Source organism: Actinoplanes sp. NPDC026619 (genome assembly GCF_040638295.1).
Lineage (GTDB): Bacteria > Actinomycetota > Actinomycetes > Mycobacteriales > Micromonosporaceae > Actinoplanes.
In genome coordinates this window covers 201,734-257,302 of sequence record NZ_JBEZYA010000009.1, presented here as the reverse complement: position 1 = coordinate 257,302, position 55,569 = coordinate 201,734, and the positions used below count along the sequence as shown (strand labels likewise).

Sequence of the window (55,569 nt, the reverse complement as noted above, 5' to 3'; positions counted from 1 at the left end):
CAGGGGCTGATCGCGCTGGCCGTGGTGGGCGCGGCCGCGATCGCCCTGGGCTGGCTGATCGCCGGCCGGATGCTGCAGCCCCTGCACCAGATCACCGCCACCGCCCGGCGCATCGCCACCGCCCCGGACGCCGATCGCGGGCTGCACGAGCGCATCGGCCTGACCGGCCCGACCGACGAGATCAAGGAGCTGGCCGACACCTTCGACGTCATGCTGGCCCGGCTGGACCATTCGTTCGACGGGCAGCGCCGCTTCATCGCCAGCGCGTCGCACGAGCTGCGCACCCCGCTGACCCTGAACCGCACCCTGCTGGAGGTGGCGCTGGCCCCGGAGGACGCCCCCGCGGAGGTCCGCCACCTCGGCACCACGCTGCTGGCCATCAACGACCGGCACAGCCGGCTGATCGACGGCCTGCTCCTGCTGGCCCAGTCGGACCGCCCGGTCTCCGAGCGTTCCTATGTGGATCTGGCCGACATCGTCGACCACGTCGCGGTGTCCGACACGGTGAAGGTGATCGCCGAGCCGGCCGAGGCCGCCGTGGCCGGCAACCCGGTCCTGCTGGAACGCCTGGTGCAGAACCTGGTGGAGAACGGCATCCGGCACAACGTCGCCGAGAACGGCTGGGTCCACGTGCGCACCGGCACCCGCCTCGACGGCTGGGTGGTCCTGGAGGTCAGCAACTCCGGGCCGATGATCCCCCGGTACGAGGTTCCCGGCCTGTTCGAGCCGTTCCACCGTTACGGCGCCGAGCGCCTTTACTCACCCGGCGCCGGCCTGGGCCTGTCCATCGTCCGGGCCGTCGCCAAGGCCCACGGCGGCGAGGCGACCGCGGTGGCGAGAGACGAGGGCGGCCTGATCGTCCGGGTGCTCCTCCCCCGGGCGATCTAACCGGTGCGGAAGTCGGCCGGGGCGACGGCGGAATCGTCGGCGGCCGGCTCCGGGCCCTGTTCGGCGGCCTGTTCTTGCTCGGCGGCCTGTTCTTGCTCGGCGGCCGGTTCCTGTTCGGCGGCCGGGACCGTCGTGCGGCGGGCCAGGCCGATCACGCCCAGGGTCATCACGACCGCGGCCAGCGCCACCACCACCCGGCCGGCGGTGCCGAAGCGGAAGCTCTCGCCGAAGACGATCACGCCGGCGACGGCGGCCACGATCGGGTTGGCGACGCTCACCGTGGCCAGCGGGGCCGCCAGGCCGGCGCCCCGGTAGGAGAACTGGCTCAACAGGTAGCCGCCCGCGCCCAGCAGCCCGACCATGGCCACCAGGAGCAGGGACATCGCTTCCACGCCGCCGGCGGTGAAGTCGGCCATCACCGCCTTGGTCAGCACCGAGGAGACGCCGAACGCCACGCCCGCGGCGGACGCCAGCAGGATCCCCCGGATGCGCGGAGCCGTCACCGCGGCGACGACCACCAGGGCCACCACGGCGAACAGGGTGGCCAGATAGATGTAGTGGGCGTCGGTGTCGGACAGCACGGCCGGCTCGTCGGAGTCGACCGACAGCGACATGATCAGGGCGAGGCCGGCGACGGTCAGGCCGGCGTCGATCCAGGCCGGGATGCTGATCCGGGTGCGGTACCGCAGGGCCGAGATGGGCAGCGCGAACAGCAGCGTCAGGGTGCCGAGGGCCTGGACGACCGCGACCGTGCCGAAGTTGAGCGCGACGACGTGCAGACCCACGCCGCCCGAGGTCAGCAGCAACGCCACCGCCCAGCGACCCAGGCCACGCTGGCCGTTCTTGGCCAGGCGCTCCTGGGCCACGGCCGCGGCCGCGTAGCTTGTTGCCGACAAAACGGACAGCACCACAGCCCACCCGAGCGACGCCATAACCACCCCCTTTCGAGCTTGCCCTATCGACCCCGGTCTCAGCTTCCCTATTTCCCCCGATCTTGGCCTCATCCCAGGGGTGGAGAAACCGGGACGACAGGTAACGCGGGAAGCTGACACGATCGAGTGCATGACGGAGACGGCGAACACCCGGATCGGCTGGCTCGACCTGCCGGCGGCGGTTCGCTCCCGCATCGAGGGCATCATCGGCGGCGGGGCGGTGACCGAGGCCGTCTCGCAGCGCGGCGGCTTCTCCCCGGGCACCGCCGACCGGGTGCGCACCGAGCGGGGCGCCCGGGCGTTCGTCAAGGCGGTGTCGCCGGCGCTCAACAGCCGGTCGGCCGAGCTGGCCCGGATGGAGATCCACGTGAGCGAGTCGCTGCCGCGCACCGCCCCGGTCCCCGAGCTGCTCGGCGCGTTCGACGACGGCGACTGGGTGGTCCTGGTCATGGAGGACGTCGACGGCGCCCCACCGCGTACACCGTGGGTGGCCGTGGAATTCGACGCGGCCCTGGCCGCGCTGACCGAGCTGGCCGCCGCGCTCACCCCGTCGCCGGTCCCGGGCCTGCCCACCACGGCGGAACGCCTCGGCGACGACTTCACCGCCTGGGAGCGGATCGCCGTCGACCCGCCCGCCGACCTCGACCCGTGGCTCGCCGGGAAACTGCCCGAGCTGCGGGCCGCCGCGAAACGGTCCCTGGAGATCCTCGGCACCGGCGACACGCTCACGCACTGCGACATCCGCGCCGACAACATGCTGGTCCGCAGCGATGACGGCGCGGTGATGATCGTCGACTGGCCGTGGGGGTGCGTCGGGCCCGGCTGGGTCGACCGGCTGCTGCTCGGCGCCGACGCCTACGTGCACGGCGGCGACCCGGCGCCGGCCCTGCACGGCATCGACCCGGCCGTGGTCACCGATTTCCTGGCCGGCATGTCCGGCCTCTTCGAGTTCGTCCACCGCCTGCCGCCGCCCCCGGCGATCCCGGCGGTGCGCGACTTCCAGCGCCGGCAGGCCGAGGCCCTGCGGCCCTGGCTGCGCGAGCGCCTCTGATCCGGCGCTGCCGGAAATACGTAGTGGATCCCGGGTCGTTACGGCCATCGCACCAGATGGGAGGTCCGGCACACCTGCCCGGACCGCACCCGGCCGCGCATTAGGCTGGGTGTTTCTGGGCTTCGGCGTTGCGGCCCGGCGGCCGAAAACATCTCACACGGAACGGAACACGATGATCGACCAGGCCAAGGTGCGAGTCCTTCTGTTGGAGAGCATTCACCGCGACGCGGTGACCCGGCTCGAAGCCGCGGGATACGAGGTCGAGTCCGTCAGCAACGCCCTGGACGAGGCCGAGCTGATCGAGCGGATCGCCGGTGTGCATCTGCTCGGCATCCGGTCCAAGACCCGGGTGACCGCGAAGGTCCTCGAGGCCGCGGACAGTCTCGTCGCGGTCGGCGCGTTCTGCATCGGCACCGACCAGATCGACCTGCTCGCCGCGTCGTCGACCGGCATCGCCGTCTTCAACGCGCCGTTCTCCAACACCCGCTCGGTGGTCGAGCTGGCCATCGCCGAGATCATCGCGATGACCCGGCGGCTGACCGAGAAGAACACCCTCATGCACCAGGGGGTGTGGGACAAATCGGCGGACGGCGCGCACGAGATCCGCGGCCGCCGGCTCGGCATCGTGGGTTACGGCAACATCGGCACCCAGCTGTCGGTGCTCGCCGAAAACCTGGGCATGCACGTGTCGTTCTTCGACACCGCCGACAAGCTCGCGCTGAGCAACGCCCACCGCTGCGCCTCCCTCGAGGAGCTGCTGGAGACCAGCGACGTGGTCACCCTGCACGTCGACGGCCGGCCGGGCAACCTCGGCTTCTTCGGCGCCGAGCAGTTCAAGCGGATGAAGCCGGGCGCGCTGTTCCTCAACCTCTCGCGCGGCATCGTGGTCGACCACGTCGCGCTGCGTGACGCCCTGACCGGCGGGCACATCGCCGGCGCGGCCGTCGACGTCTTCCCGAAGGAGCCGAAGGGCCGCGGCGACGAGTTCGTCTCCGAGCTGCGCGGCCTGCCGAACGTCATCCTCACCCCGCACATCGGCGGGTCGACCGAGGAGGCGCAGTCCGACATCGGTGATTTCGTGGCGAACAAGCTGGCCCACTTCATCACCGACGGCAACACGACGCTGAGCGTCAACCTGCCGTCCGTGGCGCTGCCCGAGCAGGACGGCATGAGCCGCATCGTGCACGTCCACATCAACACCCCGGGCGTGCTCGCCAAGGTCAACAGCATCCTGGCGCAGCACTCGGTCAACGTCGAGGGCCAGCTGCTGAGCACCCGCGGCGAGTACGGCTACCTGATCACCGACATCGGCGGCGACTACAGCGACGAGGTGCTCGACCAGCTGCGCAACATGGAGCAGACGGTCCGCCTGCGGGTGCTCTAGAGGCCGGGTGCTCTAGAGGCCGGGTGCTCTAGAGGCGAGGTGGAGCCGGCCGGTCACCCGGCCGGCTCCGCAGCCTCAGGCGCTCTCGACGGTCAGGGACGTGATCCGGGCGGCCGCGGTGACGTCGTACCGGTTGGCGACGTTCCAGCCCTTCGGCGTCAGCGTCGACCCGGCCACCACGTCCTTGAGCGTCCGTGACCCGGCCACCACCGTCTGCGCGCCGCCGCCCACCTTGATCCGCACCGGGTTGTCGGCCGGCGACTTCAGCACCAGCGAATCAACCGCGCCATTGATCTTCACCGGAACGGTCCCGCTGGGCTGCGACAAGGTCAATTGAGCGGTACGCATACCCGCGACCATCTCGAGCCCGCTGATCTGCCCGCCGCTGAGGTCGATGACCTGCTTCTCGGCGTACCCGGAGAAGCGCAGCGCCCAGCGCACCTTGGCCGCCAGGACCACCTCGATCTCCCCGCCGGTGCCGTCGCCGTCCTTGCTGACCTGCAGCTTGACGTCGTCGTTGCGGATCGTCGGGTTGGGCAGGATGCCGGCATCGTCCGGTGTGGAGATCCGGTAGAGATCGTCGCCGAGCTCGCCGATCGTCACGTGCACCGTGTTGACCCCGGCGAGCAGCTCGAAACTGGCCTTGGTGCGGTTGTCCAGCGGCGCCGACGCGGTCCGCTTGCCGGTGTCGCCCGCACCCAGTTGGAGCACCGAGTCGAGCTTCTCGTCGGAGCCGGAGAAGTACATGACGCCGACGATCGAGCCGGCGACCAGCACGATGGCGCTGAGCACCACCATCGCGACGGTCACCCCACGTGACTGCCGTGGCTGGCGCTCGGGGGCGGCCTCCCGTTCGTGGTGAACGATCTCGCGAGGGGCGGGCCGGCGGCTCGCGAACTCGCCGGAGGGGGCGCGCAGCGCGCCCGCACCCGGCGCCCGGTCCAGCGTGTCCAGGCCGGGCGTCAGCCGGGCAGGCGGCGGCCAGTTCGAGGAGGCCGGCGCCGATGCCGGCCAGTCCGCAGCCGGCCAGTCCGCGGCGGGCGGCGGCGATGTCGGCCAGTCCGTGTCGGCCGGGGGCGCCGGCTGCCAGCTCGCCGGAACAGGCGCCGGTGCCGGCGAAGGGGCCGGGAGCCGCCCGGCGGACGGGGCCTCTTTGCGGCGGATCGGAAGATCGCCGGACGAGAGGCCGGGTTCGGGATCCGGCACGGAACCGGTCGGCGCGCCCGACGTGGGCGCCGACCGCTTCGGCGAGATCGGGCCGTCGCTGAAACCGAACGACGCGCGACCGGACGTTTTGGGCGGAGCGGGCCCGAACGCCGGTTCTGACGGTTCGGCTTCCGCCGGCATGTCGGTGCCGTCGGTGAACCATGATCCGCCGGTGGTCGAATCCACCGGCGGGTGTGCGGGCGGACGGCGGTAGAGGGTGTCACCCTCCCGGCCGCCGCTCCGCCGGGTGTCGAAGGCCGTCGGGTCGGCCACCGCCACATCGGACGCGTCGTCAGCTGCTTCTCGGTCCACAGCGATTTCTCCCCTGTCGCATCGCCGGAAATCCGGCTACCCCGTCAGAGGTACGTATTTGAAGTTCACGCGGTTGAGTGCAAGCAGGAACTACTTAGAGTTACTAGCGACTGGGACGGATCAGGCCGCGCCGGGTGGCGATCGCGACCGCTTCCAGCTGGCTGTGCGCGCCGAGTTTGGCCAGCACCGCCTTCACGTAACCCCGGCACGTGTGCAGGCTTATCCCGAGCCGGCGGGCGATCGCCCGGGCGTCGAGACCGGCCGCCATCAGATGCAGCACCTCGTCCTCGCGGGAGGTGAGCCCGCTGCTGCGCGGCGCGACCGCCGGAGTGGTGCTGCGCAGCAACCGGGCCAGGATGTCGGTGGAGACGGTCATGCCGCCGCCGTGGGCGGTGCGCAGCGCGTTGAGCACGTCGCCGAGCGCACCGTTCTTGGAGAGGAAGCCGGCTGCCCCGGCCGCCGTCGCGCGGCCGACGAGCGCCTGCTCATCGCTCGCAGTGAGGATCACCACACGTGTCTCCGGCTGCCGGACGCGAATCAACTCAGCTATCGCAATTCCGTCCGCATCGGACAGTTCCGGATCGAGGAGGATCACATTGGGCTGCAGCTGTGCGACCAGCTGCAGCGCCTCCGCTCCGGTGCGTGCATGACCCACGTACTCGAGGTCCGGCTGGCCGGCCAGAGCGTGTCCGAGCAGCTCGGCGAACGTCTGGTGGCCGTCGACGACGAGGACGCTGATCGCTTCGCCGTTGTTCATGCGCCACCTTTCAACCGAAGGACCTCGGGAAGTCTAAGGAGTACCAGCTCTCATCTTTGCCCTACCAACAGCCTGCCGCTGCGACGGGGCGGATCCGTTCCGCCGGTACGCCCGACAGAAGGATGAGGCCAAGCGGACGCGATCACCAGTCTTTCGGTTGATCTGCACCCCTCGCGTTGGGGCTTGCCGGTCAACTCTCTCAGACGCAGAGTTTCGATTCATGTTCGACATCCAGCTCTTCGGCCGCATCGAGGTCCGCACCCGCGGCGAACACCTCGCCGGCCGTGACTTCGGCGGGGACCGCCCGCGGCGGCTCCTTGCCCTGCTCGCGCTGCGTGGCGAGGCCTCCATCTCGGAGCTGGCCGAGCTGCTGGGCACGAGCAAGAAGTCCGTTGAGGCCGACTTGTCGGTTCTTCGGAAGCATCTGGAACCGGGCGTCAGCTCGCGCGAGTCGGTGATCGGCATCAATCGCGGCCGCCTGCGCCTCGACCCCGACCGGGTCCGGGTCGACGTGGCCCGTTTCGAGGAGCTGATCGCCGCGGCGCGCGGCCGGTCCGCCGAGCGCGCCGCGAAGCCGCTGAACGCGGCCGCGTTCCTGGCCACCCGCCCGCTGCTGGAGGACGAGGACGCCGGCTGGGCCGCCGAGGCCCGCAGCGAGTACCGGGCGAAGCTGATGATGGCCCAGCGCGCCGAGGCGACCCCGGTCAACTGAGCGCCGCCTGAGAAATCGGCGGCGCGCGGGCGCGCGGAGGCGCAAAATCGCCGGGTGCCGACCGCCCTGACGCCTGTCCCGCTCGCCCCGGAGATCTCTCTCTACCTGGAGAATGACCGGGTCGGCCTCTTCGATCTCACCGGCGGCGAGTTCCGCAGCGACGAGCCGCCGCCGTTCTGGGCCTTCGTCTGGGCCGGCGGCCAGGCCCTCGCCCGCTTCGTCCTGGACCATCCGGAGACGGTGGCCGGCAAACGCGTGCACGATCTGGCCACCGGCTCCGGGGTCGCCGCCATCGCCGCCGCCAAGGCCGGCGCCGCCCAGGTCACCGCCACCGATCTCGACCCGGCCGCGGCGGCGGCCGCACGCCGCAACGCCGCCGCCAACGACGTCACGGTCGGTGACACCCCGGACCGGCCCGAGGTGATCCTGGCGGGCGACGTCTTCTACAGCCCGACGGTTGCCGCCCAAATGACCGGAATTCTTCGCGAGGCCCGCCGAAATTCCGCGGAAGTCCTGGTTGGTGACCCCGGACGGGGGTACTTCCCAGAACGGCTCTTCACTGCGCTGGCCGAGTACGTCGTGCCGGTCCCGGCCGCGCTGGAGGAAGCCGAGTCGCTCGCGACCAGGGTCTGGCGGATGCGATGAGCGTCACTCTCCGCGGGCGGTAAACCGAGATGCTTTCATCACGCAACCAGTTGTAGGCTGCATGCATTAATCAAGCCGGCGGAGAACAGCGTGCATGAATCGGACAGCAGGACCGGTCCGAGCCGACTGGCCGACGAACTTATGCGGTTCTTCCGGCTGGGCGCGCGGGCCAAGAGCATGCTCAACCGGGGAGATCTGGGTGCGGAGTTCTCCGCGCTGATGCTGCTCTTCCCGTTGCGCCACCTCGGCCCGATGCGGGTGACCGACCTGGCCGAGGCCAAGCAGGCCGACCCGTCGACGGTCAGCCGGCAGGCCGCACAACTGGTGAAAGCCGGCCTGGCCCGGCGCGAGGCCGACCCGGAGGACGGGCGGGCATCGCGGCTGGCGATCACCGAGGCCGGCCTGGACGCCTGCCGGAAGCTGCACGACGCCCGCGAGGCAATGCTCGCCGAGGCGCTGAGCAGTTGGCCGGCCGAACGTGTCGAGACGTTCGTCGAGCTCTTCAGCGAATTCAATACGGCGGTCGAGTCACACCTGCGAAGTGAGCCGGCCGCGACATCACCACGGGAGATCGCGTGAGCAACCCCAAGACCGAGGCAGCGCCCTCCTCAGAGTTCACCCATAGGCAGATCCTCACCATTCTCGGTGGGCTGATGATGGGTATGTTCCTGGCCGCGCTCGACCAGACCATCATGGCGACCGCGACCCGGACGATCGCCGACGACCTGCACGGCTTCAACCTGCAGGCGTGGGCCACCACGGCGTTCCTCATCACGTCGACGATCTCCACGCCGCTGTACGGCAAGTTGTCCGACATCTACGGGCGGCGGCCGTTCTTCCTGTTCGCGATCGGCATCTTCATCGTCGGCTCGATGCTCTGCGGCCTGTCCCAGAACATGTACGAGCTGGCCGCCTTCCGCGCGATCCAGGGCATCGGCGCCGGCGGCCTCATGTCGCTGGCCCTGGTGATCATCGGCGACATCGTGCCGCCCCGCGAACGGGCCCGTTACCAGGGCCTCTTCCTGGCCGTCTTCGGCACCGCGAGCGTCATCGGCCCGATCCTGGGCGGTTTCTTCGCCGGCGCCGACACCATCCTCTGGGTGGACGGCTGGCGCTGGGTGTTCTACCTGAACGTGCCGATCGGCGTCGCCGCGATGGCCGTCGTGGCCCGGGTCCTGCACCTGCCGCACCACCGCACCGACCACCGGATCGACTGGCCCGGCGCGCTCAGCCTGATCGTCGGCCTGGTGCCGCTGCTGACCGTGGCCGAGCAGGGCCGCGACTGGGGCTGGGGCTCCGGCCGGTCGCTCGCCTGCTTCGCGGTCGGCGTCATCGGCATCGTCGCGTTCATCTTCGCCGAGCGCGCCTACGGCGACGAGGCGCTGCTGCCGCTGCGGCTGTTCCGCAACCGCACGGTCGCCGTCGGCGCGGCCTCCAGCAGCATCCTCGGCATGGCGATGTTCGGCGGCCTGATGACCGTCCCGCTGTACCTGCAGATCGTGAAGGGCTCGTCGGCGACGCAGGCCGGCCTGCAGATGATCCCGTTCGTGCTGGGCATCATGGCCGGCTCGATCACCGCCGGTCAGCTGATCGCCCGCACCGGCCGTTACCGCATCTTCCCGATCATCGGCAGCTCGCTGATGCTGGTCGCGCTGGGACTTTTCTCGCTGATCGGCGCGGACACCCCGCTCTGGCAGACCATGCTGATCATGGTGGTCATGGGCCTCGGGCTGGGCGGCAACATGCAGCCGATGATCACGGCGGTACAGAACGCGGTCAACCCGCGGGAGATCGGCGTGGCCACCAGCTCGGTGACGTTCTTCCGCTCGATGGGCGGCACGCTCGGCACCGCGATCTTCCTGTCCGTGCTGTTCAACGTGTTGCCCGGCAAGATCAGCGACTCGTTCACCGCGGCCGCGCGGACGCCCGACTTCCAGAAGGCGCTGGCCGACCACCCCGACCAGGCGAAGATCCTGCAGCAGGCCACCAGTGGCGGCGGCAGCAACGACCTGAGCGACACCTCGTGGATCAACAAGCTCACCGACGTCCTCGCCCACCCGTTCAAGACCGGCTTCTCGGACGGCATCCAGGTGGTCTTCCTGATGGCCCTCGCGATCATGGTGATCGGCCTGATCGTGGTGTTCTTCCTGCCGGAGATCCCGCTGTCGCAGCGCTCGGCCCAGCAGCAGCGCGCTGACGACATCCTGGCCGCCGAGAACAGCGACGGCGTGCCGGGCGAGGTCGGCGCCGGCCCGGGCCACGACAAGGTCCCCGCGGGCAAGGACACCTAAGAGCAAGACCCTCCGGGTGTACGCCCGGAGCACGTCACCGAAAAGCCGGGACCGTCACGCGGTCCCGGCTTTTCGTCGTCCCGGCGGGTGTCCTCAGGCGTTACGGGCGGCCGCGGCCACCAGGCGGTCGGCGACGGTCCGGCGGTCCAGGCCGAGGCGCTGGGCGGTCTCCCCGAGCACGTCGTAGGCCTCGCGCACGCCGCAGCCCCGCTGCGCGATGATCACGCCGACCGCCCGGTCGACGGTCGCGTCGGTGCTCGTCTGGTCCCGCCGGCGCAGCTCGCCGAGCAGCACCTCGGCCTGGTTGACCACGGCCATCGCGGTGATCAGCAGATCGGGGGCGAGCCCGCCCGGCCGATCGAGATAGAGGCTGACCGCGCCCACCTCGGCCCGCGGGACGTCCAACGGGATCGCCACCACGCCGTGGATCCCGGCCTCGAGCGCCGGCGCCGCGAACTGCGGCCAGCGCTCGTCGGTGGACAGGTCCTCCGACGTGGTGAGGCTGCGGGTGCGGGCGGCGTCGAGCCCGGGGCCGGTGCTCAGCTCGTACGCAAGCGTGTCGAGCCTCTCGCCGCACGAACCGTGCGCGGTGCAGGTGGGTGGGCCGCCCTCGCCGATCAGGGTGACCGAGCAGCGGACCGTGCCCGGCACCGCCCCGGCCGTGAAGGCCGCCAGGCGTTCGAGCGCCGCAGCGAAGCTCTCCGCCCCGAGAAGGAGCATCGAGAGCTCGTGCAGGAGTCCGGCGAGTTCGACCGCGTGCGGGCCGCTCAGGGCGGCGGAACGCGCACCGCTGCGGGTGCGCGCGGGGCGCCTCAGCAAACGCGCGGGACCACGCAGCGGGGACGAAATCCGGCGATTCGGGGCAGACACGCGGGGCATACTGCCACGACCATCGACAGGCACGGAAGTTCGTTGCCTCTACCGAGTGGCGTCGCCGGACGCGGCCGCCTCGCCCGAGCGGCGTTCCTCGGCCGGCTCCGGGGCGAACTCACGCTCGTCCGAGTCGGCCAGGATCGCCTGCGCCTGGGCCTGCGGGTCGGCGCTTCCGGCCGCGCGCTCCTCCGGGAGCAGGTCCGCGGCGCGTTGCGACACCCGATCGTCAGTCATGCTGATCAAGTACCCCGCCCGAAGGGCGCCCCAAACAAGAACGTCGCCCCCGGGTGAACCCGGGGGCGACGCCCACAAGATGTCGGTGTGCATGTCGCCTCTCGGCGAGTGGCACGACACGGCTCCAGCCGAACGGTATTCCGTGAAGGCATTAGTGGTGAGGCCCGGGGACACTGGACACACCGACATCCGCTATCAACGGTCGGTCACCGCGCGCGATTCCATAAGGTGTTGTGACGCGGACCACAGTTGGCTCGCCGGTATTCTCGCCTCATGAAGGGGCTCTGGACGCCGGCGTGGATAGCGCGGCACGTCCTTGCCCTGCTCGTGGTGATCGGCTGCCTCGGCCTGGGCTGGTGGCAGTTCAGCCGGGCGAGCGGCGGCAACTCGCTCAGTTGGGGTTACACGTTCGAGTGGCCGGTCTTCGCCGGCTTCTTCGCGTTCCTGTGGTGGCGCGAGGTGCAGCTCGCGCTCAAGCCGCCGGCCACCACCCCGGAGGAACCCGAACAAGAGCCGGAAAGGCTCCCAGGTTCGCCTGTTAGCGTCGGCCGTCCGGTTCGGGTGGCCGTGCGCGGCTCCGCGGCCGACGACGACCCCGAGCTGAGCGCCTACAACGACTACCTCAGCTGGCTGGCCGAGCACCCGGGCGCGCGCCCGGCGGACTACCCCGGCTACTCGACGAAATAGGACGTGGATCGTGCAGGGAGCCCTGACCCGCTACCGGATCATCGCGTGGATCGTCGGCGTGTGCCTGCTCGCGCTGGTCGTGGTCGGCATGCCGCTGAAATACCTGGGCGACAACGACACCGTGGTGGCGACCGTCGGGCCGGCGCACGGTTTTCTGTTCATGGTCTACCTGGTGCTGACGTTCGATCTCGCCCGCCGGGCCGGTTGGGCATTTCCGCGCATGCTTCTGGTGATGGCGGCCGGCACGATCCCGTTTCTATCGTTCTGGGCCGAGCGTAAGGTCTCTCGCGTGTGGATCCCCGCCGAGCTGGCGAAAAGTCCAGTTTGAGCCGCTGAATAACGCGGCGTCCTCGGCAAATGACAATGCGTTATCTGGATCATTACCGCATTCCTGACCTTTGTCTTAAATTCCCCGGCCAGATCTTGATTTTGTTTTAGGCGCCGATAAGTTGGTGCGGTTGGATCGGTCCGCAGCCACAAACCCTCGGTGGCACCGGCCAACGCCGCCGAATCGGCGCGGTGACCGCGTGCTCTCCCCCGAGCACTCCCGGTCGTCGCGGCAGAACCGGGGAACCGCGTTCCTGGGGTGAATCCGCGCAAGCGGTAGGGCAGTCTTCCGAGCCCACTGATCCTCCAGGAACTCCGGCGTCAGCTAACCCGGTAGGCGGCCGAGCGGAAGAAAGGCCAGTTACCGGTGCCACACCCCCGAACCAGGCTTCGGTCACTCGTGGTCGCGGCGATGGCGATCGCGGTCAGTGGGTTCTTGGCGACCCCGGCGCACGCCGCGCCCTCCGAGACCGAGCTGAAGAAGCAGATCGAGACTGCTTCGAACCAGCTCGAGGACATCACCGAGTCGTACAACAAACTCAAGATCGACCTCGCCAAGACGGCGAGCGACCAGAAGAACCTGGCCGCGTCGATCGCCCCGGCCAAGGCGAAGCTCCTGGTCGCCAGCGCCCAGGTCAACAACATCGCGTCCACGTCGTACATGCAGGGGCGGATCGGCCCGATGGCCGCGATGCTCGGCGACAGCGACGGGAACGGCGGCCTCATCGACCGGATGAGCTACCTCGACCTGATCCAGCGGTCCAACCAGCGCGACATCAACGCGTACACCGAGACCACGGAGACCTTCAACACCCGCTCCGCCGCCCTGAAGACCACGCAGGCCAAGCAGACTGCGCAGTTCAAGGAGATCGAGGCGCGGAAGAAGAAGATCGAGGGCGACATCAAGAAGCTGCGGGCCATGCGCGAGCAGGCCTACGGCAGCGCCACCGAGACGGGCGTCTCGGGCGCCGCGGGCAAGGCTCCGGCCATCGCCGGTTCGGCGGGCGTCGCGGTGAGCTTCGCGTACAAGCAGGCCAACAAGCCGGCCTACTACGGCTACGGCGACGCCGGACCGAACACGTTCGACTGCTCCGGCCTCACCATGGCCGCGTGGGACGCCGCCGGCAAGTCGCTGCCGCACAACGCCGCGGCGCAGTACAGCGCCACCGCGCGCATCACTAAATCCCAGCTGCAGCCGGGCGACCTGGTGTTCTATCGCAGCCTCGGCCACGTCGGCCTCTACGTCGGCGGCGGCATGATCATCGACGCGTCCCGTGAGGGCGAGCCGATCAAGAAGAGGTCGATCAACATCATGACCCCGTACGGCTACGGCCGGGTCAAGTAACTGGCAACGCAGAAGGCCGGTACCCCTCGGGGTACCGGCCTTTTCGTGTCGGGGGATGTTGCCTTGAAGTTGGTTACGCGGCCTGCAGGCCCTCGGCGCGAGCCAGCTCGCGCAGCCGGCCGAGCGCCTGGATCTCGAGCTGGCGGATGCGCTCCCGGCTGAGCGAGAAGCGCGAGGCCACCTCGGTCAGCGAGTGCTCCCGGCCGTCCTCGAGACCGTAGCGGGCCCGCATGATGCCGGCCGACCGGTCGTCGAGGTGGTTGAGCAGGCCCTCGATGCGCTGCCGCTCCAATGCGGTCAGCACGATCTCCTCGGGCGACGGCGCGTCGCTGTCGGCCACCAGGTCGCCCAGGTTGGTGTCGCCGTCATCGCCGACCGGCGTGTCCAGCGAAACCGTGTCCTGCGCCCACCGGGTGAGCTCGTTGACCCGCTCGACGGTCACGCCCAGGGCCGCGGCGATCTGGTCGGGCTCCGGGTCGGCGCCCAGCTCGCGGACCAGCTGCCGGGTGACGTTGCGCATCCGGTTGACGTCCTCGACCAGGTGCACGGGGAGGCGCACGGTGCGCTCCTGCTGGGCGATGGCCCGGCTGATCGCCTGGCGCACCCACCACGTCGCGTAGGTCGAGAACTTGTAGCCACGCTCGTAGTCGAACTTCTCGACCGCCCGGACGAGGCCGGTGTTGCCCTCCTGGATGAGGTCCAGCATCGGCATGCCCGACCGCACGTAACGGCGGGCGATCGACACGACCAGTCGCAGGTTGGCCCGGATGAACAGGTCCTTCGCGCGCTGACCCTCCTGGACCAGGCGCTCCAGCTCTTCCCGGCTCACACCCGGCTTGGCGCTGCCTTCGTCGAGGAGGAACTCCGCGTAGAGGCCCGCCTCGATCTGCTTGGAGAGCTCGACTTCCTGAGCTGCGTCCAGCAGCGGCGTCCGGGAGATCTCGTGCAGGTAGACGCCGACCAGGTCCCGCTCCTCGGCGACCTGATCGGTCCGCATGACGGTGCTCTTCTCCACGTTGCCCACGGTCCCCTCATTGCTTGCACTACTAAACCCGTTACGGGCAAACCCTGTATCCATCAGTTCCTCCCCGTAACGTCCGCAGATCGTTCATTGCGGCTACTGGCATCTACACAACAAATGGCTGCTCGCACTGATTCCGGCTGGTGGGTCGAAAGTGTCACGAATGCCTGAGCGATTCCTGAGAGCCGAGTGCGATGTTCCTGAGGGAGGGCATCCGGCCGGTGTCGGCATTCCGCGCGGCGCAGCCGTGGTCGTCGCGCTGCCTCACGCATACCCGTATGAGTCTCAATGACACCATCGGCCCCTCATCCGTCGCAGCGACGGGCATCACCACTGACCTTGGGACGCTCGTCACTACCCAGTACGGCCGGTAGCCGTCCCAGGTTCAGGTGCAGCATCGACAGCTTCGCGACCGGCCTGAAACAAAAGACTCATCGAAAAGATCCGCATGCCGGCGGCCCGGACCGGACCACCTGCCACAATGCGGCACGACGCCCCGGAGTTCACTCGCCCGTAAGAGTGACGTCCGGGCGGGTGTCGCCCCCGCACCCAAGTGACGAGAAACACAGGGGGACGATGCTCTCCATGGACAGCGGACGGACAGTAATCGTCACCGGCGGCGCCGGCGGGCTCGGCGCCGCCACGGTCGGGGCCTTCGTGGCCGACGGGTGGCGCGTGGTCGCGCCGGTGCGGCCGGGCCGGTCGGCGGCGCTGCCGAAGGGCGCGATCGCGGTCGAGGGTGATCTGGACGACCCGGCCGACGTCACCGCCGCGGCCGCCGTCGCGGGCGGTGAGAGCGGGGCGCCGCTGCGCGCGGTGGTCAACCTCGCCGGGGCGTTCGCCGCGGGCGGCCTCGTCGCGGAGACGCCGATCGCCGAGTTCGAGCGGATGCTGGCCGTAAACCTGCGACCGACCTACCTGGTCACCGCCGCGGCCCTGCCCCACCTGGTGGCGGCCGGCGGCGGCGGGATCGTGTGCGTGTCGTCGCGGGCCGCGGTGGCGCCGTTCCCCGGCGCGGCCGGCTACGTGACCGCCAAGGCGGCCGTCCTCGGGTTCGCCGGGGCGGTCGCGGCCGAGTACAAGAAGGCCGGTGTGCGCTGCAACACGGTGCTGCCGAGCGTGATCGACACCCCGGCCAACCGGGCGGGGATGCCGGACGCCGACTTCTCCCGGTGGGTGCGGCCCGAACAGATCGCCCCGGTGATCCTGTTCCTGGCCTCGGATGCGTCCGCCCCGACCACCGGCGCTCAGATCCCGGTCTACGGCCAGGCCTGAGGCGGTCAGAACGACTCAGCCAACTGCCAGCCGAGGGCGGTCGCGCCGGCGAGCAGTGGGCCGCCGGCCAGGACCAGGGTGCGGACCCGGGAACTGGCCGGGGTGACCGGGGCCGGCAGCGGGAGGCGGCTGCGGATCTCGGCGGCGACCTCGTCCGGGCCGGCGTTTGCGTCGATCACCACGAAATCCGGGTGTTCGGGCAGGGAGCGGTAGGCGGCCGCGGACGCGGACAGGTAGTCGGTGCTCTCGTGGTCGTAGCCGCGGGCCTCGATCCGGTCGTGGGCGGTCTGCGGGTCGACGGCCAGCAGGAACGTCACGTCGGGCCGCGGGAACAGCCGGTAGGCCAGGCGGGCGCGGCGCTCGGCGGCGGGTCGGGCGGCCCGGGCGCGGAGCGAGGCGTACTGGCACACCGCGTACCGGTCCATGACGGTGATCTCGCCGGTGAACGCCCGGCGCAGCAGCGTGCGCAGGATGGCCAGCCAGCGCAGCACCGACTCGACGAACAGCATCGCGCGGCGGCCGATCAGGTCTTCGGCGTCGTCGCCGCGGCCCAGGCCGGCGGCGAGCCGGCCGAACCAGCGCCGGCCGCCGGCGTTACGGCGGTAGGCGGCGCGCAGCCCCTCGGCGGCCAGGGCGTCGGCCAGCCGGTGCGCTTGCGTGGTCTTGCCACTTCCGTCGATGCCGACGAGGGCGATCGTGCGCGCTTGGGCTGTCATGCCCACCAACGGTAACCGGGCCTGCCCAGAGCGTTTCACAGCAGGCGTCCGGCACGGCGTATCAAAATGGGGTCAAGCAGTAGAAAAGGCACGTGAGGTTCAGAGGAAGGGACCTCGGGTAGGAAAACTCAGCACGGACCGCACACGTCGACAGGGAGAGACACCATGCCGCACCACGTGGACGCCGGGCTGGCCGGGTCGCTCAAGCGGGTGGCCGCCACGCTGAAGTCCGCGGAAATCCCGTTCGCGCTCGGCGGCAGCTTCGCGGTCTATGCCCACGGCGGGCACTCCAGCGACCACGATGTCGACTTCCTGATCCGTGAACAGGACAAGGAAGCGGCGCTCAAGGAACTGGCCGCGGTCGGCTTCCGCACCGAGCAACCGCCGGAGGACTGGCTGGTCAAGGTGTACGACGAGGATCGGATGGTCGACCTCATCTATCGCCCGGTCGAGACGCCGGTCACCGACGAGACGCTGCAGGACTCCGAGATGATCTCGGTCGAGGCGATCAACATGCCGGTCATCTCGGCCACCCAGCTGATGGTGCACAAGCTGCTCAGCTACAGCCAGCACTACTGCGACTTCGCCACCGGATTCCCGGTGGCGCGCTCATTGCGCGAGCAGATCGATTGGGACCGGGTCCGGCGGAAGACGGCGGATTCGCCGTACGCCGAAGCCTTCCTGATGTTGCTCGATCGCTTGGACGTCGTCCCCTCTTCGGGGGGCAAGCCGATAGGGGTAGGGGGATGAGATGAGCACTCAACTTGACGAATACCTGGAAGCCGAGATCCAGAGCCTGCTCACCGACGGGCGGATCGCCGAACTGGGCATCACGGTCGATCGCCGCGAGCACCTGCTGGTGCTGAACGGCGAGGTGGAGACCGTGCAGCGGCGGGACGAGATCTGCCGGCAGATCAACGAGCGGTTTCCGGATGTGGAGATCGTCTGCGACATCGGCATCATCCGGGCTCAGGCGCCCAGCGAGGTGGAGGAGATTTCATGATCCGGATCGCCGCCGTGGGCGACGTTCATGTGGACAAAGACGTGCTCGGCCGGTTCCGGCCGGCCCTGGAGGAGCTGCCCGACCGGGCCGACGCGCTGCTGATCGCCGGAGACCTGACCCGGCACGGCACCGTCGACGAGGCGCGCTGCTTCGCCACCGAGTTCGGCGGGCTGGGCGTGCCGGTGGTGGTCGTGCTCGGCAACCACGACCACCAGAGCGACCAGCAGAACCGGGTCACCGACGTGATCACCGAGGCCGGCATCACGGTTCTCGAGGGGGACACGACGGTCCTGGAGCTGAACGGGCACCGGCTCGGCATCGCCGGCGTGAAGGGCTTCGGCGGCGGGTTCGCCGGGGCCTGCGCCAGCAACTTCGGCGAGCGGGAGATGAAGGAGTTCGTCGGCACCACCGAGGTGATCGCCGAACGCCTGGAGACGGCGCTGAAGTCGGTGCAGTGCGACGCGCTGGTCGCGCTCACCCACTACGCGCCGGTGCCGGACACGCTGCACGGGGAGCCGCTGGAGATCTATGCGTTCCTCGGCTGCTATCAGCTGGGCCGGGCGATCGACGCGGCGCCGACGTCGCTGGCCCTGCACGGGCACGCGCATCACGGCTCGGAGCGGGGGCGCACACCGGGCGGAGTGCCGGTGCGCAACGTGGCCCATCCGGTGATCAAGCAGGCGTACAACATCTATCAGCTGTTGTCCGACAAAGTGGACGCCGAATTGGTTGCCTCGTAGACGTGTTTTCAAATTAGTGGGTAGGGGTATCCGGATCGCATGGAATTTCTCCTCTGGATCCTCGCAGTCATCCTGGTGGTCGCCGGCATCCTCGCGCTGTTCCGGCGGCAGCTCCTCTGGGGCATCATCCTGATCATCGTCGGCCTGCTCGTCGGCCCCGGCGGCGTCAGCATCTTCACCTGATCGGCCCACGCTCTAGAAAACTGAATCCCCCGAAGAAACCGGGACTGCCGAGCATCGGCGGTCCCGGTTCTCTTTGTGGTGGGCCGCACACGCGGTGCGATGGATGTGCACTTATTTGACCGTAAATCACTCGGGCACATCCGTCGATCTTCGCGAGGTTCCGCCGTGACCGAGGTCCATCACTTCACCTATGGAGTCTTCAATCCGATCGCCGCGTACCTGCTGGCGTTCCTCGGCTCGTTCTTCGGGCTGCTCTGCACCGCTCGGGCCCGCGACGCCCGGACCGGCAGCCGGCGCAGCCGATGGCTCGGCATCGCCGCCTTCTCCATCGGCGGCGGCGCCATCTGGCTGATGCACTTCGCCGCCATGCTCGGCTTCGACGTGCCGGCCAGCCCGGTCCGATTCGACATCGGCATGACGCTGACCAGCCTCGTCTTCTCCGTCGTCGCGGTCGGGCTAGGCCTGCTGATCGTTGGGCACGGCCCCCGCAGCCTGCCCAAGGTCATCGGGGCCGGCGTGCTGACCGGCGGTGGCGTGCTGGCCATGCACTACAGCGGCATGGAGGGCATGCACGTGAACGGCGCCATCCACTACAACCTGGCGCTCGTGGCGGCCTCGGCCATCATCGCGGTGGTGGCCAGCACGGTCGCCCTCTGGTTCGCCATCTCGGTCAGCGGCTGGGCCCGGGTCAGCTTCGCCGCCGGGATCATGGCGGTCGCGGTGTGCGGCATGCATTACACCGGTATGGCGGCCATGTCGGTGACCCTCAACAACGGCGTCGAGCCGGTGCACGGCATCCGGCCACTCACGATGCTCGTGCCGATCACCGTGATCACCACCGCGACCATCGTCGGGGTCGCGCTCAGCGCGCTGCAGGCGATGACCGAGGAGGAGTTCACCGACGGCGCCGGCACTCCGAAGCGCGGCGTGCACGCCGAGAACAGCCATTCGTGGTCACTCAAACAGGCGTCGGTCGCGCCGGCCACCCGCCGCCCGTCGCCCCGCCCGGTTCCGATCCGGTCGACAACCAACTCCTGATCGCTACTCTGTCGCTATGGCGGCCCGGATGCTGTTGTCGATGCCTTTGCATGCGATCACCGAGGTCTACGGGGAGGCGGGACTGCGCGAACGCTTCCTGCTGGAGGTCAACGCCTTCCCGCCGGACGAGCAGGCCCAGTTGGCTGACGCTCTCGAGCTGGCCGGCAAGTTGCACGCCGAGGACCGCCGGGTCCGCGAGCCGTACATGAACCACCTGCTGCGGGTCGCCATCCGGATCATCAAGTACTACGGGATCCGGGACGTCGACGTGCTGACCGCGGCCCTGCTGCACGACGCCGTCGAGGACCACCCGGCCGAGTTGGGCCTGCTCGCCACCGGCACCCACCAGGAGCTGACCGAATCGGCGATCGGCGAGCTGGCCCGGCGCTTCAACCCGAAGGTGGCCGAGCTGGTCCGCTCGGTCACCAACCCGGAGTACGACCCGGACCGCGACCGCCACGAGCAGTACCGCGAGCACGTGGAGGCGAGCCTGGACCGCGACCCGTGGGCCCGGGTGATCAAGGTCTCCGACTTCACCGACAACGGGGTGGGCGTCATCCACACCACCGCCGAGAAGGCGTACTCCTCGGCGACCAAGTACCGGCCGCTCGTGCCCAAGCTGCGCGAACTCGTCGGACGCCCGGACACCCCGCTGTCGCTGGCGGCCAAGGACCACATCCTCGATCAGCTCGACCTGGCGGAGGAGCGGTTCGCCGCCATCCTCGACGACTAACCTGGCGACATGCCCAACGAATGGTGGCGTGACGCCGTCATCTACCAGGTCTACCCGCGTTCGTTCGCCGACAGCGACGGCGACGGCATGGGTGACCTGCCCGGCATCACCGGGCGCCTGCCGCACCTCAAGCAGCTCGGCATCGACGCCGTCTGGCTCTCTCCTTTTTATCCCTCGCCGCAGCACGACGCGGGTTACGACGTCGCCGACTACCGCTCGGTCGACCCTCGTTTCGGCTACCTCGGCGACGCCGACAAATTGGTGACTGAAGCGCACCACTTGGGCCTGAAGTTCATCGTCGACCTGGTGCCCAACCACACCTCCAGCGAGCACGCCTGGTTCCAGGCGGCGCTGGCCGCCTCGCCCGGCAGCCCGGAACGCGAGCGGTACATCTTCCGGGACGGCCGGGGCGACCAGCCGCCGAACTCGTGGACCAGCATGTTCGGCGGCTCCGCCTGGGAGCGGGTGCCGGACGGCCAGTGGTACCTGCACCTGTTCGACGTGAGCCAGCCCGACCTCAACTGGGGCAACCCGGAGGTCCGCGCCGAGTTCACCGGCATCCTGCGGTTCTGGCTGGACCGCGGGGTCGACGGCTTCCGGGTCGACGTGGCACACGGCCTGATCAAGGAAGCGACCCTCGCCGAGTGGACGCAGCCCAGCGCGATCCTCGGCGGCCTCGACCCGGTCGGCCCGCGACCGCCCATGTGGGACCAGGACGGCGTGCACGAGATCTACCAGGAATGGCGCGCGGTGCTGAACGAGTACGAGCCCGCCCGCATCCTGGTCGCCGAGGCCTGGGTGGCGCCGGCCGACCGGCTCGCCCGCTACGTGCGCCCCGACGAGATGCACCAGGCGTTCAACTTCGAATACCTCGAGGCGCCCTGGCGCGCCGCCGACCTGCGCAAAGTGATCAGCTCGACGCTGGCCGCAAACGACTCGGTCGGCGCGCCCACCACGTGGGTGCTGTCGAACCACGACGTGGTGCGGCACGCCAGCCGGCTCGGCTACCCGGCCGGCACGAGGCGGATGAACGGCATCGGCGCCGACGACCCGCAGCCCGACGCCGGTCTCGGCCTGCGCCGGGCCCGCGCGGCCACCCTGCAGATGCTCGCCCTGCCCGGCTCCGTCTATCTCTACCAGGGCGAGGAGCTGGGGCTGCCGGAGCACACCACGATGCCCGACGAGGTGCGCGAGGACCCGGCCTGGAAGCGGTCCGGCCACACCGAGCGGGGCCGGGACGGCTGCCGGGTGCCGATCCCGTGGGAGGCCGACGCGCCGTCGTACGGCTTCGGCCCGTCCGACGCCAGCTGGCTGCCCCAGCCGGCCACCTGGGCCGAGTTCGCCCTGGACCGGCAGGCCGGCGTGCCCGGCTCGACCTGGGAGCTGTACCGGCGGGCCCTTTCGCTGCGAAACGAGCACGGCCTGGGGCGCGGGACCCTGACCTGGCAGGAGACGTCCAGCGACGTGCTCGCCTTCCGTAACGGTGACGTGCTGGTGCTGTCCAACCTGGGGAAGAGCCTGGTGGCGCTACCGGCCGGGGCTCGGGTCCTGCTCACGAGCGAGCCCCTCGACGCCGACGGACGGCTCCCCGGCGATGTCACCGTCTGGGCCGTCGTCTGACCCACCGGCCACGATCAGCAGGGCGGCGTGCGTCTCGGCCATGTCCTTCGCCACCGTCCTGCTGGCCAGCCAGAACATGACGCCGGTCGGCACCCAGAAGACCTGGAAGCCGGCCAGCCCGACCGCGTAGTTCAACGGTGGCGGGAACGCGCCGGCCAGCGCCCGGAAGGCCACCGCCACCATCGCGTTGCCGCCGGCCCGGCCGAAGCCGTTGACCAGGTTGCCGAGGCTGTAGACGGTGCCGCGGTGCTCGGGCGGGTTGACGTCGGCGATCAGGGCGAACCAGTTCGGCGAGTTCGCCGACGTCAGCATCAGCGCGAACACGGCGGTGGCCAGGCACAGGCCGACCGACGGCTCGGTGAAGACGTCGGTGAGCACGGCCCGGATCACCATGGCCGAACCGGCGCCGTCCGGCACGTCGATGGTCATCGGGACGAAGAACAGCACGATGTAGAACGGCACGGCGGCCAGGACACCGACCGAGGCGACCAGGGCGCGGCCCCGGGGCGTACGCCGTTGCAGCCGGTCACCGGCCAGCCCGCCGAGGATACTCAGCGCGCCGCCCAACTGGAACAGCGTGGCGAAGACGCTGCCGACCAGCACCGCGGTGCCGGCCGTGTAGCCCTGATCCTCGGCGCGGGACCGGAACAGCACCGGCAGCCAGACCAGCGAGCCCAGGGCGATCTGGGCGGTGGCTCCCTGGAAGATCAGCCAGATGTTGGTGCGCCGGCCGAGGATCACCGACAGGTCGCTCGCCCGGATCCGCTCGTCGTAGTCGACCCCGGCCAGCTCCGGCTGGCTGTCGCCGCGCGGCACGTTGTAGGTGAACAGGTAGGCGACCACGGCCACCACCCCGGCGACCGCGGTGACCAGGAACGGCTCCCGCCAGTTCGCGTGCCCGAGCAGACCGCCGACCAGGGTGCCGGCCAGGGTGCCGACGCCCTGGGACAGGCCCCAGAAGCTCATCACCAGGCCCCGGCGCTTCGGTGAGATGAGGTCGCTGACCACGGCGAAGCTGACCGACGCGACGGCGCCGAGGCCGAACGACGCGACCACCTGGGCGAGTAGGAACGAGGTGTAGCTGTCGGCCAGGCCGGACCAGGTGGTGCCGGCGACCCAGATCGCGGTGCCGAGCATCAGCACCGGCTTGCGGTCGGTGCGGTCCCCGGCGTACGCGAAACCGATGGCCGCCACCGCGCTGATCAGGAACATGATCGTGGTGGCCAGCGCGATGTGGCCCTCGCCGACGCCGAGGCTGTCGCCGATGCTGCCGTAGAGGGGCGGCACCAGCCCGATCGCCACGTTGTCCAGCGACGCCAGGATCACGAAGACCACGACGCTGTAGACGCGGTGCGCGGAGCCGCCCTTGATCACGCGTGAAGGTTAGCGGCCGTCTTGTACTGCTCCCGAATCAGTGGGACGGCGACCGCCTCGTACGTCTCCGGGGTCTCGGCCGTCCAGACCGGCGGCTCCTCGCCGCCGAGCGCGACCCAGGCGGCCTGCCGGGCGGCGCCGTCGGCGACGTACTCCCCCGGCGGCGGCACGAGCACTGGCAGCCCGAACAGTTCGGGCGCCACCCGGCGGACCGCCTCGCTGCAGGCGCCCCCGCCGACCAGCACGATCCGGTTGGCCTCGGCGCCGTGCTCGACCAGAGCGTCGAGTCCGTCGGCGAGCCCGCACAGCATGCCCTCGACCGCGGCCCGGGCCAGGTGGGCCGGGTCGGAAGTGGCGAGGGTGAGGCCGTGGATCGCGCCGGTGGCGTTCGGCAGGTTGGGGGTGCGCTCGCCCTCGAGGTAAGGGATCAGCACCAGCCCGTCGGCGCCGGCCGGCGCGGTCAGGGCGAGCCGGGACAACTGGTCGTGGTCGACGCCGAGCAGCTTGCCGGCCGCGTCGAGCACCCGGGCCGCGTTGAGCGTCACCACGATCGGCAGGAACCGCCCGGTGACGTCGGCGAAGCCGGCCACCGTGCCGCTCGGGTCGTCCGGCGACACCTCGGCCGAGACGAAGACCGTGCCGGAGGTGCCGATCGAGACGACCACGTCGCCGGGGCCGGCGCCGGTGCCGAACAGGGCCGCCGCGTTGTCGCCGGCGCCGGGGCCGAGCGGGGCGCCGTTGGGCAGATGGCCCGCGATGCCGGTGGGGCCGAGCACCTCGGGCGTCCCGATAACCCGGCCGAAACCGAGTTCGAGCAGGTCGGGCCGGTATTGATTGGTCTTTGCCGACCAGTAGAGCGTGCCGCTGGCGTCGCTGCGGTCGGTCTTGATCGTGCTGATGTCGGTCGACCCGGACAGCTTCCAGGTCAGCCAGTCGTGCGGCAGGCAGACCGCGGCAACCCTGGCGGCCAGCGCCGGCTCGTTGCGGGCCAGCCAGCGCAGCTTGGTCAGGGTGAAGCTGGCGACCGGGACGATGCCGACCGCCTCGGCCCACTTGTCGCCGCCGCCCAGCTCCTTGATCAGGTCGGCGGCCGCGCCGGCGCTGCGGGTGTCGTTCCACAGCAGCGCCGGGCGCACCACCTCGCCGTTCTCGTCGAGCACCACCATGCCGTGCTGCTGGCCGGCCACCGAGGCGGCGGCCACGTCGTCCAGGCCACCGGCCTCGTCGATCGCCTGTTGCAGCGCGGCCCACCACGCGTCCGGATGCACCTCGGTGCCGTCCGGATGCGCGGCCCGGCCCTGCCGGACCAGCTTGCCGGTCTCCGCATCGCGGATGACCACTTTGCAGGACTGGGTGGAACTGTCGATCCCGGCTACGAGAGTCATTTCTTCCCTTTGCTCGACGCTCAGCTGGCGCGCAGAACGTGGTCGATCGCGAGCTGGTGCAGCTTCACGAAACCGTAGCCCTGAGCACCGACGGCGTCGACGTCGAACTCCTCCCAGGCGCTCTTGTCGTTGAGGAGATCGGCGTAGGTCTCGCCCTCGTTCAGGGTCGGCTTCGCGAGGTCGAGCACCTTGCTGGCAGCGAGGGCCTCCTGCACCACCGGGTCGGCGCGGAACTCCTGCGCACGCTCCTTGAGCAGCAGGTACATCCGCATGTTGGCCGCCGCCGACTCCCAGACCCCGTCGAAGTTCTCGGTGCGGGAGGGCTTGTAGTCGAAGTGGCGCGGGCCGTCGTACAGCGGGCCGCCGCCGACCGGGCCGTTCTCCAGCAGGTCGACCAGGGCGAACGCGTTGAGCAGGTCGCCGTGGCCGAACACCAGGTCCTGGTCGAACTTGACCGAGTGCTGGCCGTTGAGGTCGATGTGGAACAGCTTCTTGTGCCACAGCGCCTGGGCGATGCCGGCGAAGAAGTTGAGGTTGGACATCTGCTCGTGCCCGACCTCGGGGTTGATGCCGAACAGCTCGGGGCGCTCCAGCTCATTGGTGAAGGCGATGGCGTGGCCGAGCGTGGGCAGCAGGATGTCGCCGCGGGGCTCGTTCGGCTTCGGCTCGATCGCGAAGCGCAGGCCGTAGCCCTTGTCCTCGGAGTATTGCGCGACGAGGTTGAGGCCCTCGCGGTAGCGGTCGAGCGCGGCGTAGATGTCCTTGGCCACGTCGTATTCCGCGCCCTCGCGGCCGCCCCAGAGCACGAAGGTCTTGGCGCCCAGTTCGGCGGCGAGGTCGACCTGGCGGAGGATCTTGCGCAGCGCGTAACGCCGGACCGAGCGGTCGTTGCTGGTGAACGCGCCGTCCTTGAACACCGGGTGGGTGAAGGTGTTCGTGGTGACCATCGGGACGACCAGGCCGGTCTCCTCGAGCGCCTTCTTGAACGAGGCGATGATCGAGTCGCGGGTGCTCGCGTCGGACCCGAACGGGATCAGGTCGTCGTCGTGGAACGTCAGGCCGTAGGCGCCGAGCTCGGCGAGCTTGTGCACCGCCTCGATCGGGTCGAGCTCGGGGCGGGTGGCGTCACCGAACGCGTCACGGGCCTGCCAGCCGATCGTCCAGAGGCCGAATGTGAACTTGTCTTCGCGTGTGGGTTGGACCGGCACGGTTACCTCCACGTAACGGGTTTGATTTGTTTATTGGTTGAATTATTTGGAGCCGGTGTGGCATTGTCAAGGGCATGAGCGCCCGGATCATGACCGCCTCCCGGGCTCCCGTCCGGCAATCGAGCGTCCGGGCCCATAATCTCGCGCTCGTCCTGCAAACCGTGGCGAACAGCGCAGATCGGCCATCGCGAGCGGGCATCGCCGCCGAAACCGGACTCACCCGGGCCACCGTCTCCGCGCTCGTCGACGACCTGATCGCGGGCGGCCTGCTCACCGAGCACGACCCGGCCCCACGCACCGGCGCCGGCCGACCGGCCGCCGGGCTGGCCCTGAGCCCCTCCGGCCCGGCCGGCCTCGGCCTGGAGATCAACATCGACTACCTGGCGGCCACCGTCATCGACCTCACCGGCGACGTCCGGCACCGGTTCCTCGCCCAGCGCGACCAGCGCCCGCTCTCCCCCGCCTCCTCCCTCGCCGAGATCGGCGCCCTCGCACTGCAAGCCCTGGAAGCAGCCACCGCGGACGGCCTGGCCGTCGCCGGCGCGGCCCTCGCGGTGCCCGGCCTGGTCGCGCCGAACGGCATCGTCCGCGTCGCACCCAACCTCGACTGGCAGGACGTCGACGCGCCCGCCCTGCTCCATGCGCTCCCCGGCCTCGGCGACCTGCCCATCGCCGTCGACAACGAGGCCAACCTGGCCGCCCTCGGCGAACTACGCGCCGGCGGCGAGGACACCTTCCTCTACGTCTCCGGCGAGATCGGCATCGGCGCGGGCATCGTCCTGGACGGCGAGCTCTACCGCGGCAACCGCGGCTGGAGCGGCGAGATCGGGCACGTCACGGTATACCCCGACGGCCGCCCATGCCGCTGCGGCGCAAACGGCTGCCTCGAGCAATACGCCGGCCAGGAGGCCTTCTCCACCGACCTGGACCTGGCCGCCTCGGCGCTGGGCATCGCGTTGTCCGCGGTGGTCAACCTGCTGGACATTTCGGTCATCGTGCTGGGCGGCGCCTACGCTCCGGAATTCCCACGGCTGCGCGCGGGCATCGAGGCCGAGCTGGCACGCCGCGTACTGACCGCGGGCTTGGCGCCGGTCACGCTGCGTGCCGCGACGCTGGGCGCCGACGCCGCCGTGCGCGGCGCGGCCGGCGCAGTGATCCAACAGCTGATCGACGACCCGGCGGCCTTTTTGAACGGTACGGCGTAGGCCGCTCCCCACCGCAGCGCGGGCCGCGGCCCGGCTCGACGCCCGGCGCGAGCTCCCGAACGGGCTGAGCCGGGTGCGGCGAGATGGCGCTCTGCACGCTGCGGAACCGTGACGCCGGCCGGGTTACGCCACCTGTCGAGCCGCGAAATCACGGGACACCCCGTGGTTAGGCCGTGCGGGCTGAGGTGGTGCTCTTTGCGTCGTCGGCTGCGGCTGATGCGAATTCGGACAGGCCTCGTAGCAGGGCCGCGCGGCCGGAGCCGGACATTCGCTCCAGGGTTGCGGACAGCGCCAGGCGGCGGATGCGGCGCAGTTCGCCGAGCAGGGTGCGGGACGACGGGGTGAGGTAGAGGGCGATCTCGCGGCGGTCGGCGCGGCCGGGGACTCGCTCGACCATGCCGGAGGCCACCAGTCGGTCGCAGAGGCGGCTGGCCGAGGAGAGCAGCATGTTCATCTCGGCGGCCAGGCCGCCCAGGTTGACGCCCTCGGCCCGCTCGACGGCGAGCAGCGCGTTGAGTTGCGCCGCGGAGAGCCGTGGGGTCACCTGCTCGCGCGCGTTGTCCCAGGCGGACAGCAACGCCTGCGCAGCGTCGTCGATCGCCGCCGCGTGCGTCGGGTCCGGGCCGTCGTGAACCGCCATGGTGCAGCAGAGACTACCCTGCGACGGCGCTCAATTCGCGCCTCCGGGCAGGTGACGTGCGGCCTTCTCGATCATCGACATTTCCGCACCCGCCGGCGCCGGGCCGGACACGCGGATACGGCGACGGCCGCCACCGGTTGGTGACGGCCGTCGTTGCGTACTCCACAAGGGTTTAGTTCGCGCCGGTGCGCGACGCGATCGCCTCGAGGAAGATGTCGCCGATCTTCGCCGGGTCAGGGGCGATGAAGACGCCACCCGCGGCCGTGGGCTTCACGATGGTCTCGAGCTCCTGGCGGTTGACGCCGTTGCCGATACCGACGATGACCACGCGGACCGGGCGCTTCGGGTCGCTGATCGCCTTGAGTTTGGTGACCAGGGCCTGCTGCGTGATGCCTTCCTTGCTGTCCTCACCGTCGGTGAACAGGATGACCGAATTGATCTTTCCGGCCTGCCAGCTGTTCTGCACGTTCTGGTAGGCAGCCAGCAGGGTGTCGTAGAGACCGGTCTGGCCGTTCGCCTTCGGCTTGATCTGCGCGATCGAGTTCTGCAGCTTCTGCCGGCTCGACGAGAGCGGGCTGATCGGCACGATCTCCTTGTACGGCTTCTTCCCGTCCATATCGGTTGAGAAGAGCCACACGCCGACGGCCCACTTGTCGTCGAACAGCGCCAGACCACCCGACGCCGCACCCCGGGTGACCGTGGCCCGGTCGGCGCCACCGGCGGTGGGCACCTTCTCGAGCATCGATCCGGAGACGTCGAAGACGGCGAGCACTCGTCCGGGCAGCGTGGTCGCGGCCCAGCCACCGAGCGCCTGGTTGATCGTGTTGGAGTCCAGCCCGGCCGCGGCCGTGCCACCCTCCGACTTGCTGCCGGCGCTGGCCGAGACGGCGGGCGACGCATCCGGCGCGCCGAGCGGAGCCGAGAAGCCCGCACCGGCCGAGCCGTCCGGGGAACGCAGACCCGCACCCGCCAGCGCGTTCTTGAAGGACGCCGTCTGCAACTGCTGGCGCAGACCGGTCGCGGCGGCCGACTTCTGCAGGTCGACCTCCGGCATGATCGCGTACGGGTAGTCGAGCGGCATCGGGCTCGGGTCGAGGTAGAGCGCCACCAGCGGAACCGGCGGCTTCTCGGCGTTGTACGCGACCACGTCCTCCTCGGACAGCGGCGCCGCACTGAGGCTGGTCGCGATGTCGTTGGTGTCGGCCGAGTGCGGGAACTTCTGCAGCAGGTCGTCCCGCAGCGCGGACGACGACTGGGCCAGCGCCTTGATCGCCCCGACCTTGGCGGACTGGGCCGCCGCACCGGTGCCGGCGGCCTGACCGAGCGCGAGCAGACCGGACAGGCCGGCCGCATCACGAGTCGGCTCGACGATGCCGGTGCGCATCTGGGTGCTGGTGGTCAGCTGACCGAGCAGGTCTTTCCAGCCGAGCTTCTTGTTGGGCCAGCCGATGGTCTCGGCGACCGGCTGCGGCATGGCGACGACGACCGGGCTGGTCGCGATCGGCTTGCCGTCGGTGGGCACGAAGCCGGGCGCCTCGTTCTTGAGGCGCAGCAGCCAGGTCGACGAGTCGGAGACCCAGACATCGGGAACCTTCACCGACTCGGGCGCGGCGCCGAGGCCGGTCAGCGTGACCTTGTGCTCCCCCGCCACGGCCGCGGCCATGGTCGCGGGGTTCACCGGGGTCACGGCGACGGCAACGCACGTTCCATTGACGTTGGCACCATCCTGGATCCACTTCTGCGCAGTCTGTTCGATGGCAGGAGCTATCTCGGGGGCGGCAGCGACAGTCAATTTGACGGAGCCGGTGCAACCAGAATCGGAGAGCTGTTGGTAGCCGAGGTACGACCCGCCGATGACGACGACAATCGCCATCGCGGCTCCAACGACGCCTGCTCCTCGGAGGTTAAAGTTTCGACGATGGCGGCCTGACACGCGTCCTATAGTGCGCACCGCCGAAGCTGAGCGCCATATACGTTTGGCGGAAAGTTACTCGGATTAGGTCAACTCTCCGACAAAGTGACCTTGGGTAGTTACGTCATTTCGATCAGTAGGAGAGTCTGACCGGTTTTTGGCGCTTTACCCGAAGAGCCTGAAACGCCCGGTCTCACGAATCATCTGATCGTCGTCGATGTCCAGCGCAACAGGCAGGTGGGGCTGGCCTCGGCCATTGGCTCACCCTGCGCTTCCGGGACGCCGGTCTCGGGATCGATCCTAAACGTTGTAACGCTCTGTGACAATTGGTTGGTTACGTAGAGGTGATCCCCGACCAGGATCATGTGCCGTGGCCACTCCCCGCCGGCGGGCGTCTCGGCGATTTTGACCGCCTCGTTGCCGTCCCACGCGAACGTGGTGATCGTGTTCGGGCCCCGGTTCGCCACGTGGATGAACCGGCCGTCCCGGCCACAGACGATCTCGGACGGGTAGTTCGGGCCCTCCCGGTCGCTGGTCGCCGCCTCGCCGGCCAGCTCCAGCGTGCCGTCGGCCGCCGGTCGGTACCAGGACAGGTTCGCCGCCAGCTCGCCGACCAGCAGCAACGTGCCGTCGGGGGCGAAGCGCAGGTGACGCGGGCCGGTGCCCGGTTTCGCGGTCACCGCCGGGACCGGCGCGCTCAGCCGGCCGCTGACCGGATCGAGCCGGCTGCGCCACACCCGGTCGGAACCCAGGTCGGCGATCAGGATGCCGGCGCGGTCCTCGACGACCATGTGCGCGTGCGGGCCGGCCTGCCGTTCCGCGTCGGGGCCGGAGCCGGCGAGGCCGAGCAGGTCGGTGCGCTCGCCGGGGGCGCCCTCCGGATCGAGCGGGTGCACCGCGACCGAGCCGCTCGAGTAGTTGGCGACCAGCAGGAAGCGGCCGTCCGCGGTGACCGAGAGGTGGGCCGGGTCGGAGCCGCCGGTCGGCCGGGTCGACAGCGGGGTCAGCTCGCCGTCGGCGGCCACCGTGAACGCGCTGACCGTGCCGTCCGACTCGAGCTCGTTCACGGCGTACAGAATCGGGAGCGCCGGATGCTGGGCCAGGAACGACGGGGACGGGGTGCGGGCCGCCACGCCGAGGCGGGTCAGCACGCCCGAGGACGGATCGCGGCGGAGCCGGACGATGCCCTCGGCGTCACCGCCCTTGTCACCCGTGTACCCACCGACGAAGACGAACTCACCGTGTGAACCCATGCCCCGAATCCCATCACATCCGGATGTCCGCCACCGGACCGCACAGCTAGATGTCCACCGCTTCGGCCGCGAGTTGGCGGGCCGCGCGCAGGCAGGCGCTGGTCAGGACGAGTGGATGGTCGGCGACCAGGACGTTGCGCCGTAGGGTGACGACGCCCTCGACGAACGGATAGCGGTCGGTCAGGCGCAGGCGCTCGATCATCCGGGGCAGCGGGACCGCGGCGCCGGGCCGGTCGGCGCCCATCGCGGCCAGCAGGGCGGCGGCGTGCGCGGTGCCGGTCTCGGCCAGGTCGGTCTCGGTCCGGAACGGCGCGACGGCCAGAACCCCGTACGGGAAAGATGCCATGCCCCCGTCGGAGCGCCAGAGATGAAATCGGCGTGCGGCGCGGCTGCTGTGCAGCCGCCAGCCGACGCCGGCGTCGATGCCCGCCAGCCAGCGCGGCCAACGCTTGCGGTGGTACGCCTCGACAGCCGCCGCCCAACTGCGCGCCGCGCCGCGTTCCTGGAGACAGGTGACATGGCAGGGACCGGGCAGAACGCCGGTGCCGTCGGCCACCATCCAGGGCAGGGCCGTCCAGTCGTGGCCGGTCAGGCCGAGCACCGGACGACCACAGAGCGTGCACTCGATCACGGATCCCCAATCCGGTCGGCGGCCGCGCCGGCCCCGTGCCCCGCGCGACCGCCCGTCTCATCCGGATCAGCCGTTCAGCATCTCGTAGGCGGTGGAGGTGGCCTTCTGCTGCTCGCCGGCGGCCGGCGCGACCACCGGGGCGGTGTGGCCCAGGTTGGTGTAGCCGACCGAGTAGTCGTGCGCCTTGACCTTGCCGGCCGCCGGGATCTTGACGACGAGGCTGGTCAGATGGCCGAGGTCGTCGACGACGGCCTCGAACGGCGCCCGCTTGGCCGCCTCGCCGAGAGCCTTGAGGGCGTCGTCCTCGACGATCTCAGCCTCGGTGGCCTTGGTCAGGTCGGTGGTGCCGGTGAAGTTGCCGGGGCTGGTCTGCACGACCGCGTCCGCGTTCTCCAGCAGCAGCTGGGTGTAGCCGGGATCGGTGCGGTCGTCCTCCTCGAGCATCGACTTGTCGTCGAGCTTCGCCGGGTCGAGCAGCATCCACTTCTTCGGCATCTTCGGCAGGCCGGCCACGTTCGGACTGAACGAGATCTTCACCCAGCCCTTCTTCGCCACCAGCCGGATGTCCATCTTCAAGGTGGTGCCGGCCTCCTTGATCTCCTGCGCCATGTTGATCTCCGCGGCCTCGTGCGAGCCGTCGACGACGCCGGACACCGGCGTCACGTTGCCCTTGATCGTGAACGCGTAGGCCTTGGCGTCGTCCGCGGGAACCGCCTTCAGGAGGAGGTCGCGCGGGGCCGTGATGATCTTCTCGGCGGCCGGGCCGGCCGGAGTGGTGGAATCGGCGATCCCGCAGCCGGTGAGCGCGAGGGCGGAGGTGGCAACCGCGGCGAACGCGGCGAGGCGGGTCGAGCGTGCAGTATTCATGGTCGTCTTTCTCGGGGTGGTGGTGGTGTCGCTGCCGACAGATCACAGACTGGAGGACCACGGCGCCCGTCCCGCTGCCGTTATGCTGCTGCCCTCTGCGGTTCCGCTGCCGCAGAAACGTCAGTGCAGGTCAGGGGGCTGCGGTGAGTGACGGCCGCGTGAGCACGCCGCTTCGGTTCGAGATCCTCGGCGAGGTGCGCGTGTGGCGCGACGGTGTGGCGCTGTCGCTCGGGCCGGCGAAACAGCAGGCAGTTCTCGCTGTGCTGCTGCTGCAGGCGGGCCGCCCGGTGCCGACCCATCAGATCGTCGACGCGGTCTGGGGCGACGAGCCACCGGAGAACGGCGCCAACGTCGTGCAGAAATACGTGGCCGGTCTGCGCCGCGCGCTCGAGCCGGACCGCGCGCCGCGCACCCCCGGCGAGTTGCTCGCGCTCACCGGCAGCGGCTACGTGCTGCGGGCCGAGGGCGGCGTGGACGCCGACGAGTTCCAGGCCGCGCTCGCCCGGGCCGAGGCCGAGCAGGCCGCCGGCCGGCTGACCGAGGCTGCCATGACCCTGCGCGGTGCGCTGGCCCTGTGGCGGGGCGAGGCGCTCGCCGGGCTGACCGGGCCGGTCTTCGAGGCGGCCCGCGCCCGGCTGGCCGACGCGCGCGCCACCGCGTGGGAACGCTGGGCCGAGACCGGGATCGTCCAGGGCCGGGCCGCCACGATCCTCCCCGAGCTGGGCCGGCTGATCGAGGAGTTCCCGATGCGCGAGGGCCTGCGGGTGCAGCGGATGCTGGCGCTGCATCAGGTCGGGCGGCAGGCGGAGGCGCTCGCGGCCTACCGCGACGCCCGGGAGTTCTTCCTCGACGAGGTCGGCGCCGAGCCCGGCGACCGGATGCAGGCCGCCCACCTGATGATCCTGCGCAACGACGTCCCGGTCTCGCCGGCCATGCCGCCCCCGCCTGCGCCCGCGCCGGTCACTCCGCCCATGCCAGGGCCGGGGCTCATGCCGATCTCCGTGCCGGCCGCGCCGCCGATCTACTTCCCGCCTGGCCGGGGCGGCAGCGTCGCGTTGGAGATCATCGGCGCGCTGGCCGCCTCCCTGTTCACCTGCGGCTCGCTGGCCTGGGTCTACTTCCTCTACGTCGGCATCCGCCGGCGTCAGGCCGCGGCGCTCGCGGCGGCCGCCTTCTACTTCCTGCTGTTCTCGGTCGGCTTCATATTCTTCTTCGTCATCGACCCGTACGGGAGCGTGGACAGCGAGGAGCTCACCACCCAGGACAACATCGGGATCTTCTACTTCGGCGGGGTGATGGTCGTCGCGGCCGCGCACGGGCTGTTCCTGGCCGCCCGCTCCGACGGCCACCGTCTGCGCGAGCGAGCCCGGCAGTTCGCCATGTTCAATCCCGACCGGGCCCGGGAGATCGGGGTCGGCCGGCCCGACGTGCCCCTGCGCCTCATCCAGGACGGCGGGCTGATCGACCTCAACCAGTTGGGCGCGCAGGAACTCGCCCGGGTCACCAAGCTGCCGGCGCCCCAGTGCGCGGAGATCGAGCGGGACCGGCAGTTACGCGGCCCGTTCTACCGGCCCGAGGATCTGACGATACGAGGTCTGGTCGACGCTCGTGCCGTTCGAAAGCTTGCCGACCGGCTCATCTGTCTCCCGCCGGGGCCGGCACCGGCCCCGGCGGCGTGGCCACCCCGCTGGTCAGCGGGAGCCGGCTGAGGTCAGTTGCCGGCGGGCGACGTATTCCACCAGCTCGATCAGGACGTTGCGGGCGCCCATCTGCTCGCGGGCGTCGAACAGCACGACCGGCACTCCCGGATCGAGGTCGAGGGCCCGCCCGACCGCCTCGGCGCCGAACCGGGGCTCGGCATCGAAGCAGTTGACCGCCACGACGAACGGCGTGCCACGCTGCTCGAAATAGTCGATCGAGGGGAAGCAGTCGGCCAGGCGCCGGGTGTCGGCCAGCACGACGGCGCCGAGCGCGCCCTGCGACAGCTCGTCCCAGAGGAACCAGAAACGGTCCTGCCCGGGCGTGCCGAAGAGGTAGAGCTGCAGGTCCTCGGTGATCGTGATGCGGCCGAAGTCCATCGTCACGGTCGTGGTGGTCTTGCTCTCCACGCCGTCGATGCTGTCGGCTCCCTCGACCCCGGTCAGGATCTCTTCGGTCTGCAGCGGACGAATCTCGCTGACCGACCCGACCATGGTGGTCTTCCCGGCGCCGAAGCCACCGGCAATCAGGATCTTGAGCGCGACCGGGATGCGCGACGATGCGCCGTTGCGGTCAGAGCGCACGGAGTCCATTGACAACCGCCTTGAGTACGTCGACGTCGTGCGGCTTGGAGGCCGCCGGGGGTTCGTACATCGAGATGAGCCCTGCCGAGCGTAGATCACCCAGCAGAACCCGGACCACGCCGACCGACAGGTCGAGGGTGGAAGCCAGCTCGACGACCGGGATCGGCTCCCAGGCCGCGGCCACGATGGCGTCGTGTTCCGGCTGCAGCCGGGCGCCCTGATGGTCGTCGGGCAGGGTCGCCACGACGAACGCCAACATGTCGATCGCGTCGCCGGTCGGCGTCACCCGTCCCTGCGTCACCGCATAGGGACGGACCACCGGACCGGCGTCGTGGTCGAGCCAGTCGTGCGCGAGGCGCGGCGGGTCAGCCGGCATCGGAGGGTGCCACCGCCGAGCGTTCCGGCGCGATCATGTTCTGCCCCACCCGGGTGACGAGCATCGCCATCTCGTAGGCGATCAGGCCGAGGTCGGCGTCACTGGCGGCCAGCACGGCCAGGCAGGCACCCTGACCGGCCGCGGTGACGAAGAGGAAGGCCTGCTCCATCTCGACCACTGTCTGGCGGACCGGGCCGGCCCGGAAGTGCCGGCTCGCGCCCTTGGCCAGACTCTGGAAGCCGGCCGCCATCGCCGACAGGTGATCCGCATCCTCCCGCTTCAGGCCGGTGGACGCGCCCATCAACAGCCCGTCGGCCGACAGCACCACCGCTTGCAGCGCGGTGGGCACCCGCTCGACGAGATCGTCGAGGAGCCAGGTGAGGTTCGCGCTCTGGTTGGTCGTCTGCGTCACTATGCGTCCTTTTCCGGCCTGGTCTCACTGTCGGGCTCGCGGTCGCCGGCCGCGCCTGGTGCTGCCCCTTTTGGTGATGCTGTGCCGCCATCCGCTGATGGCGAGTCGGCAACCGCGACGTTCACGATCGCCGGGAAACTGACGGTAGCCGCATCCTCGAAGGACGCGCCTCCGGGAGATCCCCCGTTGCCCGGATTTTTCGCCTTCGGGCGATCTTCAGACTTGACGTATTTGGACGCATCGATCCGCCCGCGGGTCGTGCCGCTCTGCAGCGCGCTCATGATGCTGCGGATCTGCTCGGGCGAGCGCAGCGGAGCGGTCGGCTCGTCCGCCACGGCCTCGGCCGAACGGCGCAGCTGGGGCACCAGGTTGGCCTGCCGGACCCGCTTGGGCAGACCGTCCTCGGTGGCCTCGGCGGGCGGGGCCGACGTGGGCATCGGAGCCGCCGAGGTCGGCCCGTCGGCCGGGATCGCGGCCGGGGCCCCGGTCGTCTCGGCGAGGTCGGCCGGGCGGCGGACCCGGCGGCGCTGCACCAGGCCGTCGGCGGTCAGTCCCTCCGCGACCGACGACGGCACCGGACCGATCGGCGGGGCCGCCAGCGGCCGGCGCTGGGCCGGGATCGGGCGCGTCCGCGGCTCTGCCGCCGAGATCGCGGTGGCGATGCCGTTGATGGTGAGCGGCCGGCCGTTCGCGGTCAGCTCGCGCAGTTCCTCGGCGCCCTGCCACTGCAGCGCGGCGAGCGAGCGCCGGGACGGGTCGTCGGTGCCCGAGCCGACCAGCGGGCGGTCCGGGCCGGCCGGCAGCTCGGCCGGGCCGGGCGCGCCGACCACCAGCTCGCCCGGGACGAGCACGATCGCGGTGACGCCGCCGTACGCGGACGCACGCAACGACACCCGGATGCCGTGCCGGTTGGCCAGCTGGGCCACCACGAACAGGCCGAGCCGGGCGCTGTCGGCCGGGTCGAAGTCGGGCGGCTCGACCAGGCGGCGGTTGGCCTCGTCGATCGCGTCGTGGGTCATGCCGAGACCGCGGTCCTCGATCTCGACGGCGTACCCGTTCGGGAGCACCTGGCCGGAGACCTGCACCCGGGTGTGCGGCGGAGAGTACGAGGTGGCGTTCTCCAGCAGCTCGGCGAGCAGGTGGATGACGTCGCCGACGGCGCGGCCGAGAACGGCCGAGGACTCGATCGAGCGGATGTCGATCCGCTTGTAGTCCTCGACCTCACTGATCGCGCCGCGGACCACGTCGATCACCGGCACCGGGTTGCGCCAGCCGCGGCCCGGCGCGGCGCCGGCCAGGATGACCAGGTCTTCGGCGTGCCGCCGCATCCGGGTGGCCAGGTGGTCCACCCGGTACAGATCCTCCAGCTCGGCCGGCTCGGTCTCGCGGCGCTCCATCCGGTCGAGCAGGGCGAGCTGGCGGTGCAGCAGCGTCTGGCTGCGCCGGGCGATGTTGAGGAACACCTCGTTGAGGCCGCGCCGGACATTGGCCTCCTCGACCGCCGACCGCACGGCTGTGCGCTGCACGTCGTTGAACGCGTGGCCGAGCTGGCCGATCTCGTCCCGGCCGTACTCCAGCGGGGGTGTCTCGACGTCGACATCGACGTTCTCGCCGCGCTGGAGGCGGCGCACCACGTTGGGCAACCGCTCGGTGGCCATCTCGAGCGCCTCGCCGCGCAGCCGGCGCAGGCGGCCGACCATCGACCGGCCCACCTTGACCGACACGAACACCGAGACGGCGAAGGCGATCAGGCCGAGCAGGGCGGCCAGCAGCAGGCGCAGCAGGATGGAGACGGCGAGCGAGGCGCCCCGGTCGGCGAGCGAGTCGATCGCGTTGTTTTCCAGGTCGCGCAGCTGATCGGCGGACTTCTCGAAGGCCGGGTGCCAGCTGTCCGCGCCGACCGGGGGCAGCTGACCCGCGCGGCTCTGCACGATCAGCCGGTCCATCATGCGGTTGAGCTGGACGAATGCGTCACCGCTGCTGAGCTTCTGATATTGCGCGCGGCTCGCGTCGGGCATGTCCTCGACGCCCTGGGCGAGCAGGAACCGGGCGGTGCCGACGTCCTGCACCAGGGCCGAGCGCAACTCGTCGGTGAAGCGGCCGTTGACCGTGGCGGCGGCCAGCAGCGAGTCGACCCGGCTCAGGTATTCCTGGCCGCGGCCGACCGTGGACAGCGCGCGGATCTGCCGGTCGATCTCGTCGTCGGGGAAGGTCGCGGTGGCCGCGAACATGTCGAAGCCGGCCTGGATCATGCCGTTGTAGAGGCCTTGCGCGCCGATCGGGTCGGGTTCGCGGCGGTCGAAATGCTCGCGCTGCGCAGGGAGCGTGTCGATCTCGGTGAAGAACTGCTCGACCCGCCGGCGCATGGTGTCGCTGCCCTCGCGCCAGGCGTCGCCGTCGCGGGCGGCCGAGCGGAAGTCGCCGATCGCCCGGTCGGTGGCCGCACGCTGCTCGGTGAGCTGGCCGACCGAGGCGCTCGGGTCGGAGAGGAACTGCACGGTGAGGCGTCGTTCCCGCTGCAGCTCGCCGACGATGACCTCGCCCGGGTTGCCGATGGTGTCCGCCAGCGACCGCGCGGACAGCAGGTTGAGCGCCGGTCCGGCGGTTTGCGCCGTCGCGAAGATCCACAGTGCCAGCAGCGCCACGAGCGGCACCGTCACCATGGTGATGATCTTCGAACGGATCGACCAGTTGCGGGTTCTCATCAGGCTCCGCCCGAGGGTTGGCAGGTTCCAGCCGCACGGCCGCCGAGTTGGCGGACATCACCGGCCGTGTGCGCCTTCCGGAGAATACGTAAAACCTTCAAGCAGAGCCACCATCCAGCAATAGGAATATGTGTTAACTGTCCTATTTGTCCGGGGACAGTGGCATCCGCTGCGACAGTCGTTCATGTGACAGACCGGAAACATCCGCTTCCGGAGCGGTGAAAGGGGATTGACGAACGGCAGTGAGTGGGAATACCGGCAATGAAGAAGGAGGAGGCCGATGTCCCCCATACTCACCATCGTCCTGATCATCGTCGTCCTGGTGGTCATCGCCGCGATCGTGTACGGCGTGCAGACCGGCAGACGTAAGAAGCTGCAGAGCACCTTCGGGCCGGAGTACGACCGCGTGGTGGCCGACACCGGCAACCGGACCGAGGCCGAGAAGGAACTGCGCGAACGCGAGAAGCGGCACGCCGAGCTGGAGCTCACCGAGCTCAGCCCTGAGTCCCAGGCTCGGTACCGCACCGCCTGGGAAGAGGTTCAGATCCAGTTCGTGGACAGCCCGGCCGAGGCCGTCGGCACCGCTGACGAACTGGTCACCCGGCTGATCGCCGAGCGGGGCTACCCGACCGGCGAGTACGACGACCGGCTCGCCGACCTATCCGTCGAGCACGCCAGCACGCTGCAGCACTACCGCGATGCGCACGAGATCAGCGAGCGGAACAAGGGTGGCTCGGCCAGCACCGAGGATCTGCGCCAGGCACTGGTGCACTACCGCGCGCTCTTCGCCGACCTGCTCGGCGCCGATCCGGTGTCGACCACTCCTGCTACTACTACAACCGTTCCCGACGAAGCGCCGGCGCCCGCTCCCCGTACGGCCGCCGACACGGACGCCGCCCCCGACAAGAGCCGCTGAGGGAGTCACCTGCCATGAAGTTCTTCTCCAACGAGGCCAAAGAGAACGACCCCGGCTACGACCGCTCGGACGTGGCGACGTCCGATCCGGTGGCCGTGCCGCAGCAGCGGGCCGGGTCGCCCTGGAGCGACACGCCCGGTGAGCCGGCGGCCGACTACCGCGAGCCGCAGCACCGCTCCGACGACGACACCCGGGACGACGAGGATGCCGAGATCGCCGAGCAGGAGCTCCGCGACGACACCAACTCCGATACCGACTCCGTCCCGGACACCAACTCCCACACGGACTCGGACACCAACTCCCACACGGACTCGGACACCGACTCCCACACGGACTCGGACACGGACGCCGTCTCGGACTCGGACACGGACGCCGTCTCGGACACTGACTCCCGCACCGACTCGGATGTCGATCTGGACATCGACGAGCCGCGCGACGAGCACGTCTCCGAGCCGGTCACCACGACGTACGGCCCGGACGGCACCGTGACCAGCTCCGACGAGCCGGTCGACACCGACGACCGGGTCACCACCGAGGACGAGACCGACGAGGACCGGACGATCAAGGACGAGGGGACGTTCGACAGCCCCGAAGCCGTCGAGCCGGCCACCGGCGACTCCCTCGACTCCCTCGACGCCGAGGAGGACAACGGCGACAAGGAGCCCGAGGCCACCGTCGAGGAGCTGCCCGCCGACGAGCCGGACCACGACCTCGACACCGACGAGGACCGGACCGACGCGCTCAACGGCTCGCCCGTGGCCGTCGACCCGGAGCCGGTCCCGGCCCTCGACGCCGACGACCGCACCACCTTCGACGAGGGCGAGGCCGTCGGCACCGTCGCCGCCGTACCCGTCGCCGCGGCCGCGACCCCCGGCAGCGTGCCGGAGCAGCCGCTGGATCGGCTCTTCTCGGACGGCGACTCGTTCGCCGAGCGGTTCCGCGACATCCAGCTGCGCTTCGTGGACACCCCCAAGGAGGCCACCGCCGACGCCGCCGCCCTGGTCGGTGAGGCGGTCGACAAGATCACCTTGGCGCTCAACTCGCAGAAGGACGCCCTCGGCGGCGACTCCGACGACACCGAGCAGCTGCGCGTTCAGCTGCGCGGCTACCGCGACCTGCTCAACCGGCTCACCGGCTTGTAAGCAGTTCTGCTCGGAGAAGGGGAGCCTCGGCTCCCCTTCTTCCGTTTCCGGGGGTTAACGTGCGGTGATGCGCGCCGGCCGCCTCGTGTCGCTCCTTCTGCTGCTGCAGACCCGGGGCCGGATGACGGCGCGCGAGCTGGCCGACGAACTTGAGGTGTCGGTCCGGACCGTCTACCGGGACGTGGAGTCGCTCGGCTCGGCCGGGGTGCCGATCTATGCCGACCGGGGCCCGGCCGGCGGCTATCAGCTGCTCGACGGCTATCGGACCCGGCTCACCGGGCTGACCGAGGACGAGGCGGGCACGCTGTTCCTGGCCGGGATGCCCGGACCGGCGGCGGAACTCGGGCTCGGATCGGTGCTCGCCGCGGCGGAGCTCAAGCTACGGGCTTCGCTGCCGGGTGAGCTGGGCGACCGCGCCGATCAGGTACGCGAGAGATTCCACCTGGACGCGCCCGGCTGGTTCCGCGGCGACGAGCCGACACCGCACCTGTCCACCGTGGCCGGGGCGGTGTGGGGCGCCCGGATGCTGGAGGTCCGCTACCGCCGGTGGAAGGCGCCCCGCGAGGTCACCCGCACGCTGCATCCGCTCGGGGTGGTGCTGAAGGCCGGCCGGTGGTACCTGGTGGCGACGGGCCGGGAGCGGACCACCGCGTACCGCGTCGCGAGCATTCTCGACGCCGTCGTCCTCGACGAGCCGGCCGTCCGGCCGGCGGGCTTCGATCTGGCGGCCTACTGGCAGGAATGGACGCAGCGGTACGAGCGGAGCGTCTACACGATGACCGCCACCGTCCGGATGACCACCACCGCGCTGGAGCTGATGGCTTTCGTCTTCCCGCCGGAGATGGCCCGGGTGGCCCGCGAGTCAGCGGAACCGCCCGACGCGGACGGTCGGCTGGTCACCACCGTCCCGATCGAGTCGATCAAGCACGGCCACATCGAACTGCTGAAGCTGGGCGCGGACGCCGAGGTCCTCTCCCCGCCGGAGCTCCGCGACCGCCTCGCCGAGACGGCCCGGGGCCTGGCCGCAACCTACCTCGCGGTCCCCGCCACCGACTGATCCCCGCCCGCGGCGCCACTGCCGTCGCTCTGCCGTCCCACTGCCGCCGCGCCTGACCAGCGCAAACGAGTCGCGAACAAAGCGCGGCCGCCGCGGCTCGGGACAGCCCCCGGATGCATGGCACGCACGGCGCGGCCGCTGCCAGGCTCGGGACAGCCCGGACGCGCTTCGATCGGTGTCGTTCGCCGACGGGCCGGGTTGGTCAGCCGACCGCTGAGCCGGCGGCGATGCCGCCGGTGTCGCCGCTCTCGGTCAGGCCCGCGCCGGGGCCGCCCGGGGCGCCGCTGCCGTCATCGCCGGACGGCGGGTCGTGCGGGGGCGTGGACCCGGTGGTGGTCTCGGTCGGGGGCGTGGTGGGTGCGGTCGTGGACTCGGTGGGTGGGGTGGACTGCGGCTCGGTGGTGGGCGCGCTGCTCGGGGTCGCCGGCGTGCCGGTGGCGGGCGACGACGTGATGGCGGCGGCCGGAGACGAGGCCGAGGTCAGCGGCAGCACCCTGCCGCGCGGTGTGGCCGAGACCTCCGGCCGGTTGTCGATCGGGCTGTCGCCCGCGCCCGTGCCGCCGACCAGGCGGTCCGGACCAGAAGTGTGCTCGCTGACGACGGCCGGTGGCTTCGGCGGCGCGACCTCGACCGCGCCGAGCCGGACCCCCAACCACATCGCCGGACCCAATCCCACCGCGACGATCGCCCCGAAGAGTGCCGCGGGTCCCCGATTCATCAGTGACCTCCCCCGTGTCAACACGATCATCCGGCCGCATCCCGTGACACCACTACCCATTTCGGAAAACGCCAAGCGAACAACCGCTGAGGCCATTGTGACTGAAGGTGACCGATAGGTTGCTCATTCGTCGTGGATGAGACGTCTACCAGGGGGCACGGAAGCGCACGCCGGGAGGTTCAGCCAGGCCGCTGCCGGTTTCCGCGCAGTTTGCGACACGCTCCGTCAACGGGTCGAAGTGAGGAACACCACAGCATCATCCAGAGCCGTCCAACCGCCCGGCAGCTCGTCGGAATCCAGCGCCGTCCGAACGTTGATCTTGCCGCCGTCGCGCAGGTTCATCTCCCAGGAGCGGCGGCCGTTGCGGGTCGCCGACGCGCCGGCCAGCTCGGTGAACGGCACGAACCGGCTGTCGCCGGCCTCGTTCACCGCGGGCGTGCCGTCGGCCAGCACCCCGTCGGCCGCCAGCCGGGTCAACCGGCGTTTTGCCTCGCCGTTGCGCGAGCGCGGCAGCCCGGGCACCAGCACCAGACCGGTCTCGACCACAAGAAGGTCGCTGCGCACGCCGTCGACCAGCACATTTACCACCCCGCCGAGAACCGGCACCCGGGGCTGCGGGCGGCCCGGCCCGGTTGGCGCGGCGGCGGCCGGGTCGATGCCCATCGCGGCGATCCGCTCCCGGGCCGTGCCGACCGTGGCCGGGTCGGTGGCCAGCTCGGCGGCGCCGGTCAGATCAAGATGAGAGCCGTCGGCCGCGACCACCTCGGCCGTGCCCATCCAGCTGTGCCGCCAGCGCGCCACCCCGCCGTGCAGCGCGGCCAGCGCCAGCAGCAGCGCGATCAGCTCGGCGATCCGGCCGGAGGTCTCCTCGGCCGGCAGGTCGCCGAAGACGGTCTCAGCGATCTTGCGAAGGCGGCCGTCGGCGGCCAGCTCGAGCACGTCGGCGGCGCCCGTCACCGGGCTGCCCGCGACCCGGGCGATGGCCCGCAGCGACGCGTCGGCCTCCCGCTCCATCTCGGCGAGCCGGGCCGCGCCGAAGAACTCGTCCCACCCGGCGACCGTGCGCCCGGACGGCGGGAACGCCACGGCCTGCAGCGCCCGGCCCAGGGCGGGCAGCTCGGGCAGGAGATCGCCGGCCGCGGCCGGCTCGGGGTCGGGCCCCTCGGTGGTCAACGCGGTCAACGCGGCCACCCGCTCGGCGGTCGGCGGATGCGGGTCCCACTCCCCCGGCGGCTCCGGCTCGACCAGGCGCAGCAGCTCGAGCTCGTCGGCGCGGGCGGCAAGCACCCGCAGGAAGCCGCCGAACACGTCGTCCGGCACGACGCCGGCCTGCCAGCCGGGACTCAGGTATTCCGCGTGAAAGAGCTGCTGCAGGCCCTCGAGGACGGGACCGTCGCGCAGCACCCCGGCGGCGGCGCGGCCCCCGGCGAACTCGGCCGCGACCCGGTCGGCGAGCAGCTCCTGCTCGCGGGCGAACGGCGCGTCGACCTTCCGATACCACCTCGCGTAGGCCCGCAGCACCGGACCGGCCGGGCTGCGGCGCGGGATGCGCGGCACGATGCGGGCCAGCGCGGCCCGGCCGCGGTAGGCCAGCGGGGCGAACCGGCCGAGCATCGGCGTGCCGTGCGCCAGCTCGTGCGCGACGGCGGCGCGCAGCCACGTCTCGTCCCAGGCCAGCAGCGCCGGCATGCCGAGGAACAGCTCGCGCCGGCCGGCTCGCAGTCCGGACAGTCGCGGGTGCTCGACGAGAGTCACGGTCGCGCCGGCCACCACGGTCACCGCGTCGGGCGGGCGGACCCCGGCCGCAGTCGCCGCATGGTCGATCATCGACCACAGGGCGGGCGCGTCTTTCCTGGTCACGGGCACACCGGCCGGGCTCGGGCGGCGCAGCCGGAGGGCGCGGACGGTCGCGAACCACAGCAGGCCCGCCGTCGCGATCACCAGCGGGAGGCCGATCCGCACCGCGGTCGCGCCGGGCAGCGCGGACAGCACCAGGAGCACGGCGGCCAGCACCGCCACCACCTGGAGCCAGGCCGTCGCCACGAAACCGGCGAACAAGGCCGCGGAGACCCGTGCATGGCTGCCCTCGCGCACCCCGACCTCCGTCGCTTCCATCGAATCGGACGGGGCACAGCCTAGAACGGGCCACCGACAGAAAACCCAGACGCGGAGTCCGGTGGCGGCAAGAATTAAGGAAGTTTTAGGCGCCGGTCCGCAGGCGGTGACGGAAAGGGATACGGATGGCCACGGCAGTCCTCGACCAGACCCTCGCCTTGGCGATCAAGGGCTATGCCTGGTTGCCGGATCTACGGCGGCGCACGCACGGCGGGCCCGCGCCGATCCGGCTGCTGGGTAAGCCGGCGGTGGCGATCGGCGGGCCGGCCGCGGCCCAGTTCTTCTACGCGGCCGGCAACGTCGAGCGGCACGGCGCGATCCCCGGCATGGTGCTCGACACGCTGTTCGGCCGGGGCGCGGTGCACACCCTCGACGGGCGGGCCCACGAGCTGCGCAAGGCTCTGTTCGTCGGGTTGCTCATGGGCGACGGCCCGGACACGCTGGCCAAGCACGTGGGCGAGGCGTTCGACCAGGCGGCCGACCGGTGGCGTGGCGGGCCGTCGATCGATCTCTTCGACGCCACGGCCCGAGTGATCACCGAGGCGGTCGGGCGCTGGGTCGGCGTACACCTCAATGAGCGCGAGCGGGACGCCCTGGCCCGGGATCTCCTGGCGATGGTTGATGGGTTTGCGACGGCGGGGCCGCGCCAGGCGCGGGCCCGCCTGGCGCGACGGCGCTGGGAACGTCGTTTTGCGCAGGTCATCGAAGAGGTACGCCGTGATGAGCCCGGCCCTGGCGCGCTGTCCACGATCGCGCACCACACGGCCGACGGCTATCTGATGGACGCCCGGACCGCCGCCGTCGAGGTGCTCAACATCATCCGGCCGGCGGCGGCCGTGACCTACCTGGTCGCCTTCGCGGCGCACGCGATGGAACGCCGGCCGCGCATCCGGGCGCGAGTGGCCGACGACGATCGGTACGCGGTCGCGGTCGCCCACGAGGTGCGGCGGTTCTACCCGTTCGTCCCGTTCCTCGGTGGGAAGGCCGCCCGCGACCTCTACTTCCAGCGGACGCCGATCCCGCAGGGAACGACGGTGCTGCTCGACGTCTACGGGCAGCATCACGATCCGCGGGTCTGGCCGGAGCCGTACCTCTTCCTGCCGGAGCGGTTCGTCGACCGGCCGATCGGTGAGTTCGAGCTGATCCCGCAGGGCGGCGGCAACCCGCGCACCGGGCACCGCTGCCCGGGCGAGGAGATCACCGTCGCGGTGCTCGCGACGATCGCCCAGCGGCTGGCCCGGCTCACCTGTTACCTGCCGCCGCAGGACCTGTCGATCGACCTGTCCCGAATTCCGGCCCGGGTGGCCGGCGGGCCGCGGATCGTGGTCGGTTAGTCCAGCCAGTCAACTTCCGCGGACCGGTGGAAGTTGATGCCCTGGGCGGTCCAGCGCGGGCCGAAGGTCGCCAGCCGCTCCCGGAACGACGGCCAGTTGCGGGCCGCGCGCGGGGTCCACCCGATCTCAGCGATCGCGCACAGCCGGGGGAAGGCCAGAAACTGGATGTCGGCCGGCGAGCGCAGTGTCTCCGACCAGAGCGGGGCCTCGACGCCCAGCAGCGACTCCTCCCCCACCCCGGGCAGCCGGTCGGCCGGATCCCAGTCGTAGGAGCGCTGCACCCCGACCACGCCCGCCCAGTCCAGGCCGAGCGGGCTGTCCTTGTCGTACTTCATGTCCAGGTAGCTGCGGTCGGCCGGCGACATGATCACCTGGTGGCCCCGGTCCGCGGCCCGGGCCACGCCGTCGTCGGCCGGCTCGATCCGCCAGTACTGCGCCACCGCGCCCGGCGGCAGGTCCACCGCGGCCATCTCGTGCCAGCCGACCGTCCGCTTGCCGTACTTTCCGGGCATCGGCAGCACCCGGGCCAGGAACCTGCGGTAGTCCTCGGGCGGGGTGGAGAACGCCTCGTCGCCGCCGATGTGCAGGAACGGGCCGGGGGTCAGGGCGGCGACCGTGCGGATGACGTCCTCGACGAAGGCGTAGGTCTCGTCCCGGTTCGCGCACAGCGAGCTGTAACCGACCTCGGCGTCGGTGCGCGGGGACACCGGCTCGCCGTCGCAGGTCAGCTCGGGGTAGGCGACCTGGGCGGCGTTGACGTGGCCGGGGAGGTCGATCTCGGGGACGATCGTGACGAACCGTTGCCCGGCGTACGCGACCAGATCGGTGTACTCCGCCGCGGTCAGGAAGCCGCCGCCGACTCCGCCGACACCGGTGCCCGCGCCGCCGCCGACCTCGGTGAGGCGTGGCCAGCCCGGGATCTCGAGGCGCCAGCCCTGGTCGTCGGTGAGATGCAGGTGCAAGTGATTGATCTTGAACTGGACGATCAGGTCGACGTAGGACTTGATCTCGTCCGGGGTGAAGAAGTGGCGGGCCAGGTCGAGCATCGTGCCGCGGTAGGCGAATCTCGGCTCGTCCTCGATGGTTCCGCCGGGGAGGGTCACCTCGTCCGCTTCGGCCACCGGCAACAGCTGACGCAGGGTCTGCACGGCCGCGAAGAGGCCCTCGTTGCCGCCGGCGCGCAGGGTCACGCCGCCTGCCGCGATGTCGATGCGGTACGCCTCGCTCTTGTCGTACCCCCCGAGCACAATCTCGACCGAGCCGCCGGTCCCGGTTACCGGGACGGGGTGGCCGGTGGCCTGCCGCAGCAGTTCGGCCAGCTGGTCGGCAATGTCCGCGGCCGCGGGGTCGGTGCTCACCGAGACCGTGGGAGACACCAGGAAGTTCGCGGCCGGGTCGGGCCGCACCGAGACCGGGAGGGGGATGACGTCGCCGAGCCGTCTCAAGGTTGCGCGCACCCGAGAAACCTTAAACTGTCTTTCCATGTCGATCACGACCCGTTTGGCCGGGCTTTCCGACGCCGGCATGTTGCATGACCTCGCGGCGCGCACGTTCGGGCTGGCCTGCCCGCCCGGCACGCTGCAGAGCGACATCGACGCGTTCATCGCCGGGAACCTGTCCGCGGAGAGCTTCCGCGGCTATCTCGCGGATCCGGAGCGGATCCTCCTGGTCGCCGAGGAGGACGGCGTGCCGGTGGGCTATTCGATGCTGATCGGCGGGCCGATCACCGACGCGTCGGTGGCGGCCACCGTGGCGGCCGCGGTCGATGAGCGGGTCAGCATCGAGCTGAGCAAGTTCTACCTGGCGCCGGAGCGACACGGCTCCGGGGTGGCGTCGGCCCTGATGACCGCGACACTGGCCGAGGCGGCCGGCGCCGGGGCGGAGTTCTGCTGGCTCGGGGTCAACCAGCGCAACGAGCGGGCCGCGAAGTTCTACGCCAAGCAGGGCTTCGACGTGATCGGAGTGAAGCGGTTCCGGGTCGGCGACGTCTGGCACGACGACTACGTGCGCCTGCGCGCCCTGAACCCGTCAGGATTCGAGAAGCGCGGCGCGAGCGCCCCCTCCTAACGTGGAGATCGACAACCACGCCGCTCCATGAGGGGACGACCACGAATGAGCCCTGCGTCGAAAGCCGGCGAGACCGGACGGTTCAGCGCCCCGGAGCGCGCCGCCATGAAGCAACGTGCCGCCGAGCTGAAGGCCGATTCCCGGCGGGCCGGCGCCGCGGAGAAGGCGGCGGCCGACGAGGCCGCGGTGCTGGCGAAGATCGCCGAGATGCCGCAACCCGATCGGGCCATGGCTGAGCGCCTGCGGACGATCGTCGCCGAGGCCGCCCCGGGCCTCTCGCCGAAGCTCTACTACGGGCAGCCGGGCTGGGCCGAGGCCGGGAAGGTCGTCGTGTTCTTCCGCAGTGGCCAGATGGACAAGGCGCGCTACTCGACGCTGGGCTTCAGCGTCGACGCGCGGCTCGACGAGGCGAGCGGGCTGTGGCCGACGTCGTACGCCCTGGAAAGCCTGACCGCCGACGGCGCCGCGGAGGTGGCCGCGCTCATCCGGAAGGCCGTGGGCTGACGATTGCTCAGGCGGCGACCTTGACCGGGGTCCAGTCGAGGTATTTGCCGGTGCGGTCGTCGCCGGACGAGTGGCCGCGCAGGCGGCGGTTGATCCAGGGCAGGACGTGCTCGCGGTAGTAGCGGGCCTCGGTCAGCACCCCGCCCCGCTCCTCCGGTCCGGCGTCGATCACGTGCGCCTCCGTCGCGTGGCCCAGCGCGGTCAGCACCAGCCCGGCGACCCGGCGGTGACCGGCCGAGTTGAGGTGCAGGCGGTCCGGCGACCAGTAGCCGGCCCGGCGGATCTCCACGTCGTTGAAGACGTCGACGAACGTGAGGTCGTGGTCCTTCACCATCTCGGCGACCGCCGAGGTCAGTTCCTCGCCACGCCGGTGCATGACGCTGCCGAACGGCAGCCGGGCGGACGGATCCGCCCCGGACAGCAGCACGACCCGCACGCCGGCGTCGGCGCAGCGGCGCAGCGCCCGCTCGGTGAGCTTGACCAGGCGGGACATATCGCCGCCCGGTCGCATCATGTCGTTGCCGCCGCCGTTGAGCGACAGCAGCGTGGGCGCCGGCGACAACGACAGCGCGGTTTCCAGCTGCTCCTCGACGATCGCCTGCAACAGGCGCCCGCGGATGGCCAGATTGGCGTACTGCACCGTTTCGCTCTGCCCGGCCGCCAGGCCGGAGGCGACCAGATCGGCCCAGCCCCGCTCGGTGCCGTCCGGCAGAGTGTCCCCGAGACCCTCGGTGAAGCTGTCCCCGATCGCCACGAATCGCGTCACCACAGATCCTCCCGTCGACGGCCGGTATGAGGCTATCCAACCGAACCGGCAAGATCAGGCAACACGTGACGGGGGTCGCTCGGTCAGTTGATCAGCGGACCGATCTCCTCAGCGACGCGCACCACGAAATCGACCGGGTCCGGTTCGTCCACGGTCGGCTGCAGGATCAGCCGGGTGGCGCCGGCGTCGATGAACTCGCGCAGGCCTTCAGCGATCTCGTCGGGCGTGCCGGAGACGCCGGGAACGTCGATGCCGTACCGCTTCTGCTGGTCCAGAAGCCGATCGGCGCCGTCCGGGCCGAACGCGGCCGGCACGAACAGGACCAGCTCGTGCGCGGCCGGCCCGGCCTCGTGCGCGGCCCGCCCCGTCTCGTGGCCGGCCGGCCCCGTCTCGTGCGCGACCGGCCCCGTCTCGTGCGCGACCGGCCCCGTCTCGTGCGCGACCGGCGCGGCGATGTGGCCGAGCGCCGCTGACACGCCGGCCGGGGACGTGCCGCCGGTCAGGATCGTGCCGTCGCCGATCTGGCCGGCCAGCGCGAGCGTCTTCGGCCCGGTCGCGCCCACGAAGATCGGCGGCACCTGGTCCGGCGGCCAGTCGAGCTTGACGCCGTCCAGCCGCACGTACCGCCCCTCGGTGGTGACCGTCTCGCCGCTCAGCAGGGAACGCAGTGCGATCGCGTACTCCCGGAGGAGCGTCAGTGGCGACGCCGGACGAGCACCCACCTGGCCCATCCATTCCTGCACGCCGTGGCCGAGGCCCGGCAGGGCGCGGCCGCCGGACATCCGGCTGAGCGCGGCGACCTCCATGGCGCAGAGGGCCACGTTGCGCAACGGCGTCGGCATGATGCCGATGCCGACCCGGAGATTTTCGGTCCAGGCCAGCGCGGCCGCGGCGGCCGCGACGCCGCCGCTGAGGAAGCAGTCCTCCCAGAGCCACAGCTCGGCGAGGCCGGCCGAATCCGCGGCCTGCGCGATCGCCCGAAGGCTTTCCGGCGGGTTCTGCGGAAGCGCGATCGCGCCGACCCGTAATCATGCGACTCACTCTGCCAGGTCGGCCCGGGCCCGCATCAGCGCGAACCCGAGAAGATTGAGCCCCCGCCACTGCGCCGGGTCGGCCGCGCGCGGGTCGGCCGCGGCCAGGCCGATCCCCCAGATCCGGTCGGTCGGGCTCGCCTCGACCAGCACCCGGGCGCCGGTGCCGAGCAGCCACGTGCGCAGGTCCTCGTGCTGGCCGAACTTGGCCCGGCTCGCCTCGATCACGATCGGGAACCGCTGCTCGACCCAGATCTTCTCGTCAAAGCCGGCAACTCCGCGGCCGAGCATCTTCGCGTCCCGCGGATGCCCGGCCGCCACGATTCGCGCAGCCATTTCGGTGTCGCCGAAGAGCATCGCCTTGCGCCACATCATGTAGTGCTCCGCGCTGCGGAACACCACGCCGTCCACCGTGAACTCGACCGGCCACCACTGACTCAGGCAGCCGGCGCCGATGCTGCCGTCGCGCTGCGGCCGATGGCCCCAGAACAGTAGGTATTTGCGCTGCTCCGGGACGGCGATGAGGTCTTCCACGCGGCTGGGGATCACGCGTCCATTCTGCTGGACCGCGCCACCGCTTTTCGGCTCTGACCACGGCTTGACCACGGCTTGGCCACGGCTTGGCCGAGGCCCGGCGGAGGCTCGGCCGAGGCCCGGCAGAGGCTCGGCCGAGGCCCGGCAGAGGCTCGGCCGAGGCCCGGCAGAGGCTTTGGCCGGCCGCTCGGAAGTCGGTCGAATCTTATATAAGCGCTGCCTTAATCGGTGCCGGAAAATGTCGTAGGCGGTCGATAGCTTCATCGTGCGGATCGGCGCCACGGGGGCGCCGATCCGTCCAAAGCCTGGCCCGGTTCGGGAGACGCCGCTCAGGCTGTGCCGCGCAGCAGGGTCTCGCCCGCCGCGCGAGCGCGATCGCGCAGCTCCGGCGGCGACTCGATGGTGAAGGGCACCCCCATCACGCCGAGCACCATGACCGGCCAGCCGAGATCATCCACGCTCATCCGAAGCCGGCATCCCTCCACAACAGATGAACTGTCGGCCGCTCCGGGAGACAGCGGCTCGACCATGCCCCAATGACCGACCACCGCCCGCACCGTCTCGGGCGGGGAATGGAGGACTATCGAAACCTCGTGGCGGGCCGGAATCGCGGCCATCCGGGAGCGCAGCCAGGCGACCGGGTCCCCGCCGGGGATGTCGCGGGGGCGGAAGCGGGCGCCCGTGGCGGCCGGGTCCGCGAGGCGGTCGACGCGGAAGCTTCGCCAGTCGGCGCGGTCCAGGTCCCAGGCGATCAGGTACCAGCGGCGGCCCAGGGAGACCAGGCGGTGCGGCTCCACATGCCGGGCCGAGAGGTCCTGTTCGCGGGCGGTGTAGCCGAAGCGCAGGCGTTCCTCGCCCCGGCAGGCGAGGGCCAGCGTGGTGAGCACTTCGGCGTCGAGGGTCGGGCCGCCGCCGAAGACGCCGGGGGCGGTCACGGCCTGGAGCGCGTCGACCCGGCGGCGCAGCCGGGGCGGGAGCAGCTGGATCACCTTGGCCAGGGCCCGGACCGAGATCTCCTCGAAGCCGGCCACCGCGCCCGCCGCCGAGGTGCGCAGCCCGACCGCGATGGCGACGGCCTCGTCGTCGTCCAGCAGCAGCGGCGGCACCGCGGCGCCGGCCTGCAGTTGATAGCCGCCGGCGGCGCCCCGGTTGGCGTCCACCGGGTAGCCGAGGTCACGCAGGCGCTCCACGTCCCGGCGGAGCGTGCGGGCGCTCACCTCCAGGCGGCCGGCCAACTCGGCGCCGGGCCAGTAGCGGTGCGTCTGCAGAAGGGAGAGCAGACGCAGCATCCGGGCGCTGGTGTTGGCCATGACCCCAGAGTCCACCACATTGCGGCCACAATCTGTCCGCAACCGGCACAGGGCCGTGTTGGGTGCGATCAAGTGTGCGGGTGGCCGCTAACGTCGAGCCGCGCGGTGACTAGAACGCGGAGGGGCGCATGTTCGGGTGGCGGCGGGGTGGGGCGGCGGAGATTCTTCCGCGGGCGATCGGGCGGCTCATCGAGGGAATCAGCCCACGGCCGGAGCGGGCGCTTCCTCGGCAGCGGCGGCACAATCCGGACGCGGTGGTGGACTGCGCGGTCTACACCGCGGGAGTCCGGCGGCCCGGCGGGCTGCACTACACCGAGGCGGCGCGGGTGGCCCGGCGGCGCGGCACCTACGTGTGGCTCGGGCTGCACGAACCGGACCTGGCGATGATGCGGTCGGTCGCCCAATCGTTCGATCTGCACGAGCTGGTCGTCGAGCAGAGCGTGGAGGGTGGGCACCGGCCGACCCTGGAGACGATCGGCGACGTGAGCCGGCTGGTGCTGCGGACCGCCCGCTACGTGGAGCACGACGAGCTGACCGCCACCTCCGAGGTGGTCGACACCGGCGATGTCACGGTGCTGATCGGCAGCTGGTTCGTCATCACCGTGCGGCACGGCGCGGCCGGGGCGCTCTGGCCGGTGCGGCAGGACCTGGAGAAGCGGGCCGCCGTGCTCAAGCTCGGGCCGTGGGCGGTGGCGTACGCGATCGGCAACCGGATGGTCGACGACTACCTGGACGTGGCGGCGGCCGTCGAGCGGGACCTGGAACGCCTCGAGGAGGAGACGTTCGCACCGGAGCGCTCCCCCGAGATCGCCCACTTCTATCAGCTGAAGCGGGAGATGGTGGAATTCCGGCGGGCGGTGCTGCCGTTGCAGGAACCCCTAGCCCGGCTGCTCGATCTGACCATCCTGCCGATCGGCCTGCGCCCGTACGTCGTCGACGTGCAAGGCCGCCTCGCCCGGGCCGTGGACCGGGTCGCCGGCTTCGACGACCTGCTCAACTCGATCCTGCAGGCACGCCTCGCACAGGTGTCGATGGACCAGAACAACGACATGCGCATGATCGCCGCATGGGCCGCGATCGCCGCCGTCCCCACGGTGATCGCCGGGATCTACGGCATGAACTTCGCCCACATGCCCGGCATCAACTCGCCGTACGGCTATCCGGTCGTCATCGCCGTGATCGTCGTGGTCTGCGGCGGGCTCTACTGGCGGCTCAAGAGGGCCGGCTGGCTCTGAAATCCGCCGAACGGTCACTGACAGCTACCACTATTTCGCTGCATCCACTCCGGACGGAACGCCCGATCTCACCCGCTCTCCCGTAGAGGCCGCTACGCCGAGTAACTAGCGTTGATACCCGGTGACTACGAGCTTGATCGGGGTGAGAGTGCGTGTCCGCGACTGATCTCACGGCCAGCGAGCAGGCCAGGTTGCCCTTCGAGACCATCCGCACGGTCGGGCCGCTCTACGGTGTCACCGCGGAGCGGATGCGCAACGCGCTCACCGGCCTGCACGCCGCCGACCCGAAGCACCGGGCCGTGTCCCGGCTCGACCGGCCCGGCCAGCAATGGGAGCACCTGGACGCGGAGACGTTCGCGCTCCACGTGAACGCGGCGGTCAGCGACCTGGGCGACTGGACCGTGGACGTCGACGAGATGACCACCCGCCTGCAGGCCGAGCCGCGCGGTCTTCACCCGCTGCGCATCGTCGTCGGGGCCGGTTACGTGGCGCTGAAGGTGGCGCATGCGTACGGTGACGCCGAGCCGATCAACGAGCTCCTGCACGAGCTGATCCACGCTGCCGCCGAGGACCGGGCCGCAACCTTCCCACCGGCCCGCCATCACATCCGGTATCCGCTGGTCAGGGCGTGGTGGCAGCGGTTCGGCCTGTGGCCGGACCGCGAGGTCGTGGCCGCACTGCCGGCCGGCCCCGAGGTGCGGGACTGGTCTCCGCAGCTCACCGCGCGTAGCGATCGCTCCGGCGAGATCCTGCGACACATCCGGGAGTGGCGCGATCGGGCGGCACCGGGAGTCACGACGACGGCCATCACGTTCGCGGCCTTCGCGGCGGCCCTGCGCGACGTGGGTCTCGAGCCCGATCTGAGCGGCGCGGTCGTGCACGTCGACGCGCGGCGCTACCTCGACCACCACACCCGCATCGACAGCAACTTCAGCACCGCCGTTCGCCTCAGCCCGCGCGATCTGACCGACCCCCGCGAGGTCGGCGAGACCCTGCGGGCGGAGCTGGCATCCGGCCGCGTGCTCGGGATGATGCTGCGGGAAATGAGCCGGATCGCGATCACCGGATCGTCCGGGACGCCAGGGCCGTACCCCAGCCGGATGTCCGAAAGCCCACGCCCGAGGCTCACGCTCAGCAATCAGGGCCGTCATGACATTCTGTCCGACCTGCCCTGGACCGTTGACGCCGCATCACGCGCAAATCTGAGCGTCCCCACGCACAGCGACCCCGAAGGCATCACGCTTACCACCAGCGAACTGGACGGCACTCTCCATCTGGAGGCGACGTTCCACGCTTCGACCTACGACCCGGAACTGATCAGCCGGGCGCTCGATGTGGTGTGCACCAATCCGGCGGGCATTCTGGCCCGCGTCCGCGCCGATTTCGGGCGCGCGGGCTGAATCAGGACCTGCGCCCGGCCGGTATTGCCCCCCAACCGGCCGGGCGCATCCCTTTTTATGTGTTCGGCGAGATCCCCGCGATGTGAGTCGCCGGCGAAATCACCGGGTAGAAACGTGCTATCGGCGCCGCGGTCGGCCATGCGCAATGACCGGCACCGAGCTCGGCCGCGCGCCTGTCTCCGGCAACGGCCGGAGCCGATCCGGCACCAACTTCCGCGCCAGCCGAGCCTAGAAGCCGGCGACGCAAAGGTGGCGCCTTTCCTCAATTTGCCCAGCGGTCGCACCGGGAACCACCTGGCGATCGACCAACCGTCGACGACGCTCCGCGCTCACCACGCCGAGCGGTCGGCTTACGCTTGGCGCCAATCTCGGCCCTTTTGCGAGTACGCGAGTCGGGTCCCCGCCGGGTTGACAGTTCCGCCATTTCGGGTTCATCGCAGGCCGCGTCCGGGCGAGGCAATTGCTTGCCGACCGGGCCGCGAGTCCGGCATTCGAGCTTCACCGATTCGTTCTGGCTGCCCGCCGCCAGATCAGCGCTGTCCGCGGGCGGCGGAGGTGACCGCCGCCGCCCGGGACCAAAATGTTGCAAGCCGTCGACTACCGGTTGATAGACCGGAGTCGGTCAGTTCACGCCGGCTTGTTCGGGCCGCCGCGCCCCGAACCGTTGTGCCCCGGCTCCTGGTCCTGGCCGCCCTGACCCGGGTTGGCGGGCTGGTCCGGGTTGGCGGGCTGATTCGGGTTCGTCGGCCGGCCCGGTCGCACGGGCCGGTCCTGGTTGGCCGGCTGAGCCGGGTTAGCGGGCTGAGCCGGATTAGCGGGCTGAGCCGGATTAGCGGGCTGAGCCGGATTAGCGGGCTGGTCCGGCTGAGCCGGGTTCGCAGGCTGGTTGGGCTGAGCCGGGTTGGCGGGCTGGTCGGGCTGAGCCGGGTTCGCAGGCTGGGCCGGGTTCGCAGGCTGGGCCGGGTTCGCAGGCTGGGCCGGGTTCGCAGGCTGGGCCGGGTTCGCAGGCTGCGCCGGCTGCGCCGGCTGCGCGGGCTGCGCGGGGTTCGCGGGCTGCGCCGGCTGCGCGGGGTTCGCGGGCTGCGCCGGCTGCGCGGGCTGCGCGGGGTTCGCGGGCTGCGCGGGGTTCGCGGGCTGCGCGGGGTTCGCGGGCTGCGCCGGATTCGCCGGCTGGTTCGGCCGGCTCGGCCGGTTCGGCCGACCTGGCTGGTCCGGCG

At 70.7% G+C, this 55,569-nt stretch carries 55 protein-coding genes (1 of these 55 running past the window's edge); 29 read left to right on the top strand and 26 right to left on the bottom strand.

Translation table 11 applies throughout. The features are described from left to right. Positions 1-888, top strand: partial view of an ATP-binding protein gene (locus tag AB0E90_RS21730; protein ID WP_360408256.1) — the 3' portion only. Its footprint begins 237 nt before the window's first position; only the last 888 of its 1,125 coding nucleotides appear in the window; its start codon lies beyond the left edge, outside the window; it ends in the stop codon at positions 886-888. Here the strand turns inward: AB0E90_RS21730 and AB0E90_RS21725 are convergent. After that, positions 885-1,820: a DMT family transporter gene (locus AB0E90_RS21725; RefSeq protein WP_360408253.1), complete on the bottom strand. Its 936-nt coding sequence runs from the start codon at positions 1,818-1,820 to the stop codon at positions 885-887. The genes AB0E90_RS21730 and AB0E90_RS21725 overlap by 4 nt on opposite strands. Positions 1,821-1,950: 130 nt before the next feature. Between AB0E90_RS21725 and AB0E90_RS21720 the strand changes: the two genes are divergently transcribed. Together AB0E90_RS21720 and serA are read left to right on the top strand one after the other, a co-directional pair. Further along, positions 1,951-2,871: a phosphotransferase gene (locus AB0E90_RS21720; protein WP_360408250.1), complete on the top strand. Its 921-nt coding sequence runs from the start codon at positions 1,951-1,953 to the stop codon at positions 2,869-2,871. A gap of 172 nt (positions 2,872-3,043) precedes the next feature. Further along, positions 3,044-4,255, top strand: coding sequence for a phosphoglycerate dehydrogenase (gene serA / locus AB0E90_RS21715; RefSeq protein ID WP_360408247.1), 1,212 nt, complete (start codon positions 3,044-3,046; stop codon positions 4,253-4,255). A 75-nt stretch (positions 4,256-4,330) separates the two neighbouring features. Here serA and AB0E90_RS21710 read toward each other — a convergent pair whose 3' ends face one another. Continuing rightward, entirely contained in the window at positions 4,331-5,773 is a 1,443-nt protein-coding gene (locus AB0E90_RS21710) for a hypothetical protein (protein WP_360408244.1), read from the bottom strand. 103 nt (positions 5,774-5,876) lie between these two features. Further along, positions 5,877-6,530: a response regulator transcription factor gene (locus AB0E90_RS21705; RefSeq protein ID WP_360408241.1), complete on the bottom strand. Its 654-nt coding sequence runs from the start codon at positions 6,528-6,530 to the stop codon at positions 5,877-5,879. 220 nt (positions 6,531-6,750) lie between these two features. Between AB0E90_RS21705 and AB0E90_RS21700 the strand changes: the two genes are divergently transcribed. From AB0E90_RS21700 to AB0E90_RS21685, 4 genes are all read left to right on the top strand, one after another. Continuing rightward, positions 6,751-7,242, top strand: coding sequence for a hypothetical protein (locus AB0E90_RS21700; protein WP_360408238.1), 492 nt, complete (start codon positions 6,751-6,753; stop codon positions 7,240-7,242). A 54-nt stretch (positions 7,243-7,296) separates the two neighbouring features. Next, positions 7,297-7,887: a 50S ribosomal protein L11 methyltransferase gene (locus AB0E90_RS21695; protein WP_360408235.1), complete on the top strand. Its 591-nt coding sequence runs from the start codon at positions 7,297-7,299 to the stop codon at positions 7,885-7,887. A 90-nt stretch (positions 7,888-7,977) separates the two neighbouring features. After that, a complete protein-coding gene (locus AB0E90_RS21690; protein WP_360408232.1) occupies positions 7,978-8,466 on the top strand; it encodes a MarR family transcriptional regulator in 489 nt (162 codons plus the stop codon). Beyond that, positions 8,463-10,178 carry an MDR family MFS transporter gene (locus AB0E90_RS21685; RefSeq protein ID WP_360408229.1) on the top strand — a complete coding sequence of 572 codons (1,716 nt, stop codon included), beginning with the start codon at positions 8,463-8,465 and terminating at the stop codon, positions 10,176-10,178. The genes AB0E90_RS21690 and AB0E90_RS21685 overlap by 4 nt, the downstream gene beginning before the upstream one ends. Positions 10,179-10,271: 93 nt before the next feature. Here AB0E90_RS21685 and AB0E90_RS21680 read toward each other — a convergent pair whose 3' ends face one another. Together AB0E90_RS21680 and AB0E90_RS21675 are read right to left on the bottom strand one after the other, a co-directional pair. After that, on the bottom strand, positions 10,272-10,997 hold the full coding sequence (locus tag AB0E90_RS21680; RefSeq protein WP_360408226.1) for an ANTAR domain-containing protein: 726 nt from the start codon (positions 10,995-10,997) through the stop codon (positions 10,272-10,274). A gap of 99 nt (positions 10,998-11,096) precedes the next feature. Continuing rightward, positions 11,097-11,285, bottom strand: coding sequence for a hypothetical protein (locus tag AB0E90_RS21675; protein ID WP_360408223.1), 189 nt, complete (start codon positions 11,283-11,285; stop codon positions 11,097-11,099). 273 nt (positions 11,286-11,558) lie between these two features. Between AB0E90_RS21675 and AB0E90_RS21670 the strand changes: the two genes are divergently transcribed. The 3 genes from AB0E90_RS21670 to AB0E90_RS21660 all read left to right on the top strand — a co-directional run bounded on the left by AB0E90_RS21670 (position 11,559) and on the right by AB0E90_RS21660 (position 13,644). After that, positions 11,559-11,972 (top strand): hypothetical protein, encoded by a 414-nt coding sequence (locus AB0E90_RS21670; protein ID WP_360408220.1) that lies wholly within the window; start codon positions 11,559-11,561, stop codon positions 11,970-11,972. Positions 11,973-11,982: 10 nt separating this feature from the next. Beyond that, positions 11,983-12,300 carry a DUF3817 domain-containing protein gene (locus AB0E90_RS21665; protein ID WP_360408217.1) on the top strand — a complete coding sequence of 106 codons (318 nt, stop codon included), beginning with the start codon at positions 11,983-11,985 and terminating at the stop codon, positions 12,298-12,300. A gap of 411 nt (positions 12,301-12,711) precedes the next feature. Beyond that, positions 12,712-13,644: an NlpC/P60 family protein gene (locus tag AB0E90_RS21660; RefSeq protein ID WP_360408214.1), complete on the top strand. Its 933-nt coding sequence runs from the start codon at positions 12,712-12,714 to the stop codon at positions 13,642-13,644. Positions 13,645-13,717: 73 nt separating this feature from the next. Here AB0E90_RS21660 and AB0E90_RS21655 read toward each other — a convergent pair whose 3' ends face one another. Beyond that, positions 13,718-14,722, bottom strand: a complete 1,005-nt coding sequence (locus AB0E90_RS21655) for a sigma-70 family RNA polymerase sigma factor (RefSeq protein WP_360408211.1) — start codon at positions 14,720-14,722, stop codon at positions 13,718-13,720. Positions 14,723-15,241: 519 nt separating this feature from the next. Here AB0E90_RS21655 and AB0E90_RS21650 point away from each other — a divergent pair. Beyond that, positions 15,242-15,940, top strand: coding sequence for an SDR family NAD(P)-dependent oxidoreductase (locus AB0E90_RS21650; protein ID WP_360408208.1), 699 nt, complete (start codon positions 15,242-15,244; stop codon positions 15,938-15,940). Positions 15,941-15,945: 5 nt separating this feature from the next. On the opposite strand, the gene AB0E90_RS21645 is transcribed toward AB0E90_RS21650, so the two are convergent. After that, positions 15,946-16,656, bottom strand: coding sequence for a dTMP kinase (locus tag AB0E90_RS21645; RefSeq protein ID WP_360408205.1), 711 nt, complete (start codon positions 16,654-16,656; stop codon positions 15,946-15,948). A 165-nt stretch (positions 16,657-16,821) separates the two neighbouring features. Here AB0E90_RS21645 and AB0E90_RS21640 point away from each other — a divergent pair, with 165 nt between their 5' ends. The 7 genes from AB0E90_RS21640 (at position 16,822) to AB0E90_RS21610 (ending at position 21,973) form a co-directional block, all read left to right on the top strand. Further along, the gene (locus tag AB0E90_RS21640; RefSeq protein WP_360408202.1) at positions 16,822-17,406 is read left to right on the top strand and encodes a nucleotidyltransferase; all 585 of its coding nucleotides are present in this window, start codon (positions 16,822-16,824) and stop codon (positions 17,404-17,406) included. Position 17,407: 1 nt separating this feature from the next. Then, the gene (locus AB0E90_RS21635; RefSeq protein ID WP_360408199.1) at positions 17,408-17,659 is read left to right on the top strand and encodes a hypothetical protein; all 252 of its coding nucleotides are present in this window, start codon (positions 17,408-17,410) and stop codon (positions 17,657-17,659) included. Beyond that, a complete protein-coding gene (locus tag AB0E90_RS21630; RefSeq protein WP_360408196.1) occupies positions 17,656-18,399 on the top strand; it encodes a metallophosphoesterase in 744 nt (247 codons plus the stop codon). The genes AB0E90_RS21635 and AB0E90_RS21630 overlap by 4 nt, the downstream gene beginning before the upstream one ends. 39 nt (positions 18,400-18,438) lie before the next feature. After that, positions 18,439-18,582, top strand: coding sequence for a GPGG-motif small membrane protein (locus AB0E90_RS21625; protein ID WP_360408193.1), 144 nt, complete (start codon positions 18,439-18,441; stop codon positions 18,580-18,582). Positions 18,583-18,747: 165 nt separating this feature from the next. Then, positions 18,748-19,620 carry an MHYT domain-containing protein gene (locus AB0E90_RS21620; protein ID WP_360408190.1) on the top strand — a complete coding sequence of 291 codons (873 nt, stop codon included), beginning with the start codon at positions 18,748-18,750 and terminating at the stop codon, positions 19,618-19,620. A gap of 40 nt (positions 19,621-19,660) precedes the next feature. Next, positions 19,661-20,353 (top strand): HD domain-containing protein, encoded by a 693-nt coding sequence (locus AB0E90_RS21615; RefSeq protein WP_360408187.1) that lies wholly within the window; start codon positions 19,661-19,663, stop codon positions 20,351-20,353. A 9-nt stretch (positions 20,354-20,362) separates the two neighbouring features. Next, entirely contained in the window at positions 20,363-21,973 is a 1,611-nt protein-coding gene (locus AB0E90_RS21610) for a glycoside hydrolase family 13 protein (protein WP_360408184.1), read from the top strand. On the opposite strand, the gene AB0E90_RS21605 is transcribed toward AB0E90_RS21610, so the two are convergent. From AB0E90_RS21605 to xylA, 3 genes are read right to left on the bottom strand one after another with little or no spacing between them, the layout of a single operon-like run. Next, a complete protein-coding gene (locus AB0E90_RS21605) occupies positions 21,881-23,347 on the bottom strand; it encodes an MFS transporter (RefSeq protein WP_360408181.1) in 1,467 nt (488 codons plus the stop codon). The two genes, AB0E90_RS21610 and AB0E90_RS21605, sit on opposite strands and share 93 nt — an antisense overlap. Continuing rightward, on the bottom strand, positions 23,344-24,732 hold the full coding sequence (xylB, locus tag AB0E90_RS21600) for a xylulokinase (protein WP_360408178.1): 1,389 nt from the start codon (positions 24,730-24,732) through the stop codon (positions 23,344-23,346). The genes AB0E90_RS21605 and xylB overlap by 4 nt, the downstream gene beginning before the upstream one ends. A 20-nt stretch (positions 24,733-24,752) precedes the next feature. Then, positions 24,753-25,940 (bottom strand): xylose isomerase, encoded by a 1,188-nt coding sequence (xylA, locus tag AB0E90_RS21595; RefSeq protein WP_360408175.1) that lies wholly within the window; start codon positions 25,938-25,940, stop codon positions 24,753-24,755. A gap of 74 nt (positions 25,941-26,014) precedes the next feature. Here xylA and AB0E90_RS21590 point away from each other — a divergent pair, with 74 nt between their 5' ends. Further along, a complete protein-coding gene (locus AB0E90_RS21590) occupies positions 26,015-27,145 on the top strand; it encodes an ROK family protein (protein WP_360408172.1) in 1,131 nt (376 codons plus the stop codon). A 166-nt stretch (positions 27,146-27,311) separates the two neighbouring features. On the opposite strand, the gene AB0E90_RS21585 is transcribed toward AB0E90_RS21590, so the two are convergent. From AB0E90_RS21585 to AB0E90_RS21565, 5 genes are all read right to left on the bottom strand, one after another. Further along, positions 27,312-27,785, bottom strand: coding sequence for a MarR family transcriptional regulator (locus AB0E90_RS21585; RefSeq protein ID WP_360408169.1), 474 nt, complete (start codon positions 27,783-27,785; stop codon positions 27,312-27,314). A gap of 172 nt (positions 27,786-27,957) precedes the next feature. Beyond that, a complete protein-coding gene (locus AB0E90_RS21580) occupies positions 27,958-29,658 on the bottom strand; it encodes a VWA domain-containing protein (RefSeq protein ID WP_360408168.1) in 1,701 nt (566 codons plus the stop codon). A 239-nt stretch (positions 29,659-29,897) separates the two neighbouring features. After that, on the bottom strand, positions 29,898-30,950 hold the full coding sequence (locus AB0E90_RS21575; RefSeq protein ID WP_360408165.1) for a lactonase family protein: 1,053 nt from the start codon (positions 30,948-30,950) through the stop codon (positions 29,898-29,900). Positions 30,951-30,996: 46 nt separating this feature from the next. Next, positions 30,997-31,581, bottom strand: a complete 585-nt coding sequence (locus AB0E90_RS21570) for a hypothetical protein (protein WP_360408162.1) — start codon at positions 31,579-31,581, stop codon at positions 30,997-30,999. 66 nt (positions 31,582-31,647) lie between these two features. Continuing rightward, on the bottom strand, positions 31,648-32,448 hold the full coding sequence (locus AB0E90_RS21565; RefSeq protein ID WP_360408159.1) for a hypothetical protein: 801 nt from the start codon (positions 32,446-32,448) through the stop codon (positions 31,648-31,650). Positions 32,449-32,606: 158 nt separating this feature from the next. Between AB0E90_RS21565 and AB0E90_RS21560 the strand changes: the two genes are divergently transcribed. Continuing rightward, positions 32,607-34,157 (top strand): BTAD domain-containing putative transcriptional regulator, encoded by a 1,551-nt coding sequence (locus AB0E90_RS21560; RefSeq protein WP_360408157.1) that lies wholly within the window; start codon positions 32,607-32,609, stop codon positions 34,155-34,157. Here AB0E90_RS21560 and AB0E90_RS21555 read toward each other — a convergent pair. From AB0E90_RS21555 to AB0E90_RS21540, 4 genes are read right to left on the bottom strand one after another with little or no spacing between them, the layout of a single operon-like run. Beyond that, positions 34,140-34,739 (bottom strand): ATP/GTP-binding protein, encoded by a 600-nt coding sequence (locus AB0E90_RS21555; RefSeq protein WP_360408155.1) that lies wholly within the window; start codon positions 34,737-34,739, stop codon positions 34,140-34,142. The genes AB0E90_RS21560 and AB0E90_RS21555 overlap by 18 nt on opposite strands. After that, complete coding sequence (locus AB0E90_RS21550) at positions 34,720-35,106, bottom strand: DUF742 domain-containing protein (RefSeq protein WP_360408153.1); 387 nt, start codon at positions 35,104-35,106, stop codon at positions 34,720-34,722. Before AB0E90_RS21550 ends, AB0E90_RS21555 begins: the two co-directional genes overlap by 20 nt. Further along, positions 35,096-35,521 (bottom strand): roadblock/LC7 domain-containing protein, encoded by a 426-nt coding sequence (locus AB0E90_RS21545; protein WP_360408489.1) that lies wholly within the window; start codon positions 35,519-35,521, stop codon positions 35,096-35,098. Before AB0E90_RS21545 ends, AB0E90_RS21550 begins: the two co-directional genes overlap by 11 nt. Beyond that, positions 35,518-38,223: a nitrate- and nitrite sensing domain-containing protein gene (locus tag AB0E90_RS21540; RefSeq protein WP_360408150.1), complete on the bottom strand. Its 2,706-nt coding sequence runs from the start codon at positions 38,221-38,223 to the stop codon at positions 35,518-35,520. The genes AB0E90_RS21545 and AB0E90_RS21540 overlap by 4 nt, the downstream gene beginning before the upstream one ends. A gap of 280 nt (positions 38,224-38,503) precedes the next feature. On the opposite strand from AB0E90_RS21540, the gene AB0E90_RS21535 reads away from it, so the two are divergent. From AB0E90_RS21535 to AB0E90_RS21525, 3 genes are all read left to right on the top strand, one after another. After that, on the top strand, positions 38,504-39,139 hold the full coding sequence (locus tag AB0E90_RS21535; RefSeq protein ID WP_360408147.1) for a hypothetical protein: 636 nt from the start codon (positions 38,504-38,506) through the stop codon (positions 39,137-39,139). 14 nt (positions 39,140-39,153) lie between these two features. Continuing rightward, the gene (locus AB0E90_RS21530) at positions 39,154-40,281 is read left to right on the top strand and encodes a hypothetical protein (RefSeq protein WP_360408144.1); all 1,128 of its coding nucleotides are present in this window, start codon (positions 39,154-39,156) and stop codon (positions 40,279-40,281) included. A gap of 67 nt (positions 40,282-40,348) precedes the next feature. Further along, positions 40,349-41,338 (top strand): YafY family protein, encoded by a 990-nt coding sequence (locus AB0E90_RS21525; RefSeq protein ID WP_360408141.1) that lies wholly within the window; start codon positions 40,349-40,351, stop codon positions 41,336-41,338. A gap of 202 nt (positions 41,339-41,540) precedes the next feature. Here AB0E90_RS21525 and AB0E90_RS21520 read toward each other — a convergent pair whose 3' ends face one another. Together AB0E90_RS21520 and AB0E90_RS21515 are read right to left on the bottom strand one after the other, a co-directional pair. Beyond that, positions 41,541-42,056: a hypothetical protein gene (locus tag AB0E90_RS21520; RefSeq protein WP_360408138.1), complete on the bottom strand. Its 516-nt coding sequence runs from the start codon at positions 42,054-42,056 to the stop codon at positions 41,541-41,543. A 225-nt stretch (positions 42,057-42,281) separates the two neighbouring features. Continuing rightward, positions 42,282-44,171, bottom strand: coding sequence for a M48 family metallopeptidase (locus AB0E90_RS21515; RefSeq protein WP_360408135.1), 1,890 nt, complete (start codon positions 44,169-44,171; stop codon positions 42,282-42,284). A 125-nt stretch (positions 44,172-44,296) separates the two neighbouring features. Here AB0E90_RS21515 and AB0E90_RS21510 point away from each other — a divergent pair, with 125 nt between their 5' ends. After that, complete coding sequence (locus tag AB0E90_RS21510; RefSeq protein WP_360408132.1) at positions 44,297-45,505, top strand: cytochrome P450; 1,209 nt, start codon at positions 44,297-44,299, stop codon at positions 45,503-45,505. On the opposite strand, the gene AB0E90_RS21505 is transcribed toward AB0E90_RS21510, so the two are convergent. Continuing rightward, a complete protein-coding gene (locus AB0E90_RS21505; protein ID WP_360408129.1) occupies positions 45,502-46,962 on the bottom strand; it encodes a beta-N-acetylhexosaminidase in 1,461 nt (486 codons plus the stop codon). The two genes, AB0E90_RS21510 and AB0E90_RS21505, sit on opposite strands and share 4 nt — an antisense overlap. A 25-nt stretch (positions 46,963-46,987) precedes the next feature. Here AB0E90_RS21505 and AB0E90_RS21500 point away from each other — a divergent pair, with 25 nt between their 5' ends. Together AB0E90_RS21500 and AB0E90_RS21495 are read left to right on the top strand one after the other, a co-directional pair. Next, positions 46,988-47,572, top strand: coding sequence for a GNAT family N-acetyltransferase (locus tag AB0E90_RS21500; protein ID WP_360408126.1), 585 nt, complete (start codon positions 46,988-46,990; stop codon positions 47,570-47,572). A 45-nt stretch (positions 47,573-47,617) separates the two neighbouring features. Beyond that, positions 47,618-48,076 carry a DUF1801 domain-containing protein gene (locus tag AB0E90_RS21495; RefSeq protein WP_360408123.1) on the top strand — a complete coding sequence of 153 codons (459 nt, stop codon included), beginning with the start codon at positions 47,618-47,620 and terminating at the stop codon, positions 48,074-48,076. A gap of 7 nt (positions 48,077-48,083) precedes the next feature. Here AB0E90_RS21495 and AB0E90_RS21490 read toward each other — a convergent pair whose 3' ends face one another. The 4 genes from AB0E90_RS21490 to AB0E90_RS21475 form a co-directional block, all read right to left on the bottom strand. After that, positions 48,084-48,842, bottom strand: a complete 759-nt coding sequence (locus AB0E90_RS21490; RefSeq protein ID WP_360408120.1) for an SGNH/GDSL hydrolase family protein — start codon at positions 48,840-48,842, stop codon at positions 48,084-48,086. An 83-nt stretch (positions 48,843-48,925) separates the two neighbouring features. After that, complete coding sequence (locus AB0E90_RS21485; RefSeq protein ID WP_360408486.1) at positions 48,926-49,855, bottom strand: LLM class flavin-dependent oxidoreductase; 930 nt, start codon at positions 49,853-49,855, stop codon at positions 48,926-48,928. 24 nt (positions 49,856-49,879) lie between these two features. Then, positions 49,880-50,422: an NADAR family protein gene (locus AB0E90_RS21480; RefSeq protein ID WP_360408117.1), complete on the bottom strand. Its 543-nt coding sequence runs from the start codon at positions 50,420-50,422 to the stop codon at positions 49,880-49,882. 314 nt (positions 50,423-50,736) lie between these two features. Next, entirely contained in the window at positions 50,737-51,717 is a 981-nt protein-coding gene (locus AB0E90_RS21475) for a YafY family protein (RefSeq protein WP_360408114.1), read from the bottom strand. A 128-nt stretch (positions 51,718-51,845) separates the two neighbouring features. Here AB0E90_RS21475 and AB0E90_RS21470 point away from each other — a divergent pair, with 128 nt between their 5' ends. The 3 genes from AB0E90_RS21470 to AB0E90_RS21460 form a co-directional block, all read left to right on the top strand. After that, positions 51,846-52,952 (top strand): magnesium and cobalt transport protein CorA, encoded by a 1,107-nt coding sequence (locus AB0E90_RS21470; RefSeq protein WP_360408111.1) that lies wholly within the window; start codon positions 51,846-51,848, stop codon positions 52,950-52,952. 152 nt (positions 52,953-53,104) lie between these two features. After that, the gene (locus AB0E90_RS21465; RefSeq protein ID WP_360408108.1) at positions 53,105-54,352 is read left to right on the top strand and encodes a hypothetical protein; all 1,248 of its coding nucleotides are present in this window, start codon (positions 53,105-53,107) and stop codon (positions 54,350-54,352) included. Positions 54,353-55,018: 666 nt separating this feature from the next. Next, positions 55,019-55,569: hypothetical protein (locus AB0E90_RS21460; RefSeq protein ID WP_360408106.1), on the top strand; the 551-nt coding region annotated here is incomplete at its 3' end.

Excerpts from the sequence above, each read along its gene's own strand:
- AB0E90_RS21700 (WP_360408238.1), top strand. The coding sequence starts at position 6,751 with ATGTTCGACATCCAGCTCTTCGGCCGCATCGAGGTCCGCACCCGCGGC.
- AB0E90_RS21515 (WP_360408135.1), bottom strand. The coding sequence starts at position 44,171 with ATGGAAGCGACGGAGGTCGGGGTGCGCGAGGGCAGCCATGCACGGGTC.
- AB0E90_RS21470 (WP_360408111.1), top strand. The coding sequence starts at position 51,846 with ATGTTCGGGTGGCGGCGGGGTGGGGCGGCGGAGATTCTTCCGCGGGCG.
- AB0E90_RS21645 (WP_360408205.1), bottom strand. The coding sequence starts at position 16,656 with ATGACAGCCCAAGCGCGCACGATCGCCCTCGTCGGCATCGACGGAAGT.
- AB0E90_RS21585 (WP_360408169.1), bottom strand. The coding sequence starts at position 27,785 with ATGGCGGTTCACGACGGCCCGGACCCGACGCACGCGGCGGCGATCGAC.
- AB0E90_RS21550 (WP_360408153.1), bottom strand. The coding sequence starts at position 35,106 with ATGCCGGCTGACCCGCCGCGCCTCGCGCACGACTGGCTCGACCACGAC.
- AB0E90_RS21495 (WP_360408123.1), top strand. The coding sequence starts at position 47,618 with ATGAGCCCTGCGTCGAAAGCCGGCGAGACCGGACGGTTCAGCGCCCCG.
- AB0E90_RS21675 (WP_360408223.1), bottom strand. The coding sequence starts at position 11,285 with ATGACTGACGATCGGGTGTCGCAACGCGCCGCGGACCTGCTCCCGGAG.
- AB0E90_RS21565 (WP_360408159.1), bottom strand. The coding sequence starts at position 32,448 with ATGAATACTGCACGCTCGACCCGCCTCGCCGCGTTCGCCGCGGTTGCC.
- AB0E90_RS21720 (WP_360408250.1), top strand. The coding sequence starts at position 1,951 with ATGACGGAGACGGCGAACACCCGGATCGGCTGGCTCGACCTGCCGGCG.
- AB0E90_RS21525 (WP_360408141.1), top strand. The coding sequence starts at position 40,349 with ATGCGCGCCGGCCGCCTCGTGTCGCTCCTTCTGCTGCTGCAGACCCGG.
- AB0E90_RS21530 (WP_360408144.1), top strand. The coding sequence starts at position 39,154 with ATGAAGTTCTTCTCCAACGAGGCCAAAGAGAACGACCCCGGCTACGAC.
- AB0E90_RS21575 (WP_360408165.1), bottom strand. The coding sequence starts at position 30,950 with ATGGGTTCACACGGTGAGTTCGTCTTCGTCGGTGGGTACACGGGTGAC.
- AB0E90_RS21535 (WP_360408147.1), top strand. The coding sequence starts at position 38,504 with ATGTCCCCCATACTCACCATCGTCCTGATCATCGTCGTCCTGGTGGTC.
- AB0E90_RS21580 (WP_360408168.1), bottom strand. The coding sequence starts at position 29,658 with ATGGCGATTGTCGTCGTCATCGGCGGGTCGTACCTCGGCTACCAACAG.
- AB0E90_RS21635 (WP_360408199.1), top strand. The coding sequence starts at position 17,408 with ATGAGCACTCAACTTGACGAATACCTGGAAGCCGAGATCCAGAGCCTG.
- AB0E90_RS21660 (WP_360408214.1), top strand. The coding sequence starts at position 12,712 with ATGGCGATCGCGGTCAGTGGGTTCTTGGCGACCCCGGCGCACGCCGCG.
- AB0E90_RS21555 (WP_360408155.1), bottom strand. The coding sequence starts at position 34,739 with ATGGACTCCGTGCGCTCTGACCGCAACGGCGCATCGTCGCGCATCCCG.
- AB0E90_RS21590 (WP_360408172.1), top strand. The coding sequence starts at position 26,015 with ATGAGCGCCCGGATCATGACCGCCTCCCGGGCTCCCGTCCGGCAATCG.
- AB0E90_RS21650 (WP_360408208.1), top strand. The coding sequence starts at position 15,242 with ATGCTCTCCATGGACAGCGGACGGACAGTAATCGTCACCGGCGGCGCC.
- AB0E90_RS21610 (WP_360408184.1), top strand. The coding sequence starts at position 20,363 with ATGCCCAACGAATGGTGGCGTGACGCCGTCATCTACCAGGTCTACCCG.
- AB0E90_RS21625 (WP_360408193.1), top strand. The coding sequence starts at position 18,439 with ATGGAATTTCTCCTCTGGATCCTCGCAGTCATCCTGGTGGTCGCCGGC.
- AB0E90_RS21540 (WP_360408150.1), bottom strand. The coding sequence starts at position 38,223 with ATGAGAACCCGCAACTGGTCGATCCGTTCGAAGATCATCACCATGGTG.
- AB0E90_RS21615 (WP_360408187.1), top strand. The coding sequence starts at position 19,661 with ATGCCTTTGCATGCGATCACCGAGGTCTACGGGGAGGCGGGACTGCGC.
- xylB (WP_360408178.1), bottom strand. The coding sequence starts at position 24,732 with ATGACTCTCGTAGCCGGGATCGACAGTTCCACCCAGTCCTGCAAAGTG.
- AB0E90_RS21640 (WP_360408202.1), top strand. The coding sequence starts at position 16,822 with ATGCCGCACCACGTGGACGCCGGGCTGGCCGGGTCGCTCAAGCGGGTG.
- AB0E90_RS21500 (WP_360408126.1), top strand. The coding sequence starts at position 46,988 with ATGTCGATCACGACCCGTTTGGCCGGGCTTTCCGACGCCGGCATGTTG.
- AB0E90_RS21655 (WP_360408211.1), bottom strand. The coding sequence starts at position 14,722 with ATGGATACAGGGTTTGCCCGTAACGGGTTTAGTAGTGCAAGCAATGAG.
- AB0E90_RS21670 (WP_360408220.1), top strand. The coding sequence starts at position 11,559 with ATGAAGGGGCTCTGGACGCCGGCGTGGATAGCGCGGCACGTCCTTGCC.
- AB0E90_RS21705 (WP_360408241.1), bottom strand. The coding sequence starts at position 6,530 with ATGAACAACGGCGAAGCGATCAGCGTCCTCGTCGTCGACGGCCACCAG.
- AB0E90_RS21510 (WP_360408132.1), top strand. The coding sequence starts at position 44,297 with ATGGCCACGGCAGTCCTCGACCAGACCCTCGCCTTGGCGATCAAGGGC.
- AB0E90_RS21630 (WP_360408196.1), top strand. The coding sequence starts at position 17,656 with ATGATCCGGATCGCCGCCGTGGGCGACGTTCATGTGGACAAAGACGTG.
- serA (WP_360408247.1), top strand. The coding sequence starts at position 3,044 with ATGATCGACCAGGCCAAGGTGCGAGTCCTTCTGTTGGAGAGCATTCAC.
- AB0E90_RS21475 (WP_360408114.1), bottom strand. The coding sequence starts at position 51,717 with ATGGCCAACACCAGCGCCCGGATGCTGCGTCTGCTCTCCCTTCTGCAG.
- AB0E90_RS21520 (WP_360408138.1), bottom strand. The coding sequence starts at position 42,056 with ATGAATCGGGGACCCGCGGCACTCTTCGGGGCGATCGTCGCGGTGGGA.
- AB0E90_RS21725 (WP_360408253.1), bottom strand. The coding sequence starts at position 1,820 with ATGGCGTCGCTCGGGTGGGCTGTGGTGCTGTCCGTTTTGTCGGCAACA.